Origin of the sequence: Cupriavidus sp. CuC1 (genome assembly GCF_044627735.1) — a bacterium.
Taxonomy (GTDB): Bacteria; Pseudomonadota; Gammaproteobacteria; order Burkholderiales; family Burkholderiaceae; genus Cupriavidus; species Cupriavidus ulmosensis.
The window spans coordinates 1-56291 of sequence record NZ_JBIUHC010000008.1 but is presented as its reverse complement, the minus strand read 5'-3'; the positions used below and the strand labels follow the sequence as shown (position 1 = coordinate 56291).

The following is a 56291-nucleotide window of genomic DNA, read 5'->3' as shown; positions in this document are numbered from 1 at the left end:
CCGATGCGCCTGTGCTCGGGCGCCACGGCAAACCCTGGCGACGACATCACCTGCCCTTGCAGCAGGATGCGGCCTTCGCGCAGCGGCTCGAAACCCGCGATGGCGCGCAGCACGGTGGTCTTGCCGCAACCGCTGGGGCCGAGCAGGCAGGCGATGCTGCCGCGCGCGAGGGTGAAGGACAGGTCGTTGACAACGCGCTGGCTGCCAAAGCCATGGTGGATGCGATCGACCTCGATCACGATATCGGATCGTGCTGGCATGGATGAATTGGAATGCGGGTGGCCTGGCATGCCGAGCATTATATGGACGCAGGCCCTTGATGTCTGTCACATGCGGATGTGTCGCCCTGCGTACCCGCATTGCTAGAATGCGGGACTGGCCTCGCAAGGCCTGCCGACCGAGCCCTGCCGCCGGGCCTCGACCTGTCCCGCACCAAACCCACCACCCAATCCGCTGCCGCATGATCCTGCTTCGCCCGAGCCGTACCCGCCGCCTGCACCCGCTAGCCCTGGTTGCCGCCCTGGCCGCGCTGCTGATCGCCCTGCCGATCGCGCAGGTGGCCGGCAGCCTGCTCGTGCCCAGCGGCGACACCTGGCGGCATCTGGCCGACACGGTCCTGGCCGAGTACGTTGGCAACACACTGTGGCTGCTGGCCGGGGTCTGCGCCGGCGTGCTGCTGGTAGGCGTGCCCACCGCGTGGCTGGTCAGCACCTACCGGTTCACCGGGCGGGCCTGGCTGGAATGGGCGCTGGTGCTGCCGCTGGCGATGCCGGCTTATGTCATTGCCTACGCCTATACCGATGCCCTGCAGTTCGCCGGCCCGGTGCAAAGCTGGCTGCGCGAAGTGACCGGCTGGCGTGCGCGCGAATACTGGTTCCCCGATATCCGCTCGCTGGGCGGCGCCATCGTGCTGTTCACGCTGGTGCTCTACCCCTATGTCTACCTGACCGCGCGCGCGGCCTTCCTGCAGCAGACGCTGAACACGCTGGAAGCGGCAAGGCTGCTTGGCTATGGCACCTGGGGCAGCATCTGGCGCGTGATGCTGCCGCTGGCGCGGCCCGGCATTGTGGCCGGCACCGCGCTCGCGCTGATGGAGACACTGGCCGATTTCGGCACGGTGGCCTATTTCGGCATCCCGACCTTTTCCACGGGCATCTACCGCGCCTGGTTCTCGCTGGGCGACAAGAACGCGGCAGCGCAGTTGTCGGCCTGCATGCTGCTGTTCGTGATCGGCATCCTGCTGGCCGAGCGCGCCAGTCGCGGCCGCGCCCGCGTGCACGGCGGCCAGCGCCGCGCGCCGGCCTACCGGCTGCACGGCTGGCGTGCCGCGCTGGCGTTGCTGGTAGGCGTGGTGCCCGTGCTGCTGGGCTTTGCCATCCCGGCGCTGATGCTGTGCAAGATGGCGCTGGCCGAAGGCGACGCGCAGTTGGGCCCGCGCTTTATCGGCCTGGTGCGCAACAGCTTCGCGCTGGCCAGCGTCACCGCGCTGATTGCGGTGCTGGCAGCGCTGGTGATCGGTTATGCGGGGCGCGGCATGGCCGCCGGCCGGGGCTGGCTGCTGCGCGCGCTGACGCGGGTGTGCGGCATGGGCTATGCCCTGCCCGGCTCGGTGGTGGCGGTCGGCGTGCTGGTGCCGGTGGCGCGGCTGGACAATGCCATGTCGGCCTGGCTGCAGCAGCATCTGGGATGGTCGGCCGGGCTCCTGCTGACCGGCGGCATTGCCGCGCTGGTCTATGCCTACCTGGTGCGCTTTCTGGGCGTGGCGCTGCAAACCGTCAACGCTGGCCTGGTCAAGATCACGCCGGGCATGGACGCAGCGGCGCGCAGTCTTGGCCACGGCCCCGGCGCCACGCTGCGGCGCGTGCACCTGCCGATGCTGCGCGGCAGCCTGCTGACCGCGGCGTTGATCGTCTTCGTCGATGTCATGAAGGAGCTGCCGGCCACCTTCGTGATGCGGCCGTTCAACTTCGACACGCTGGCCGTGCAGGCCTACAACCTGGCCTCCGACGAGCGCCTGGCCGAGGCCGCCACCGCCTCGCTGGTGATCGTGGCGGTGAGCCTGCTGCCGGTGATCCTGCTGTCGCGCTCGATACGGCGGGATGCGCGGGAATAACCGGCGGACATAGCAGACGGGAATAGCTTGCGAATTTTCCTAAAGATCTTCAACGTATTGCCGATATCCCCCTAGTCCGAAGCTGCGCCCCGGCTCGCCGCGCCCTTTCTCGCGCGAGCCAAAGCGGTCTGCCCCCGCCGCTGGCGTGCTTCGCGCCGCATCATGACTGTGCCGGCCGCAATCCTTGCCCGGCATTTGTTCGCCGCGTTTTCAGGGAGTGTTATGCAGCTTCGTTACCGCATGCTCGTGTTCAACCTGAACCGGATGACCCGGCAAGACCGGATCAGCGCAGTCGAGGAAATCGCCCTGGCGGGCCAACTGGCTGAACAGCTGGAAAAACCTGGCATGGTCGAGCGCCTGGTGGCGGACCTGTTCGATCACGAGAACTCCCATGTCAGGCGCATCGCGCTCAACGCGGTAAGGCGCGCGCACGGTTACCGCCAGGCCGATATCTCGCTTGCCCTGCTGCGCAAGCTCGGCGACCCGGAGCCGTGGCTGCGCCATGACGCCGCCTGGGTCCTCCACGAGGCCGGGCTGGACAGCCCGCATATCCGCGCGGCGCTGCGCCAGCTTGCCGGGCCGGTCATGCTGCCCTACGACATGAACCGAGCCAAGGCCAATCCCTCGGATGCGCTGCTGCACGCCCAGGTGCGCGCGCGGCAGGCGCTGGACGTGCTGCTGGCGCGCCAGACCGCGGGTGCGGTAGTGGCCAAGCTCCCGTATGCGGCTGGCACGTTGGGCCACACGCACAAGAAGCGGCGCGAGCAGTTGAAGATGACCTTCGAGAAGCACAGGGAACGCGGCGCAAAGCTGAACTTCCGGCGCCTTGAAAATGGCGAAGGCAGCGAGGGCAAGGCCGCCAAGCGGCCCGGGGCCAAAGCCAGGCCAGTACCCAAGCCGTAAATGGGAAATGGCGGCTCACGCCGCCATTTCCGCCCCGCCAGCCAGGTCGCGCTGGCGCCTTCTTGCTTCTTACTTGTACCCAGCCTTGTCCGCCAGCTTCTGCGCTTGCGGCTGGTGCTTGCCCAGTTCGGCCACGTTGATCTTGTCCGCCTTGAAGCTGCCCAGGGCTTCCAGCGCCGCATTGCTGATCTTCACGTTTTCCACCACCGGCCACTCATTGTTGCCATCGGCAAAATAGCGCTGCGCCTCGTCGCTGGCCAGGTACTCCAGGAACGCGCGCGCCGACTCCTTGTTGGGCGCATGCTTGAGCATGCCGCCGCCGGAGATGTTCATGTGCACGCCCTGGCTGGCCTGGTTGGGCCACAGCACGCCGAGCTTTTCCGCCACGGCCTTGTCCTCGGGCTTGGTCGACTTGAGGATACGGGCGATGTAGTAGGTGTTGGCCACCGCGATCTCGCACTCGCCCGCTGCCACCGCCTTGAGCTGGTCGGTGTCCCCGCCCTTGGGCGCACGGGCCAGGTTGGCCACCACGCCGCGCGTCCATTGCTCGGTCTTGGCCTCGCCGTCATGGGCGATCAGGCTGGACATCAGCGACAGGTTGTACACGTGGCCGCTGGAGCGGATACAAAGCTTGCCCTTCCACTTGGGATCGGCGAGATCCTCGTAGGTCTTGATGTCGCCGGGCTTGACCGTGGCCTTGTTGTAGGCGATCACGCGGGCCCGCGCCGAGAAACCGAACCAGTCGCCATTCGGGTCGCGGTAGTTGGCGGGAATGCGCGACTCCAGCACGCTCGACTTGAGCGGCGCGAACACGCCCGCCTGCTGGGCCCGCCACAGCCGGCCGATGTCGACGGTGATGAACACATCGGCCGGGCTATTGGCACCCTCGCTCTTGATGCGCTCCAGCAGCGGGTCTTCCTGGCCTTCGATGCGGTTGATCTTGATGCCGGTCTGCTTGGTGAAGTTGGCGTAGAGCGCTTCGTCGGTCTGGTAGTGGCGCGCGGTGTAAAGGTTCAGCACCTTCTCCTGGGCGGACACGGCGAGCGGCAATGCCAGAACAGCGAGCGCAGCGGCCCGCGGCAGCAAGCGGCGGAATACGGTCATGACTCTCCCCCTTCGATGATTGATGTATGCCGTCCTGAAGATGCCTTGGATGCATCTTTGGCAAGACAAGTGAGAAACAGAACAATAATCATTCCTGTTTCCGGGGTCAAGTTACAACGTTGTCATTTTTCTCGCAGCGAGTCGGGAAGTGTAAAAGTGATGATTGAGACGCACATCGGAATGGCAGAGCCCGCCGGGGCTGCCATCACGTCCCGGCACTATCCACGCATCACATTCAAGTGCTGGCGCGCTCCACCAATGCCTTCATGGCATCGGCTGGAAGCGGCCCATGGCAGGTCCGTTCGCCACCGTTCTTGCTGACCACCAGCCACACGTTGGCCGGGGCGCCGGCCGGATGCAGCAGCCAGGCGGGCCCGCGTCCGCTGCCGGCGGGCGGCAGCCCTTCCAGCACGCCGCTGGTGACCGACTGCAGCAGCACGGCGCAATCGTTGGCGCTGGCCTGCGTGGCGGAGAGGAAATCCGGGTTGGCCAGCACTTCCGGCAGCGCCGTATCGGAGGCGCGCAGGAAGGCATCCACGTCGAACTGCTTGCTGGCGCCGGGGCTGGCGCACGCGGCCAGCAGCGCGGCAGCGCCAATGCCGGCAATGGCACCGCCACGGCGCCAGGCCGGCAGCGCAAGGAATGCGGGGATCATGGGGCGCCTCATTGCTTGAGCACATCGGCGCCCTTGGGCACCGCGAACCGGAAGGTGTCGGCCGGCAGCACGGGGTTCTTCTGCATCGCGCTGAAGGTCAGCAGCGTGGTGTTGCCGAAGGCATCGCGCAACTCCATCGCTTCCAGGTTGCCGCTCTTGAAGCCGATGCCGATGCGCTCGAACTGCGTGTCCTTGGCCCTGGGGGTAAGCTCAAGCCACTCCACGCCATCGCGCGTGGGGCCGTTCTTCACGACAAAGTTCTTTTCCAGGTCATTGCTGCCGAACAGGATCGCGGCGGGGCTGGAACCCAGGGCGCCATCGAGCTTGCGCTCGGTGACCTGGTTGAGGTCCTTGTCGTAGATGTAGAGCGTCTGGCCGTCGGCCTGCAGCAACTGGTCGTAAGGCTTGACGTAGCGCCAGGTGAACTTGCCGGGGCGAGAAAAAGCGAACGTGCCGCTGGATGTGCTGGCCACCTTGAGGCTGTCGCCCTGCCCCTTGACCTGGCGCTGGGTGAATTCGCCCTTGGCGCTCTTCACGCCCGCCACGAAGGCCTGGAGCTGGTCGGTGCCGGCCGCCATGGCCGCCGTCGCTGTCAGCGACAGCATGGCCGCCGCGGCGCACGCCGACACGAGAATGCGGATTCGCATGGTGTTGTCCTTGCTGGGTTGGAGGATGCGCACCGCCGGGGCGGCTGCGCTGCCTGTCCGGTTAGAGCGGCGCACGGGCGCCGGATTCCGCAACGATGTGCTTCGCGCGTAACAGCATGTTACGCGCGGCAGATTATTCTTCCTCGCGGGCCGTGCCGGCCGGGGCCAGGATGTCGCGATTGCCGTTGCCCGACATGGCGGAGACCAGGCCGGCCTTCTCCATGTCCTCGAGCAGCCGCGCGGCCCGGTTGTAGCCGATGCGCAGGTGGCGCTGCACCAGCGAGATCGAGGCTCGGCGGTTCTTCAGCACCACGTCGACTGCCTGGTCGTAGAGCGGATCGGCCTCGCCGCCGCCGCCAATGCCAGCGCCGCCGCCCATGCCATCGCTGCCCAGGTCGCCCTCGGCCACGCCGCCTTCGAGGATGCCCTCGATGTAGTTGGTCTCGCCGCCTTCCTTTAGCTTTTCGACCACGCGGTGCACTTCATCGTCGGAGACAAAGGCGCCGTGGACGCGGATCGGCACGCCGGTGCCCGGCGCGAGGTAGAGCATGTCGCCCATGCCGAGCAGCGCTTCCGCGCCCTGCTGGTCGAGGATGGTGCGCGAATCGATCTTGCTGCTGACCTGGAAGGCGATGCGGGTTGGCACGTTGGCCTTGATCAGCCCGGTAATCACGTCGACCGACGGGCGCTGCGTGGCCAGCACCAGGTGGATGCCTGCGGCGCGGGCCTTCTGCGCGATGCGCGCGATCAGCTCTTCCACCTTCTTGCCCACCACCATCATCAGGTCGGCCAGCTCGTCGATGACGATCACGATCATCGGCAGCTTTTCGAGCGGCTCTGGCGCGTCCGGGGTCAGGCTGAACGGATTGGGGAGCTTTTCCTCGCGCGCCGCGGCTTCGTCGATCTTCTTGTTGTAGCCGGCCAGGTTGCGCACGCCCAGCTTGCTCATCAGCTTGTAGCGCCGCTCCATCTCGCCGACCGCCCAGTTCAGGGCGTTGCCGGCCTGGCGCATATCCGTCACCACCGGGCACAGCAGGTGCGGGATGCCTTCGTAGACGCTCATTTCGAGCATTTTCGGATCGATCAGGATCAGCCGCACCTGCTCGGCCTTGGCCTTGTAGAGCAGCGACAGGATCATGGCGTTGATGCCCACCGACTTGCCGGAGCCGGTGGTGCCGGCCACCATGCAGTGCGGCATCTTGGCGAGATCCGCCACCATGGGCTTGCCGGCGATGTCCTTGCCCAGCGCCATGGTGAGATTGGATGCGCTCTCGTTGTAGACCTGCGAGCCGAGGATCTCGGACAGCCGCACCGTCTGGCGCTTGGGGTTGGGCAGTTCCAGCCCCATGTAGACCTTGCCGGGGATGGTTTCCACCACCCGGATGGAGACCAGCGACAGCGAACGCGCCAGGTCGCGCGCCAGGTTGACCACCTGGCTGCCCTTGACGCCGGTGGCCGGCTCGATCTCATAGCGGGTGATGACCGGGCCCGGGTAGGCCGCCACCACCTTGACCTCGACGCCAAAGTCCTTGAGCTTCTTCTCGATCAGGCGCGAGGTGAATTCCAGCGTTTCCGCGCTCACCGTTTCCTGGTGGGTCGGGATGGGGTCCAGCAGCGCCAGCGGCGGCAGGTCGGAGTCCTGGATATCGGCGAACAGCGGCTGCTGCTTCTCGCGCTCCACGCGCTCGTGCTTGGGCACCGCCTGCGGCCGCACGATCTGCACCGGCGCGGCTTCCTCGATCTTGACCCGCTGCACCTCCACGGTTTCGGTGCGCACGACCTTGGCCGCCTCGCCGATGATGCGGTCCTGCTTGCTCTCCCGGCGCGCCTTGAAGCCGAGGAAGAGCGTCTCGACGAAGCCGCCCACGTGCTCGGCCACCGACAGCCACGAGAAATGGAAGAACAGCGACAGGCCGATGGCCAGCGTCAGCAAGAGCAGCAGCGTGGCGCCGGTAAAGCCCAGCGCCATCTGCATCCAGCCGCCCAGCAGGTCGCCCAGCACGCCACCGGGGGCGCGCGGCAGCGCGGCGCGCAGCGGGTACATGCGGATGGCTTCCAGCCCCATGCTGGCGATCAGCGACAGGCCAAAGCCGATCCAGCTCACCACCAGGCCCTGCCGGGCCTCGCCGGTGCGCTCGGGCAGCTCGGCGGTCAGCGCGCGCCAGCCGCGCCAGCAGCGGCGCACCAGCAGCACGGCCCACCAGTAGGCGGAGAAGCCGAAGACGAAGAACAGCACATCGGCCATCCAAGCGCCCACGCGACCGCCGAGGTTGTGGATGTCGGCTACCTGGTTGGCGTGCGACCAGCCGGGGTCCGCCTTGCTGTAGCTGGCCAGGATGCAGACGAAGGCCAGTGTGACCGCCAGCAACAGGAACCAGCGCACTTCGCCCAGCAGCTTGCCGATGCGCGAGGGCAGCGCGGAAGGATCGGTACGTGTTGTGGTAGTAGCTCGGGCCATGCCTTGGGTCTGGGTTGCCATTTGAAGAGGGTGGTGGTGGCCATTTTAACCTTGGCCGGGGCTATCGCTCTCATTGGAATTTGCAACAGTGAGCAAACGCCGGTCCACTTATAATGCTGGTTTCGATTCACGCTAGTGCGCATCAAGGCGCACCAGCCTTAGGAAAGCATCATGGCCAAACACGCAAAAGTGCTGATTCTCGGTTCCGGCCCCGCCGGCTATACCGCCGCCGTCTACGCGGCCCGCGCCAACCTGCAGCCGGTGCTGATCACCGGTCTGGCCCAGGGTGGCCAGCTGATGACCACCACCGACGTGGAAAACTGGCCCGCCGACGCCAACGGCGTGCAAGGCCCGGAACTGATGCAGCGCTTCCTGGAGCATGCCGAGCGCTTCAACACCGAAATCATCTTCGATCACATCCATACCGCCAAGCTGACCGAACGCCCGATCCGCCTGGTTGGCGATGCCGGTGAATACACCTGCGATTCGCTGATCATCGCCACCGGCGCCTCGGCCCAGTACCTTGGCCTGCAGTCGGAAGAGCTGTTCATGGGCCGCGGCGTGTCGGCCTGCGCCACCTGCGACGGGTTCTTCTACAAGAACCAGGAAGTGGCCGTGGTCGGCGGCGGCAACACCGCGGTGGAGGAAGCGCTCTACCTGTCGCATATCGCCAGCAAGGTCACCCTGATCCACCGCCGCGACAAGTTCCGCGCCGAGCCGATCCTGGTCGACCGCCTGCTCCAGCGCGAGAAGGAAGGCCGTATCGCAATCCGCTACAACACCGTGCTGGACGAGGTGGTGGGCGACGAATCGGGCGTGACCGGCATCAAGTTGCGCGATGCCCAGGGCGACAAGACCGAAGAGCTCAAGCTGGCGGGCGTGTTCATCGCCATCGGCCACAAGCCCAATACCGACCTGTTCGAAGGCCAGCTCGACATGAAAAACGGCTACATCGTGACCAAGACCGGCTTGGCCGGCGATGCCACGGCCACCAGCATCCCGGGCGTGTTCGCTGCCGGCGACGTGCAGGACCACATCTATCGCCAGGCGATCACCAGCGCCGGCACGGGCTGCATGGCAGCGCTGGACGCGCAGCGTTACGTGGAAGCCCTGCAGTAAAGAGACTAAGGCTGCTGACAAACCTGTAGCATCAGCCGAAGCCGCCGAACAGGCCAAAGCCGCGCGCCATGACGACGGCTGTCTCCCTCTCCCCTCAGGGGGGGAGGGGAGCACGACAACGCAGAGCCGGCTTTGTCGGCAAGCTGAGACAAAGGCCGGGCCTGCCCACCCTATAATCACGCCGAGCACCCCGGAGACACTCCATGACGCACGGCGCCAAGAAATCCGCCAAACCCGCCAGCCAGCCCCAGCGTTTCGGCCTGACCGACCTGTCCGGCCTGCGCGACTCCCTCAAGGCCGACACCGAGCGGCGTGAAGCCGAGCGCCGCGCGGCGGACGAAGCGGCGCAGCGCGCCCGCGAAGAGGCCGACGTATTCCGCAGCAGCGTAGGCAACGTCAACACCCTGCGCGACCGCAACCGCGTCAACCCCGCCCCGCGCCACCCCGCGCCCGTGCCGGTACAAACCCAGCTGGACGACAAAGCCGTGCTGGCCGCGTCGCTTTCCGACGAGTTCGACGTCGAAAGCCTGCTGGATACCGATGGAACCCTGTCGTTCCGCCGCCCCGGCATCGGCATGGACGTAGTCAGGAAACTGCGCCGCGGCGAATGGGTGCCCCAGGACAAGATCGACCTGCACGGCCTGCGCAGCGACGAAGCGCGCGAGGCGCTGGCCGAGTTCGTGCGGCGCTCGGTCAAGCGTGGCGTGCGCTGCGTGCGCGTGATCCACGGCAAGGGCAACGGCTCGCCGGACAAGACGCCCGTGCTCAAGGGCAAGGTGCGCAGCTGGCTGGTACAGAAGGAAGAAGTGCTGGCCTTCGTGCAGGCACGCGGCGCCGAGGGTGGCGCCGGCGCGTTGATGGTGCTGCTGCGCCAGCCGCACGCCTGAGACGGCGCGCACGATGCATCTGCCGCTCGATCTCCTGATGGGGCGGCTGCCCCTGATCCTGCATGTCATGGAAGTGGTGGGCGTGCTCGCCTTTGCCGTCTCCGGCGTGGTCGATGCGCGCAAGCAGCGCTTCGATGCCGTGGGCACTTTCGTGGTGGCGTTCGCCACCGCCTTCGGCGGCGGCACGGTGCGCGACGTGCTGCTGGACCGCCGCCCCTTCTACTGGGTCGACCACGAAGGCTATGTGATCCTGATCTTCGTGATGTCGCTCGGCGCGTCGTTCGTGCTGCGCGTGGTCAGCCGGGTAGCGTCCGAGCGCACCATGATCACGGCCGATGCAATCGGCCTGGGGCTGTTTTCCGTCACCGGCACATCGCTCGCGCTGGTGGCGCAGATGACCCCGACCGTGGCGGTCATGATGGGCATCATCTCTTCGGTGTTCGGCGGCGTGGTGCGCGACGTGCTGTGCAACGAGGTGCCGATGATCCTGCGTGACCGCTCGCCTTATGCCACCTGCGCTTTTGTCGGCTGCTGGGTCTATGTTGGCCTGACCTGGATGCGGGCCGAGCAGGAACTGGCCCTGCTGGCGGGCGCCATCACCATCACGGCGGCGCGCCTGCTGAGCGTGCGCTTCGGCTGGAAGCTGCCGAGCTAGGCAGTGCCGAGCCGGGCAACGACGCCCGCGGCAATCCCGGCGCCCCCTCCCGTGGGACCGCCAGAATTGCCCGCCGGCGCTTGAACGCTAAAAAAGCCTGAACGCTTAAACGGCGGCTTCGTCCTGCTCGCCGGTGCGGATACGGATCACGCGCTCGATCTCGGTCACGAAGATCTTGCCGTCGCCGATCTTGCCCGTGTGCGCTGCCTTGACGATGGCATCCAGCACGGTGTCGAGCTGGTTCTCGGCAACCACGACCTCGATCTTGATCTTGGGCAGGAAGTCGACCACATATTCCGCGCCGCGATACAGCTCGGTATGCCCCTTCTGGCGGCCAAAACCCTTCACCTCGGTTACCGTCAGGCCGGTCACGCCGACGTCAGCCAGCGCCTCGCGCACTTCGTCCAGCTTGAACGGTTTGATGATGGCGGTAATCTGCTTCATATTGGCCCCTTATATAGTCGTTGGTTAGTGAGAGATTTTAGCCTGCCTGCCAGCGGCCGGATGTGGCCTGCCGCACCGCGCCATTTCCGGTAGACTCAACCGTCGCCCCACCCGCCTCCCGCGGGCGCGGCGCGATCAGCCGTATCGGCCGTATCGGCCGTATCGGCCACGCCGGAACAAGGGCCTGCCCAAGGGCAGCGCCAATGATGAGCGAATCTAGCGCAATGCAGTCTGAATCTTTCAAGCCCGGCTCCGACCAGCCTGATGCGGCCACCCCAGGGGCGGCTGCGGCACAAGGCGGACAGGAACACGAGCGGATGGAGAATTATCGCACGCAGATCGTTTTCGATCTGTCCGAGCTGCCCGAAGCCGAATGGGACGCCTTGGTGGCGGCCCAGCCCGGGGCCACGCCGTTCTTGCGCCACGCCTTCCTGCATGCCATGCATGCCAGCGGCAGCGCCTGCGACGAGACCGGCTGGAGCCCGCGCTACCTGACGCTGTGGGCGCCGCGCGCCGAGGGTGGCGAGCGCCTTGCGGCGGCCATGCCGCTGTACGCGAAGTCGCACTCTTATGGGGAGTACGTGTTCGACTGGGCCTGGGCCGACGCCTACGCGCAGCATCGCCTGCCCTACTACCCCAAGCTGCTGTCCGCGCTTCCCTTCACGCCCGTACAGGGCGCGCGGCTGCTGGCCGAGGACGAAGACGCGCGCGGCTACCTGCTGCAATGTGCGCTGGCGCTGGCGGAACAAAGCCAGTTGTCTTCCCTGCACGTGCTGTTTCCCGACGAGCATGAGGCCGAGCTGATGCAAGACGCCGGCATGCTGATGCGCCACGGCGTGCAGTTCCACTGGACCAACCCGGGCTATGAGAGCTTCGAAGCGTTCCTGGCCACGCTCTCGCAAAAGAAACGCAAGAACATTCGCGCCGAACGGCGCCGCGTGGCCGACGCCGGCATCACCTTCCGGCAACTGCGTGGCCCCGAAATCGGCGAGGCGCAATGGCGCTTTTTCAACCGCTGCTACCGGCAGACGTACCGCGAACACCATTCGACGCCCTACCTGAACCTGGATTTCTTCCAGCGCATCGGCGCCGCCATGCCGGAGAACCTGCTGCTGGTGGTGGCCGAGCGTGCCGGCCAGCCGATCGCCGCATCGCTGGTGGTCTACGACGACAACCCGGCGCGCAGCACCCTGTTCGGGCGCTACTGGGGCGCGCTCGAGCACCACCCCTGCCTGCATTTCGAGACGGCTTACTACCAGCCGTTGGAGTTCTGCATAGCCCAGGGCATCCGCACCTTCGAAGGCGGCGCCCAGGGCGAGCACAAGATGGCGCGGGGCTTCCTGCCGGTGGCGACCCGCTCCGCCCACTGGCTGGCGCATCCGTCCTTTGCCGATGCCGTGGAACGCTTCCTGGTGCGCGAGCGCCAGGGCATCGACGCCTACCTGGACGAACTCAACGACCGCACGCCGTTTGCACGCAGCTAAGGCCAGCTTGGCGCATCACCGCCACATGCGACGCAGCGTGTTATCGCCCAGCATGTAGTGGTGGAACAGCGCGGCGATGGCATGCAGCCCGATCACCGTGTAGAAGGCGGTGCCCAGCGTGCCGTGGATTTCCTCGAGGATGTCTTTCAGGTCCCGGCTTTGCGCCACCAGCGCGGGCAGTTCGACGCCAAGCCCCGGCACCGTCAGCAGGTGGCCGCCGGCGTTGAGGGCCAGCAGGCCCAGCACGGGCTGCGCGAAGATGAACAGATAGAGCACAAGGTGCATGGCACTGCCCAGCAGCTGTATCCAGCGCGGACCAGGCTCGGGGGCCGGCGCGCCGCGCACCAGGCGCCACAGCAGGCGCGGCACGGCCAGGACGAACACCAGGGCCCCAGCCCAAGTGTGCACTGACATCGACAAGGCTTGGGAGGCGCTGCGCTCGGGCAGAAAGCCCTCCAACTCGATCGCGCTGTACGCAGTGGCAATCAGCAGGACCACCGCCCAGTGGAAGAACACCGCCGGGCCGGAATAACGCGCCATGGTGGACGGCGTCGAAAAGGTAGCGGACATGGGGAATTGGCAGTCTGCCTGCCTGGTTGTTCTGTGATTGAAGCTTAACGCACCGGCTTTATGGCATCTTTGGTTTCCATCAAGCCTGGCGCAACAAAAAACCCCGCCGCAGCGGGGTTATTCAGCATCGGTTCAGCCACGCGCCGGAATCCGGCATGACTGAGCGCGAAAGCGGATGCTTACTTGGTGTAGTTCGCCACGCCGTCGGTGATTTCCTTGTGGGCTTCTTCAATGCCGGCCCAGCCTTCGACCTTGACCCACTTGCCTGCCTCGAGTGCCTTGTAGTTCTCAAAGAAGTGCTTGATCTGGTCCAGCAGGTTCTGCGGCACGTCCGACAGGCCCTTCATGAAGGCGGTGGCCGGCGACAGCTTGTCCAGCGGCACGGCGATCAGCTTGGCATCCACGCCCGACTCGTCGGTCATCTTGAGCATGCCCAGCGCGCGGCAACGCACCACTGCACCAGCCAGGATCGGGAACGGCGAGAGCACCAGCACGTCGACGGGGTCGCCATCGCCCGACAGGGTCTGGGGAATGAAGCCGTAGTTGGCCGGGTAGCGCATGCCGGTGCCGATGAAACGGTCGACGAAGAGCAGGCCGGTTTCCTTGTCGGCTTCGTACTTCACCGGATCGCTCTGGGCGGAGATTTCGATGATGACGTTGAAATCGTTCGGGATGTCCTTGCCGGGGGAAACGAGGTTGAAGCTCATGCTTGCTCTCCAGATGCCTGTGTTTGAGGATGGCGGGCATTATAGCGGTTCGAAGCTGACCCAGGCCTGACGTTCGCGTGCCTTGCACGCCGCGCGCGGTGAGTGATAATGACGAATTGTCCGACAGACGCATCGACAGGCGCATTGCCCGCCACAACCAGGCAGTCGCATCCAGCCGGAGCCATTCCAATGCACGCCCAGCACTTCGTTGCCAACCGCCTGATCGCGCCGGACTCCGGCTTGCGCATCAAGGTATTCGACCCCTCCAGCGGCGAGCCTTTCGCCGAAATCGCCCGCGGCAACGCGGTCGACATCAACGTGGCCGTCCACGCGGCCCGCCAGGCCGCCGAAGGCGCCTGGGGCGCAATGGCGCCCGCCGAGCGCTCCCGCCTGCTCAACCGCGTGGCGCTCACCCTCATCGAGCACGAAGCCGAACTCGCCGCGCTGGAAGCGCGCGACACCGGCAAGCCCTTGCGCCAGGCCACCGCCGACGCGCGCGCCGTGGCGCGCTACTTCGAGTTCTATGCCGGCGCGGTCGACAAGCTGCACGGCCAGACCATCCCTTACCAGCCCGGCTTTACCGTACTGACAGTGCGCGAGCCGCATGGCGTGACCGGCCACATCATCCCGTGGAACTACCCGCTGCAGATCTTCGGGCGCAGCGTGGGCGCGGCGCTGGCCACGGGCAATGCCTGCGTGGTCAAGCCCGCCGAAGACGCCTGCCTGTCGCTGCTGCGCGTGGCGGAACTGGCGGCCGAGGCCGGCCTGCCCGAGGGCGCGCTGAACATCGTCACCGGCTATGGCCATGAGGCTGGCGCCGCGCTGGCGCGCCACGCCGGCATCAACCACATCTCCTTCACCGGCTCGCCGCAGACCGGCAAGCTGATCGCGCAGATGGCGGCCGAGAACCACGTGCCGGTCACGCTGGAGCTTGGCGGCAAGTCGCCCCAGATCGTATTTGCCGACGCCGACCTCGACGCGCTGGTGCCGGTCATCGTCAACGGCATCGTGCAGAACGCGGGCCAGACCTGCTCGGCCGGCAGCCGCGTGCTGGTGGAACGCCCGCTCTACAACGCCGTGCTCGACCGCCTTGCCACGGTGTTCGAATCCTTGCGCGTAGGGCCGGCCGAGCTGGACCTGGAATGCGGCCCGCTGATCAACCGCAAGCAGCAGCAGCGGGTCTGGGATTTCGTCTCCGACGCGCAGCACGCCGGCATTACCGCCATGGCGCAAGGCCAGATCGTCGCGGAAGCACCGGAGTCCGGCTACTACCAGGTGCCAATGCTGTTCCGCGACGTGCCACCCACGCACCGGCTGGCGCAGGAAGAAGTGTTTGGCCCGCTGCTGGCGGCCACGCCGTTCGACACCGAGGCCGAAGCCATCGCGCTCGCCAACGGCACGCCCTACGGCCTGGTCGCCGGCATCTGGACCCGCGATGGCGCGCGCCAGCTGCGCCTGGCGCACAAGCTGCGCGCCGGCCAGGTCTTTATCAACAACTACGGTGCCGGCGGCGGGGTAGAGCTACCTTTTGGCGGCAGCGGGCAGTCCGGCTACGGCCGCGAGAAGGGCTTCGAGGCCCTGTACGGATTCACCACACTGAAAACCATCGCAATTCAACATGGGTAATATCAACTTCCTGTCCGTCGCCTTCGCCATTTTCTTCTTCTGGATGGCGTGGCACGTCAGAAACAAACGTGCCACCAACCCCTCGGCCATGCCGCGCCTGCAAGTCTTCAAGCGCAAATGGGGCGACAGCGTGGGCGACCGCGTGCACTGGTGCCTCTATGTGGCGCTGCCCTTCCTGCTGGCGCTGATGATGGTCGCCAACGCGCTGCGCGGACGCGGCCCGTTCTCCCACTAGGAACATGCCAGGACATTTTCCTGGGCGCCGCATGCGGCAAGCGGCGCCCACCCAGCGGTATCGTGCAACCCAAAAAAACAGATCCATGTAGATCTACAGACCCAAGAGGAGACCGCATGACAACGACCGCAGTACACTCCGGCGTGGCCGATCCCGCGTTCGAGGACGCCACCTACCGCAAGGTGACCTTGCGCCTGGTGCCATTCCTTTTGCTTTGCTACGTGGTGGCGTACCTGGACCGCGTCAACGTAGGCTTCGCCAAGCTGCAGATGCTCGGCGACCTGAAGTTCAGCGAGACCATCTACGGCCTCGGCGCGGGCATCTTCTTCATCGGCTACTTCCTGTTCGAAGTGCCCAGCAACGTGATCCTGCACAAGGTCGGCGCGCGCATCTGGATCGCGCGAATCATGATCACCTGGGGCGTGATCTCGGCGGCGATGATGTTCGTCACCACGCCGACCATGTTCTACGTGCTGCGCTTCCTGCTAGGGATTGCCGAGGCCGGCTTCTTCCCCGGCATCATCCTCTACCTGACCTACTGGTACCCGTCGCACCGGCGCGGGCGCACCACCACCTTCTTCATGACCGCGATCGCGCTCTCCGGCGTGATCGGCGGCCCGCTGTCGGGCTGGATGATGCAATCGTTCGACGGCCGCAACGGCTGGTCCGGCTGGCAATGGATGTTCCTGCTCGAAGGCATCCCGTCGGTGCTGGTAGGGCTGGTGGTGCTGGCCTACCTGGACGACCGCATCGTCCACGCCAAGTGGCTGAACAACGAAGAGAAAGCGCTGCTCCAGCGCAATATCGCCGCCGAGGACATGCACAAGGAAGACGCGCCCATCGGCAAGGTGCTGTCCAGCCCGCGCGTGTGGCTGATGAGCGCGATCTACTTCAGCTTCGTGATGGGCCTGTACGGCGTGAGCTTCTGGCTGCCCACCATCATCAAGCAGACCGGCGTGAAGAGCCCGCTGGACATCGGCCTGCTTACCGCCATTCCCTACGGCTGCGCGGTGGTCGGCATGGTGCTGGTGGCCTACAGCGCCGACCGCACCCGCGAACGCCGCTGGCATATCGCCGTTCCCGCGCTGCTGGGTGCCGTTGGCCTGGTGCTGTCGGTGCAATGGCACAACAATACCGTGCTGGCACTGCTCGGCCTGACGCTGGCCACCATCGGCATCCTGACCACCCTGCCCCTGTTCTGGAGCCTGCCGACGGCATTCCTGGCAGGCACGGGCGCGGCCGCGGGGATTGCGCTGATCAACTCGCTGGGGAACCTGGCCGGGTTTATCAGCCCCTACGCCGTAGGCTGGCTGAAGGACCTGACGCAGAGCACGGACTCCGGGATGTACCTGCTCGCAGCCTGTCTGGTGGTGGGTGCGGCACTGACACTCTCGGTGCCGGCGCGGATGGTGAACAAGTAAGAGAGTGAGGGCGAGCGCCACATCGAGCGCCCGCCCTCTCCCCCAGCGGGAGGGATAGGCCAGCGCCTCGACTTAGCCGTGTGACCCGCCCCCAGGCGGGGAACACCCCAGCGCGATGCGAAGCGAGCCGTCAAGGTGTGCAGAGGCCGTATGGGGCGCCTCGGGATTCGGCGAAAAGAGCGGAAAAGAGGGACCCATGTCTGAGTATCGCCTTAAGGCGATGCGAGTTTGGGTCCCGGCCGCTCTTTTCGTCGAATCCCGAGGGGTAGTCGCCCCATCCGGCGCGCCTTTTTTGCCTACTTTTTTGGCAAGACAAAAAAGTAGGTCGCCGCCCCGCAGGGGTGGTGAAACTGCAGTTGACTTTGACCTTGAAGTTAAGCAGTTGAAGCTGATTTTGCAGTTGCAGTTGCATTCAAGCACCACCCCACCCTCAATTCCCCGCATCCTCCCCCAACATCTGCGCCACCGACCCCGACGTACCCACTGCCCGCTCACCCAGCAAATGATGCAGCGTGGTCAGCAACTCGTCTTCGTTATAGGGCTTGCCCAAATAAACATTAACCCCAATCTCAGCCGCATAACGCCGATGCTTCTCCGCCGTGCGCGAAGTGATCATCACCAACGGCATATGCGCGGTCCGGCTATCCGCGCGCACATTGCGCGTCAGGTCAAACCCATCCATATGCGGCATCTCGATGTCGACCAGCATCGCGTCAGGCATCACCTCCTGCAACTGCCGCAGCGCATCCACGCCATCGCGCGCCAGCACAACCTGGTAGCCAGCCCGCGTCAGCAAGCGATGCGTGACCTTGCGCACGGTCAGTGAGTCGTCGACCACCATGACGGTTGGCTGGGTGCCCAGCCCTTGCACCGGCGCTGCGCCGCCTTGCGAGAATTCTGCCACCGCGCCCAGCATCGGCTGCGACGCCAGTTGGGGAAGCTGCGGCAGGTCGGCAAGCTGCGGACGGGCCAGCTCGCCGCGCTCGCGCACGAAGCGCTGCGCCAGCACCACCGGGTTGTAGATCAGCACGATCTCGCCGTCGCCCAGCGTGGTCGCGCCGGCAATGCCTTCCAGGCGTGCCAGGTGCGGGCCGATGTGCTTGACCACCACTTCGCGGTTGCCGATCACTTCGTCCACGTGCACGGCGATGCGCTCGGCCCCGCTGCGCACCACCACTACCGGCGAATACTTCTTGCCCGCGGCTACCGCCGGCGTTTCTTCCAGCAGCGTCCCGAGGTAGTGGAACGGCACGGCGCCGCCGGGGGCGTCGAGGCTGCCCTGGTTGTAGGCTTCGAGCAGCCCTTGCGAGCGCAGTTGCTGGACCTGGTCGATCATGCCGCTCGGGATGGCGAACGGCCGGCCGCCCAGCGTGACCAGCAGCACTTGCGTGATGGCTGTCGTCAGCGGCAGGTGCACGGTAAAGCGGGTGCCTTGTCCGGATTGCGTGGCCAGCGCGATGCGCCCGCCCAGCGCCACCGTTTCGGCGCGCACCACGTCCATGCCCACGCCGCGCCCTGCCAGCTCCGACACCGTATCCGCGGTGCTGAAGCCTGGGGCGAAGATCATCTCGGTGAGCCGGGCATCGCCCGCGTCGTCGTCCGGCGCCAGCAGCTCGCGCTCGATGGCGCGCGCGCGGATGCGCGCGAGGTCCAGCCCGCCGCCATCGTCCACGAAGTGCAGCACCACCTCATTGCCCTCCTGCTGCACTTCCAGCGTGAGCGCGCCGGTGGCGGGCTTGCCTGCCGCGCGGCGCACGTCAGCGGACTCGATGCCGTGCACCACCGCATTGCGGATCAGGTGCTCGATCGGGCCAGCCATGCGGTCCAGCACGGAGCGGTCGACCTCCACGGTGCCGCCCTTGATCAGCAGGCGCACTTCCTTGCCGGTCTCGCTGGCAGCCTGGCGCGCCACGCGATACAAACGCTCGGCCAGCGCGTCGAACTGCACCATGCGTGCCTGCATCAGGCTGCGCTGCAGGCCGCGGGTCAAGCGGGCCTGCGCGTCGAGGTCGCCGGCGGCGCGGTCGAAGCCGCGCTGCAGGTTTTGCTCGACGGTGGCCACGTCGTTGACCGACTCGGCCATCATCCGCGTCAGTTCCTGGAAGCGCGTGAAGCGATCGAACTCGAGCGGATCGAACTCAACCTTGTGCTGGGCATCGGCGGTGCGCGAGGCCATCTGCGACTCGGCCTGGATCTCGATCTCGCGCAACTGGCCGCGCAAGCGCGCCACGTTGTCGTTGAGCTCGCCCAGGTAGCTGCGCATCGCGTCGAGCTCGCTCTCCAGCCGCGCGCGCGTCGCGCCGACTTCGCCGGCATCGGTGATCAGCGTATCGAGCGTGCGGGCCTGCACCCGCACCAGCGCGCGCTGGCGTTCGACAGCATCGGTGGCGGGCGCCGGCGCTGCGCCGGCAACGGGCATCGGCAGCGATGCCCCGGCCGGCAGCATGGGCGTGGCGGGCAGCCACGGCTGTACCGTGGCGCTCGTCGATGCGGCGTGGCTGGCAGCACCAGCTTGCGGCGCGTCTTGCACGGGCGCTGGTGCTGGTGCTGGTGCTGGTGCTGGTGCTGGTGCTGGTGCTGGTGCTGGTGCTGGTGCTGGTGCTGGTGTAGGGGCAGCCGATACCGGCTCCTCTTCCGGCGCGCTGTTCTGCCCGGTCATGGCGTTGATCAGCTCGGGATCGTCCACCGGCAGCAGGCGGCCGGCCTGCAGCGCCTCGCTATGCGCGAGGATGCGGTCGTACCAGGCATACAGGCGCACGAACATGACCGGCCCGACGCGATCGGCGCGCACGCCAGCATCGAGCAGGGTTTCCATTTCGTGGGCGGCCTGGCCCAGCGCCATGGCGCCGGCCATCCGGGCGCTGCCCTTGAGCGTGTGCAGCGCGCGCAGGATCAGGCCAGCGTGGCTGGCATGCTCGCCATCGCCGCAGGCCGTCTCCCAGCCACGCAGCAGCTTGCCCAGTTCCGGCAGGCTGCCGTGCGCCTCTTCCAGGAAAATCTCGACGAGCGCCGGATCCAGGGCCTCCTCGGCGGCCTCGGTAGCTCGCTCGTCCGGCGTATCCGTGGCATCCGGAGCCGCTTGTACCTCCGCCGCATGCAGTGGCATGACGGTGGCGTCGTGCAGCAAGCCGCTGGTGGCCGCGCCCGGCAACTTGCCGAACAGCAGCGCAACCGGCGCGTCCTCCGCCTCGGCCAACAGGTCCACCGCCGGCAACGCCAGTCGTGGGCGCACCATGGCGCGCTCGCCAAGCTCCAGCAGGCTGCGGCAGAGCGCGTCATCGGCGGCCGGCCAGATGCCCGCGGCAAACTGGTGCAGCATGCCGCGCACGCGCTCCACCGCCTGCTCCAGCAAGCGGAAGTCGCCAGGGTGCATCGCCACCGGGTGCGCGCCGAGCTGCAGCATCAGGCGCTCAAGCGCCTCGGCAATGGCGCGCACCGGCTCCAGGCCGACCGTGGAAGCGCTGCCTTGCAAGGTATGCGCGACGCGCAACGCCAGCTCGCTCGGGCAGGGACGGCCCTCGTGGCGCCACTCCGAGACATCGGTGGCGAACTGGCGGATGAGGTCGTCGGCTTCCTGCAAGTAGACGTTGTAGAGCGGCAGGCTGATACGCACCGGGCCGATCAGCTTGAAGTGGTCGTTTTCCTCGGCCGGCGTGCTGGCAAAGCGGAAAGGAATGACCTTGGCATCCCCGGCGGCGGCGCTGTCTTCTTCGGCCTCGGCCGGCTGTTCAGCCGCCTGCAGCGGGAGCTGAATCTCTTGCTCCGCTTCTTGCCCTGCTTTTTGCTCCTGCTCTTGCTCCGCTTGTGCTTCCAGCACCTGCCCGTCTTCGGGCTGCGCCACCACCAGCTCAAGCCCGGCCGCCTGCACAGGCGAAGCCCCCGTTTCGGCGATGTGCTCCGGCTCGGGCTGCTCGCCCGCGCGCACAGACTGCGCCGTGGCCAGCAGGCCCGTGGCGTCGTGCGCGGCATGGGCATCGTCGCGCAGCGCGCTCACCCAACCGGACAGCTCATCGTGGGCACGCACCAGCAAGTCCAGCAGGACCGGCGCCGGGGCGCGGGCCTCGGCAATCCAAAGGTTCATCACCTGCTCGATCGCCCAGGCTGCCTCACCAAAGCGATGCAGGCCCACCATCCGGCTGGATCCCTTGAGCGTATGGAAGGCGCGGCGCAGGCGGCTGATGGTATCGGCATCTGCCAGCGCCAGGAGGCCGCCGCCGAGATCGTTGGCGACCTCGCCCAGCACCTCGACCGCTTCGGTCAGGAAGATATCCAGCAGTTCGGCGTCGATCGCGGCGGTGTCGGCCGCGGCGGGCATCGCTGCCGCGGGCGTGGGCGTGCCGGGCGCGCTGGTCGGCAGCGCCTCGGCCAGCGCCACCACCAGGCGCTCGGCCGCGCCCTCGGAACCGGCGAGCCAGGCATTGAGTTGCGTGGTGGCTTCGCCGGCCTGGCGGCGCAGGCCGGCTGCGTCGTCGATGGCGGCCTGCTCGTTCATGGCCTGCAGCGCGGCGCGCAGCGCCTTCACCTCGGGCGCGTCGGCTGCGGCCGGATGGCGCACCGCATCGTTGACCGCCGCGCGCGCATTGGCTAGCAGCCTCGCGTGGGAAGCCGCGCCGCCCTGCTCTTCTTGAGCGGCAATGTCGACGGCTTCGGCATGCGCATCCGCCGCTGCGGCGCGGCCAAATGCCAGCGCATCGATAAAGGCATGCACAACACCCAGCTCGCCGGCAATCGCGGCAAGGCGGGCAGCGCGCTCGCGCGCCGCGTCGGCAGCGCTGGCAGCGTCGCCTGCAACCTGCGTGGCGCGAGCGCCAGCAAGCCATTCCAGCGCTGGCATCACGCGCTCCAGCGCCGCCGCTACCGCGAGCGCATCGGCCTGCAGTGCTTCCGGCAGCGCGCCGGCCTCGCGCAGGCCATCCAGCGTGCCGGCAAGCGCCGCGAAAGCGCGTTCGGCATCGCGCAGGTGGGCGCCGGCTTCGGCACGGGCGGCATCGCGGTCATAGGCATCGAGCCAGGATTCGCCGCTGTCGAGGTGGCCGCGCAGTTGCGCGAGCGCGGCCTCGCGCAGGCGTTGCGCGCGCGCCTGGTCCACCATCTGCGCGAGCCAGCGCGGCGCTTGCGCAGCCGGCTCGGCGCGCTCGCGCGCACCAAGGTATGAGGTCAGTTCATCGCAACGCCGCGCGAACTCGGCGGCCGCCGCGTGCCCGGTGCTGCCATGCACGCGCCATGGCAGCGCTAGTGCCCGCCCCAGGAACAAGGCAATGGCGCCGGCGCCAAAGGGGTCGTCGGCACCGGGGCGGACCTGCGGCGCGGCATGCGCCGCAGCATCCAGGCAGCGCAGCAGCGCCGGCTGGACCAGCGGCTGCGCGGCTTCGGCCAGCACGGCGAGCGCGTTATGCCATTCGCCGTGATCCGCGCCGGCGGCGGCGGCCCGCTCGAGCGCGGTGGCCGCCTGCTGCAGGTTGCGGGTATCGATCGGGTCGAGCCAGCCGTAATAGCGCACGCGGAAATCGGCATGCACCGCGGCGTGCGCCGCGTCGATGCGGAAGGCTTGCAGGCATTCTCGAATGGCGGAGCGCAGCACCAGCACGGGCGCGCTCTGCGGTTCGTTCGCGGGCAGCGTGCCGTTGGTGGTGACCAGCAGGTACACGGCGTCGTTGAGCAAGGCCTGCGGCACCCGCACCTGCCCTTGCAGGTACTGGCGCAGCAGCAGGTGGGCCCGCCCCGCCAGCCGCTTGGCCAGCAGGTCCGACGGCAGCAGGCCGTGGGCCAGCGCGCCGAACACCAGCGCCAGCACATGCCACACGCCGCGGTCGGGATGGTCGGTGGCGCGGCGCAGTTCCTGCTCGCTCGCGCGGACGTCTTCCAGCGCGGATTCCAGCGGCAGATAGGCCTCGTGCAACAGGCTCGGCTCAACGCACGGCACCGGCAAGCGCAGCGCCTTGAGCAACGCCGCCTCGAAGCGCTGGCGCGCGCGCGTGACGGTTGCGGCCATGCGCATCGGCAGCAGGATGCCGGGCAGCATCTGCAGCTCGTCCACCCACAGGTCGGCGGGGTGCACGCGGTCTTCGCCAAGGCGGCCCAGCACGTCGGCATAGGAACGGAACAGCCGCACCGGATCTTCCTCGTCACCAGCCATCAGGTCGTCGACGTACTCGGCCAGCGCCTGCACGCCCAGGCGGAATGCGGCCAGCGTGCCGGCGTCGGCGGGCACGGCGCCGCCATCGACGCCTTCCAGCAAGCGGCGCAGCGCCTGGCAATATGGATCGACCCCGCGCAGGCCAACGATATGCACCGCGCCGGCGGCCTGGTGCAGATGCTGGCCGGCCAGGCGCAGCGAGGTGGTGTCGCGCGCGCCAAGCGCCTCGGGCGCCTGCTGCACTTCATCGACGTAGTGGCCCAGCTCCGCGGCGGCATCGTCCAGCGCGGTGCGCAGGCTCGGCGCCAGCCAGGCCAGCACGGAAAGATCCCGGGCCACCGGGACAGCGGCTTTCCCGGCTGGAGCGGATAGCTCGGCGGACAGGTCCGGCGCGGGCGCGGCCAGTGCTGGCGACGGCAGCGGCGCCAGCGGATCCTGCACGGCCGGATCGGTGCCGGCGGCCTCGCGCGAGACAGGGAAATTCAATGACATGACTGCTTCCAATGCGTCCAATGCGGTGGCGCCGGTCCGTGGCCCGCATCCGCGCGGGCTCGCGTTGAACACCAGTGCTGGCTCGTCAGGCGATCTTGAATCGCAGCACCGAGTTGCGCAGCTCTTCGGTCAGCAAGGTCAGCTGGCGTACCGAGAGTGCCGTCTGGCGCGTGCCGGACGAGGTCTGCTCGGTCACCTGCAGGATCCCTTCGATGTTGCGTGCCACCGCGGTAGCCAGCCCCGCCTCGTGCGAGGTGGTCTGCGAGATCTGCTCGATCAGCTCGGCGAGCTGGCGCGACACGCGGCCGATCTCCACCAGCGCGGCGCCGGCGTTGTCCGACAGCTTGGCCCCTTCCACCACGCCCTGCGTGCTGCGCTCCATGGCGTGCACCGCGTCCTGCGTGTCGGTCTGGATGGTGCGGATCAGCGCGCCGATCTGCTTGGTTGCCTCGCCGGAGCGCTCTGCCAGCCGTTGCACTTCTTCGGCCACCACCGAGAAGCCGCGGCCGGCTTCACCGGCGGACGCGGCCTGGATGGCGGCGTTCAGCGCCAGCACGTTGGTCTGCTCGGTAATGTCGGAGATCAGCTCGACGATTTCACCGATCTCCTGCGAGGATTCGCCCAGGCGCTTGATGCGCTTGGAGGTGTCCTGGATCTGCTCGCGGATGTCGTTCATGCCGACAATGGCGTTCTGCACGGCGTGCTGGCCCTGCTCTGCCGCGGCCAGCGAGGCGCGCGCCACGTTGGCCGATTCCGCCGCGCCGCGCGAGACCTGCGTGATGCGGTCGGCCATTTCCACCACCGATTCGCCGGTCTGGCGGATCTGGCGCGACTGTTCTTCCGAGGCCGCGACCAGCTCGGTGGAGGTGTCCTGCACCTGCCCCGATGCCTGCGTCACTTCGCCGGCGGTCTGCTGCACCCGGCCGACCAGTTCGCGCAGTTCTTCCACCGTGTAGTTCACCGAGTCGGCGATGGCACCGGTGATGTCCTCGGTCACGGTGGCTTGCTTGGTCAGGTCGCCGTCGGCGATGTCCTGCAGCTCGTTCATCAACTGCAAAATCGCCTTCTGGGTCGCATCGTTGTTGCGCTTTTCGTCCAGCCGGCGGGCTTCGGCCTCGCGCTCGCGGGCCTCGGCTTCGAGGGTGCGGGCGCGCGAATCGCGCAGGTACAGCGCGGCCAGCCCGGCCAGGAACAGCAGCGTGAGCAGGGCCGAGACGATGGTGGCGCCGAGCGTGAGCGGGCGCACGCGGGCGCCTTGCGCATAAGCGGCCTGCAGCGCGGAGAGCTCGCCGCGCAGTGCCTCGTTGTCGTTGAAGATCTGCTGCTGCGCGCGCTTGGCGGCGATCAGGCCGGGCAGGTTCTGCAGGATGGTCTGGGTGGTCTTCTGCACCGCGTCGAAACGTTGCGACAGCTGCTGCAGGTAGCCGCGGGTTTCGGCGTCTCCCGCCGCCGACAGCCGCAGCGCTTCGCTGCCGTTCATCAGGCCGTCCAGGGTTTCGCGGAAGGTGTTGGTGTCCTTGCCGAGCAAGAACGCGGTTTCCGGGTTGACGCCTTCGCCCGCCAGGAACTCGTTCAGGTTTTTACCCAGGCGCTGCGTCAGCATCACCAGCTGCGCGGAGGCGGCCACCTCGCGCGCGTTGGCGCCGCTTTGCAGCTTGATTGCCGCCACCTGCTCCGCGCTTTCCAGCAGTTCGGGGTTGGAGGCATTGAAGATCTGCAGCGTCTGGCCGATGGTGGTCAGGGTGGGCTGCTGGGCCAGCACGTCGCCTGCGCTTTTCTCGGTGCGCTGCCAGGATTCCATGGCTTTTTCCAGCAGCGGCGCGGCCACCGCGCCGGTAGCGCGCACGTGCTTGGCCTCGCTGCCGACTTGCAGCGCCTGCAAGTCGCCCGCGAGCTCGCTCTTGGACTGGCGCAGCTGCGTGAACGCCTGCGCATTGCCCAGCAGCGCCACCGGCACTGCCTTGGCCAGGCGCTGCGAGTGCATCAGCATGTCGCCGGCGATCTCGATCTGCGCCGCGCCGTTGTTGGCTTCGCGGTTATCGAAATACACCGACGCCAGCAACGCCACAAGCGACAGCACCACGCCAGCGGTCAGCGCGCGCTGCTGGCTGGCAAACGGGATGCGGGACAGCCGGCCCGAGAGCTTCTCGCCCGGGGTGCTTCGCGTGATGGGCGCTGCCGCAGCGTCTACCGCCAGTTCGGCGGCACCGGCCGCCGGCGCCTGGCGACCCAGGCTGAACATCTTGAATCCCATAGCACCCTCTGTCCGTTATTTTTTGAATTTGATTTGTCGTCGCGTCGTCGCGTCGTCGCGGGCAGCCCGCGCGGCGCTCAGGCAGCCTGCCTGCCCACCTGCAGGAAGGCCGGCGACGCCAGCAGCCTGCGCACGTCGAGCACCTGCCAGTCGCGCCCGTCGCGATCGGCAAAACAGGGGCCCTCCCAATCCGGTGCAGGCTCCTGCCGTGCCCGCGCCGCATTGGCCGGATCAGCCACCTCTACCGGCAACGACAGGTCGCCGGCATGGCGCAGCCCGATCACGCGCGTGGCAAGGATGCCGCAGGCGCGCTCCACCTGGCGCGACAGCACCACGATCTTGCTGCCCGGCTGCAGCGGGGTGGCTCCCTCGCCGCAGAACAGGCCGAAATCGATCACGCCCAGCAGGCTGCCGCGCGCGTTCACCAGCCCCGTGTACCAGGACTGCGTGAGCGGCACGCGGCTGGGCTGGCGCATCTCCAGCACCTCACCCGTCTGCGGCAACGGCAGCAGCCAGTGCCGCTGTCCCACCTGCAGGCCCAGGAAGCTGTCCACCGCCGGCAGGTTGCGCGCCTCGCGCAGCCGGCGGGCCAGCATGGCCTGGTAGTCCTGCAGCCGGGTCTGGCGGGCACGAAGATCCTGGCGCGGCGCAGTCATGGTCGGAGTCCGTTGAAAAGCAAGGATGGGGTCGGATGCGATCGGGCAGCGGTTCAGTGCGCCAGCGCAGCGATCTTGGTCAGCAGTTCTTCACCGTCGACCGGCTTGACGACATAGTCGGCCGCGCCCTGGCGCATGCCCCAGATGCGGTCGGTGTCCAGGCCCTTGCTGGTGCACATGATCACCGGGATGTCCTTGAAGCGGTCGTCGCGCTTGATCGCGCGGGTCGCCTGGTAGCCGTTCTGGCCGGGCATCACCACGTCCATCAGGATCAGGTCGAAGGGTTCCTTCTCGAGCCGGGCGAAGGCCTGCTCGCTATTGCCGGCCACCGAGACCTTGAAGCCCTTCTTGCCGAGCAGGTCGGACATGAACAGGGCTTCGGTGGGGGAGTCGTCGACGATGAGGATTTTGCTGATAGGCATGGTGATGGGTATTCCTTGGGTTGCGCTCAAGCCGGCAAGGGGCTGGCCACGGCAGCGGCACGTGGCACGCAGGCGTCTACCGCCTGCAGCAGCGACTCACGGGTAAATGGCTTGGCGAGATGGTCTTGCGCGCCGACCAGGCGGCCGCGCGAACGGTCGAACACGCCGTCGCGGGAGGACAGCATGATCACCGGGATGGCATGGAACCGAGCGCTTTTCTTGATGAGGGCGCAGGTCTGGTAACCGTCCAGGCGCGGCATCAGGATATCGCAGAAGATCAGGTCCGGATGCATGTCGCCGACCTTGGCGAGTGCCTCGAAGCCGTCTTCGGCCAGCAGCACCTGGCAGCCGGCCTGGGACAGGAATATCTCGGCGGTGCGGCGGATGGTGCTGGAATCGTCGATGACGAGCACCTTGCGGCGCGCAGGCGCAGCGCCGCCGCTGGCGCCGGCGCCAGCTTCGACTGCGCCGCTGACCTCGGCGCTGACCCGAATACCTTCTTGTAGTTGAGCGACCCGCATCTCGTTCCCGCGACCAGCATGTTTCCCTCATGGGAACGCCGGCATTCACTTGAGAACTTCCGCGCAAGGCAGCCTGGCTGCCCCGACGGACCCCCGAAACAAAACGATTTGATTCCCGAAAACACGTCGACCGGAAAGCTCCGGTGACCGGCAAACGGCGGCGCGTGGTACCCGCGCCTGCCGCGGTCCACCCCCCAAAGGGTGGATTTTCAAATTTGAAACAGAGTGTGACAAGTCGCCGTGGGGCCGTCAATCCGGAATCTCGGGCAGCCCCTGTCGATCTGTCGCATCGACGCGACGCGCCGCGGCGGGCTGACCGGCCCAGGCCGTGTAGTCACGGTCGCGTCATGGTCGCGCATGACCAGATCACGCCATCCAGCCCGTGCTGGCTGGCGACGCAGCAAATCTAGCGTTGCTATCCAGCAACTCCAGCAACCCTGGAGAGTGTCAGAGCGCCACCATCTCGAAATCTTCCTTGCGCGCACCGCATTCCGGGCAGGTCCAGTTGATGGGCACGTCTTCCCATTTGGTGCCGGGGGCAAGGCCGTCTTCGGGCGCGCCGGTAGCTTCATCGTAAATCCAGCCGCAGATCAGGCACATCCAGGTCTTGTATTCCATAACGGTCCAGTCACTCTCCATTAAAATTCAGGGCCAGATGGTACCGAATCGGCGCCGCCGGCGCCAGCCGGGCAAGCAGGATTCGGGCCAAATACGCCGTGTTCGCGCACGTTACCGCGTATATGCCTCGCATTTGAGCCTTTTTGCCGGCATCTTCAACGTAACTTGCTGCCTGTTAGAACGCGTTTCTCCCGCTTTTGATTTCACGCAAAGCCATGTCTCGTAACCAGCAGCTCTTCGACCGCGCACAGCAAACCATCCCGGGCGGCGTCAATTCGCCCGTGCGCGCCTTCCGCTCGGTGGGCGGCACGCCCCGCTTCATCACGCGCGCCGAAGGCGCTTACATGTGGGACGCCGACGGCCAGCGCTACATCGACTATATCGGCTCGTGGGGCCCGATGATCGTCGGCCATGCCCACCCCGAAGTGGTGCGCGCGGTGCAGGAGACCTCGGCCCACAGCTTCTCGTTCGGCGCGCCGACCGAGGCCGAGATCGAGATGGCCGAGGAAATCTGCAAGCTGGTGCCGTCGATCGAGCAGGTGCGCCTGGTTTCCTCCGGCACCGAGGCCACGATGAGCGCACTGCGCCTGGCGCGCGGCTTCACCAAGCGCGACCTGATCGTGAAGTTCGAGGGCTGCTACCACGGCCACGCCGACAGCCTGCTGGTCAAGGCGGGTTCCGGCCTGCTGACCTTTGCCGACACCACCAAGAACGCGCCCTCCTCGGCCGGCGTGCCCGCCGACGTGACCAAGCACACCATGGTGCTGGAGTACAACAACGTCGAACAGCTCGAGCAAGCCTTCATCAAGCACGCCGGCGAGATCGCCGCCGTGATCGTGGAACCGGTGGCCGGCAACATGAACCTGGTACGTGCCAGCGATGCGTTCCTGCAAGCCATGCGCGCGCTGTGCACCCAGCATGGCGCGGTGCTGATCTTCGACGAGGTGATGACGGGCTTTCGCGTGGCGCTGGGTGGCGCGCAGGCGCATTACGGCATCACGCCGGACCTGACCTGCCTGGGCAAGGTGATCGGCGGCGGCATGCCGGCAGCGGCCTTTGGCGGCCGGCGCGACATCATGGCCTGCCTGGCGCCGCTGGGCGCCGTGTACCAGGCCGGCACGCTGTCGGGCAACCCGCTGGCGGTGGCGGCCGGGCTGACCACCCTCAAGCTGATCCAGGTACCGGGCTTCCATGACCGCCTGGCCGCGCAAACCCGCAAGCTGGCCGACGGCCTGGCCGCGGCGGCGGTTGATGCCGGCGTGCCGTTCGCGGCGGATGCCATCGGCGGCATGTTCGGGCTGTACTTCCGCGAAGGCGTGCCGGGCAGCTTTGCTGAAGTCACGCAGTGCGATACCGCGCGCTTCAACCGCTTCTTCCACGCCATGCTAGATGCCGGCGTCTACCTGGCGCCGTCCGCTTTCGAGGCGGGCTTCGTCTCAGCGCAGCACGACGACGCCATCCTCGCGACCACCATCGAAGCCGCCCGCAAGGCCTTCGCGGCCTGAGGGCAGGAAGGCCCGAAGGCCCGCCGGGTCAGCCGAGCAGGTCGGGCGCGGCCGCCCCGACCTGCTCGCAGGCCCGTGCCAGCGCTACCTCAAGGGCGGCGCTGGCGGGCGTCATCGGCGCGCGCAGCTCGTTGCGCAGCCATCCCTCGCGCGCCAGCATGGCCTTGAGCGGGCCCGGATTGGGCTCGGCAAACAGCAGCTTGATCATCGGCATCAAGGCATGGAAAAGCCGGCGCGCCTGGTCGAGCCGCTGCCCGGCCACCGCCTGCGCCAGCGCGACGAACAGCTCCGGATACAGATGGGCAGAGGCGATGATCGCGCCCGTGCCGCCCAGGCACAGCGTGCCCAGCAACTGGTGATCCTCGCCCGCCAGCACGCTCAAGCGCCCGTCGGCAATGATAGCCTGCGTGCCGTGGTAATCGCCGCCGCAATCCTTGATGGCGCGGATATTCGGATGGGCGGCCAGCGCCAGGATGGTCTGCGTCTCGAGCTTCACGCCGGTCCGGTAGGGAATGTCGTACAGCACCAGCGGCGCGGCGGCACTGTCGGCCAGGGCGCGGAAATAATCCAGCAGGCCGGCCTGCGACGGACGGACATAGTAAGGCGCGGGCGCCAGCAGCCCGGCCAGCGGCCGCTCAGCCAGCCGGCGCACGCGCGCCTGCACCTGGCGCGCCTGGCTGCCCGCCACGCCCATCATCACCGGCAAGTTGCCGGCACTGGCCAGCACCGTATCCAGCACGGCCAGTTGCTCGGCCTCATCGAGCGCGGCTGCCTCGCCAGTGCTGCCGCACACCACGATCCCGGCGACGGCGCTGCCGGCGTAGTGCGCCACCAGGCGGGACAGTTCGGGAAAATCGACCGCGCCGTCGGCAAAGGGTGTCACCAATGGCAGCCAGATTCCGGAAAAGACTTGTTGTGCTTGCTGGTCTTGCTGGTCTTGAGCTACTGCTTGCATCGAATCACTCCTGTACGACCGGTCAATAAAAACCGTGCAGAAGTGCGCCGGGTGGCAGATGAGCCCGCGTGGGACAGTGGGAAAGCCTGAACCGTGAATCCTGGCCTCGCCCCCGTACGCTGGTACGCAGGTGCCGCTCCGTCGCTCATCTGACGGAACAGCGCCCCGGTCAGATGAGCGGCTGTTTTTTGGCTTTGGCGCGCGCCGGCACCTGCCGCTGCGAGGCAGGGCAAACAAGTGCGGAAATCGACGAAACAGCGCGCATGGCAGGTTGGGGCTGGCTGGGAGCACGGCATGGCGCCGGGATGGCGCCACCGTGGCAACCACGGCAGAAACGATAATTTACCGGGACGGCCGGCCTGCCGTCAACTGCACCCGGGCCGGTTCGCTTGCGCGGGCCGGCCCCTGCGCTACACTGGGGACTCCACGAATTCCGGAGTCTTCGATGCGCGCATTCCCTTCCCTGTCCCTGTCCTCCGGGCGCTCTGTCCTGCGCTGGCTCTTGCTGGCCCTGTGCGCCAGCCTGCTGTCCGCCTGCGGGTACAACGACTTCCAGGCCAAGGACGAGGCCGTCAAGGCGGCCTGGGGCGAGGTGATCAACCAGTACCAGCGCCGCGCCGACCTGATCCCCAACCTGGTCAATACCGTCAAGGGCTACGCCACGCATGAGCGCGAGACGCTGGAGGCCGTCACCAAGGCCCGCGCCGCGGCCACCAGCATCCAGGTCTCGCCCGAGACCCTCAACGACCCCGAAGCCTTCAAGCGCTTCCAGCAAGCCCAGGGCGAGCTGAGCGGCGCGCTGTCGCGCCTGCTGGCGGTGTCGGAGAACTATCCGCAACTCAAGGCCGATGCATCGTTCCGCGACCTGCAATCGCAGCTCGAAGGCACCGAGAACCGCATCACGGTGGCACGCCAGCGCTATATCACCGCGGTGCGCGACTACAACATCCTGGCGCGCAGCTTCCCCACCAACCTGACCGCCATGATCTTCAAGTACCCGGTCAAGCCATCGTTCACGGTGGAAAACGAGAAGGCCATCTCAGCGCCGCCCACGGTGAAGTTCTGATCCCGGACCATGCTTATGCGGAATCTCTCTGAGCGCAGTGGCTGGACAGCCGCCATGCTGGCGCTGCTGCTGTGGCTGGGCGCGCTGCTGGCGTCCCCGGCCATGGCCGCCGGCGACGGCTTTGTCGCGGTGCCGCCGCTCACGCAGCGGGTGACCGACCTCACCGGCACGCTCAGCGCCAGCCAGCGCAGCGCGCTGGAAAACGTGCTGGCCGAGTACGAGCAGCAGCGCGGCAGCCAGATCTTCGTGCTAATGGTGCCCACTACCGATCCCGAGCCCATCGACGCCTACAGCATCCGCGTGGCCGACGCCTGGCGCGCCGGGCGCAAGGGCATCGACGATGGCGTGATCCTGCTGATCGCCAAGGACAACCCGCCCGGCCTGCGCAAGATGCGCCTGGAAGTGGGGCGCGGCGTGCAAGGCTCGCTGACAGATGCCATGTCCAAGCGCATCCTGCAGGACGTGATGGCGCCGCATTTCCGGCAGAACGACTTCTACGGCGGCATCGCGGCCGGCGTCTCGGCGATCCAGGCCACCATCGACAAGGAAGCCCTGCCCGGCCCGCAGGCCGGCCGCAAAGCCGCCCAGAGCGGCTCGTGGACCGACTGGCTGCCGGTGCTGTTCCCGCTCGCCATCATCCTGTTCTTCTTCATCTCCGCGGCCCGCCGCTCGGGCGGCTCGCGGATCGTGACGCGCGGGCGTGGCTGGGACGCGGCTGCCGGCGGACTCGGCGGCACCCTTGGCGGTCTCGGGGGTGGCGGCTGGGGACGCGGCGGCGGCGGTGGCTTCGGAGGAGGCGGTGGCGGTGGCGGTGGCGGTGGCGGCTTCGGTGGTGGTGGCGGTGGCGGCTTCGACGGAGGCGGCGCCTCCGGCAACTGGTAACGACACATGCCACACTTCAAACGCGCCCTGCGCCATCTTGGCACGCGCCCCGGTGCCGCCAGCAAGCACTTCCCCGCCGACGCCCAGCAGCAACTGCAGCAGGCGGTGCGCGCCGGCGAGCAGCGTCATCACGGCGAAATCCGGGTAGTGATCGAATCCAGCCTGCCCGTGGCGCTGGCCTTCTCGGGCACCACCCCGCGCGAGCGTGCCCGCGCCTTGTTCGGCGCGCTGGAGGTATGGAACACCGAAGGCCACACCGGGGTGCTGCTGTACATCAACCTGGCCGATCACGCGGTGGAGCTGCTGGCCGACCGCGGCATCGACGCGCGCGTCGGCCCGGAAACCTGGCGGGCGATCTGCAACGAGCTGGCGAGCGGGCTGGCGCGGGAGCTATCGGTCAAGCCCGTGCTGGCGGCGGTGGAAAAAATCCACCATCAGCTCGCCGCCCACTTCCCCGCCGGCGACCGGCCCAATCCGAACGAGCTCGACGACCGGCCGGTCATGCTGTAGCGCTGCTGCCGCGACGCGCCCCCAGCATGTACCACAGCGCGGCCAGCACCTGCAGCGCGACCAGCCCGCCCCACACTGTCAGGTGCGCCGCCTTCGGGTAGCGGCCTGCATCGGCGGCCCAGAGGTCCAGCAGCAGCCCGATGCCGACCTGGCAGGCAAAGGTGGACAGGAACACCGTCAAGGTCAGCGCCGTGGTGGCGCGCCCGATCAACGCGTCGGGGAAGCTGCGCGCCAGCACCGCATAGGCCAGGATGCCGCTGGAGCCGAACACCCCATAGGCCGCCCACAGCAAGGCCGGCGGCAGCGGCACACCCGCCATGATCACGCACTGGATCACGATGAACCCGCTCATGCCAACGCCCGCGAAGGTGTAAAGGCTCACGCCGGCACGCTCCAGGTGGCGCGCGGCCCAGCCGGCGCAAACGCAACCGCCCATCATGGCAAAGCCGATCACCGACACCAGGCGAGCGCCCTGCTCCGGCGAGTATCCGGCCACGTCGCGCAGGAAGGCACCGACCCACAGCGTCTGCACCGCCAGGAACACGCCTTGGTTCAGCAGTGCCAGCGGCACCACGCGCAGGAAGCGCTCATTGCGCAAGACCTGCCAGGTGCCGCGTAACTGCTCGGCAAGGCGCTGCTTGCCAGCGCGGCTGGTCTCGGGCGCACCGAGCCACAGCAGCGCAGCCATGGCCAGCGTCAACCCGGCCAGCCCGTAGCTGACGGTACGCCAGTCGGTCCACGACAGCAGCCAGCCCAGCGGCGCGCCCACCACGACTGCACCCAGCCCGCCGATCGCCATCACCACCCCGTTGAGCAAGGGCATGCGCGACAGCGGGAACCAGATCGACAAGGCCTGGATGGCGGCCCCCAGGCAAACCGACACGCCCACGCCGATCATCAGGCGCCCTGCCGCCAGCGCGGCCATGCTGGTCGCCGAGGCGAACACCAGCGCGCCAGCCACCGCCACCAGCAGCAACGCGGCCTCGGTGCGGCGCGGGCCAAAGCGGTCGAGCATCAGCCCCGCCGGCAACTGGGCACAGGCAAACCCCAGGAAGTAGAAGCTGGTCAGCAGCCCCAGGTCGGCAGCGCCCAGCCCCATCTCGCGGATCAGATGCGGCGCGAAGCCCAGGTTGATGCCCCGGAAGATATAGGAGACCAGGAAACCTAGCGAAAAGATGCAAAGCACGCGCCAGCGCGCAGCGGCCAGCGCGGGATCGCCAGCCCGTGAGGCAGGAGAAGGCGCGGCAGCGGCAGGGGTGGGGGTGGATACATTGGCAGAAGTCATGTCTGCATTGTCGTCAGTCGCCGCGCGCAACACCAACGAAAGATACCCGCCGCAATTGTGAGTAGAATTTGACGGCAATGACCTCCCGACATCCTAAAACCTCTAAGCCCGGCCTGGCCGGCCAGTCCAGCTTGCCCGCCAAGCCGGCTGAACCCGCCCCGCCGCCCGAGCCCCTGCGCGCGCAGCGCGCGCCGCACCTGCCCGCGCTGCAGGCGCTGCGGGCGCTCGAGGCCGCTGCCCGACACCGCAGCTTCTCCCGCGCCGCGGAAGAACTGGCGCTGACCCACAGCGCCATCAGCCACCATCTGCGCGCGCTGGAAGACAAGCTGGGCACCAAGCTGTTCCAGCGCACCGGCCACCTGATGATCCCCACCAATGTGGGCGCGCGGCTGGCCGAGCGGATTCGCGACGGCCTGGCGGAACTGGAAGACGGCCTGCGCGAGGCCAGCAACGGTGGCGCCCCGCAGGTGGTGCGGCTGGAGGTGAGCGTCATGGCCGACCTGGCCAACGCGTGGCTCATCCGCCGCCTGCCGGGCCTGCACGAGGCCCTGCCGGGACTGGACCTGCACCTGCGGCTGCACGCCGAGATCACGCCGCCCGATCCGTACTCGGTGGATGTGGGCATCTGGCACCAGCGCGTGGACCTGCCCGGCTTTGCCTGCCACAACCTGATCGAGGACCATGTGATTGCGGTCGCCAGCCCGGCGCTGCTGGCACGCTACCCCGGCTTCAAGCTGGCCGACCTGCCGCGCCTGCCGATGCTGCGCTTCGCGCTGCGGCCGTGGCGCGACTGGCTGGAAAGCGCCGGCCTGCCCGGCACGGAGCCCGAGCGCGGGCCGATCTTCCAGGACGCGGGCATGATGCTGCAATCGGCGGTGGCGGGGCTTGGCGTGGCCACCGCGCGCCTGCAACTCGCCAGCGACTACCTTGCCAGCGGCGAACTGGTGCAGATCGGCACCACGCGCATCCCGTCCAGCCTGCACTACTGGGTCACCTGGCGAGAAGGCAACCCGCGCGAGAAGGCCATCCTGCGGTTCCATAGCTGGCTGCAAGGCCAGGTGGCGGCCGTAGCCCCGAACGCGCCAATTGATGCGCCGCAGCCAGGCAACTGAGGCTCAGCGGCCAGCCGCCCGCAGCGCCTCGATGCGCTCGCGCGTGAGAGGATGGGTAGAGAAGAAGCTGTCGCCCTCGTCGTTATCCCCGTTGTTGCCGCCATCCTCCGCGGCCCGCCGGCTGCGGCGCTCCCGCTTGGTTTCGCGCTCGCCGGAGGCGACTGGCGCGCTGGCCTCGCTCCCGCCCTCGGCCTTGGCCGCCTGGACTTCCGCCTGCCGGGTGTGGGCGTCCTCCAGCGCCTGCAAGACGTCGGCAAACGCCGACACCGGCAAGTGGTTGCGCTGCATGACCTCCACCGCATACGCGTCCGCCGCGCGCTCATGGTCGCGCGAGTAGCGCAGCGTCAGGATCGCGGCGGGCACGCCCGCCAGCACCGTGGAATAGTCGCCAAAGAAATATGCCGCCAGCGCGCCCACCGCCGAGGCCTGGAGGATCTGCCGCAGCCCATGGCGCTCGGCCACGTGCCCGGCCTCGTGGGCGAGCACGCCCATGAGGCCCGGACCCACGCCGGTCAGCTTGACGAGCTCATCGGTCACCACGATGGTGCCACCCGGCAGCGCCAGCGCATTGGCCCCGAGCCGGCCGCCGTGGCGGAACAGGATCTTGTACTCGTGGCCCGGATCGGCCGGACGCACGAGCGCGGCGAAGTCGGCGCGAATCCGTTGCTGCTGCGCCTGCGGCAGGGCCGAAGGCATGAGCAGGCCATGATCGATGCTGGCGAGCGTGGCCTCGCCGAGCCGGGCTTCCAGCGCCGGCGGCACGCTGCGCGCCACCACGCCGGCGCCCCAGGGCAATCCGTAGAAATATCCCAGCAACAGCGCCGCGGCCAGGCCCAGCACGGACAGCAGCGCCAGCCGCCAGCTGTTCTGCGCACGCACCACCCAGCTTTCGCGGTGGCCGCTGGCGCCTAGCAGCGCGGCAAAGCCGGCGTGATCGGTGACCTCGCAGAAGGCGCCGTCGGCAAACGTCACCAGGCGCGGCGCACGCTTGACCCGCTCGGAGACGCGCAGCGCGGCCAGCGGCGCGCGGCGCAGCACCGTGCCATCGGCTTCGCGCAGCACCGCGTCGCGCCCTTCGATGGACAGCCTCACCCGATGGGCGCGCGACGAGCGGCCGTCGAAGTAAGTGGCGGCTACCGGGGCGGTGGCCGTGGCGTCGTGGAAATCCTGCATCAGGGCCTTGGAATCGAAGTGAGCAAAGTTGGCACAGCGATGGGGGTGGTCAGAGCGCGGTCACAACGCAATATCGATGTCGTACCAGTCCACAGCGGCGTCGCCCAGCGCGCCCACCTGCTGCGTCTCGCCAGCCACGAAGGCGTCCAGCGGCGCCGCAGCGAGCATGGTCATGCTCTCGATACGGTAGCGCATCGAACGCACCCGCGCGAACGGCAGGAACAGGCCCAGCGTCAGCGCGTTGGCGATCACGTTGGTGGCGAAGATAAAGAACAAGCGGCCCGCGCCAACCTCGCTGCGAAACGCGTGCGGCGCCAGCGTGGTGTGGTTCCACACCAGGTTCTGCAGCCGCGCCATGAAGAAGGGGCCGACGGCCATCATCGCCACAAAGAAGCCGATGACGGCCATGACCCCGGCCACGACCGGCGCGCCAATGCCAGACCCAAGGCCCGCGCCAACCGCGGCACCGATGCCCTTGCCCAGCATGCCGCCGGCGATGCTCATCCCCACCACGACCGCCACCATCATGCCGAACGCGCGCAGGTAGACGCCATAGAAGCCGCCCGCGCTCGCGCTGATGCCGAAGGGCGCGGTGCCGAAGCGGGTGTTGTCATGCTGGTATTGCTTGAAGCGCTGATGCGCCAGCGGCGCCAGCGCATAGAAGCTGAGCACCGTGAGCACGGGCCAGAGCAGGAACACCTTGTAGGCCTGGGCATCGCCCCCGGTGAAGGCAAAGCGCAGGCCGCGGTAGCTGGAGTTCGCCATGCGAAAGCGCAGGGAACGCACCAGCAGCAGCGGAAACACCACCGTCAGCGCCAGGCCCAGCGCCAATGCCAGGAACAGGGAGATATGGCTGGCAAGCTGGAACACCATCGCCAGGCCAAACACGATGGCGCGGCCCTTGAGGATGGCGGAGGCACGGCCGTGGTAATCGAAGCTCGCGCCGTCCAGCCGCGTGTTGCGGTAGAAGTACTGCATCGTGCGGACCTTGGCCCAGGCCGAGTAGATGCCCAGCGTGACAATGGTCAGCAAGGTATTGACGATCCAGATGCGGAAAAACTCGGAGCCCGAGCCGATGAACTCGAACCGCAGAGGACGCACCGTCGCGGCCGGCTGCTCGTATGCCGTCGCGTGGAACGCATTGTTGTCTAGCTGCATCCTGTTTTCTCCCCGTGAATTGTGCAAATTAGCGATGCGTCGGCTAACCGCGGTGCCCGCACGCCGCGTGACGATATCTCTTATCCCGGCATGGCGGCCAGCAATGTATCAGGAATGCAACCAAATCGATCGTATCCGCCGGGCAGTGCAGGAAGTTCCCACCTCATCCAACAAGGCGAGGAAGCGCCCGGGCCAATGTGAGCCAGCCAACATTCGTCCTCCTGTCCGGCTACATCTTTTGTCGCCGGAGTACGGTTCTGGCGCACTCCTCACCCTGTCGCGGCACCTGTCGCAATGTCCGCGTGCACTGGGGGGGATAACTCGTTCGTGCTGGGGAGTATCACCACTGCAACCATTCGCACGGTCGTGCGGCGACTGCTCCACCACCCGGATACGCGATCGCAAGACCGCTGGCGCCGGATCCGGGAGGGGCCCGCAAAGAGCCTCTTAGGTGCCCCTTTATGCACTTGGCGGCACAGACAGGCACGGAACGCATCACTCCTTGCGTTCCGAGCCATGTTGCGGCGCAAGCAAACAGCTGGCAAGCAGTAACAACAAGGAAACATCTTGTTACAAGAAACGCCGCGTGTAACAAGTGCCCAAAAAAACATCACGCATTAAATCAAAGACTTAGCACCTCTGGCACGTTCGTCGCTCTTATCCTCGTTACAAAGAGCAGAGCGACCGAAACACAAAAATGGGTCGCCAAGGATGCCGGAGCCAAGGGGTTTCAGAACCACTAGCACAGACATCACGACAACAGACTTGACGGGGGGTGAAGCGGCGGCCGTGACAGGGCTCGCTTCGCGGGGAGGTTGAGCGCCGGGCCAGCGCAATTTTGAGAATCCATGGCCCACGCCGCACACGGTGATCATCAACGCGCCGGTGCAGCGATCACAAAGCAGTCTTGTAGCACTTTCAGGCGCGGGACCGATTCCTGAGGGAGGAAAAGAATCGGCCCGCGGCACCTACCCAGGCGCCATAAGCCGCATCAGCGGCAACGCGCCAGGTGAGGGCCAGCCGGTTGGCAAGCCAGCCGGATGACCCCCTGGAAAATGGTGGAGCTGGGAGGCCCACCTTGTCGTGTTGCGCACCGGGGGGACAGCGATGTCTGCATCGCTGTAGCGCTAGCGTGCACCGCGTCATCGTGACATCCCCCATCTTGGCCATGGCTGGCGTCCCCAGCCGAATCTTGTGCCCGAACTTCAGCGGGCGCTTTTTCCCTTTAAACCATGACGTGAAGGAGAAGGACATGAACACCATGTTCGAAGGCATCAAGCGTTTTGCACGTGAAGAGGACGGGGCCGCCGGGATCGAATACGCACTGCTGCTTGCGTTCGTGGCGCTCTGCATGGTGACAGCCGGACCGCTGATCAAGACTGCCGTGACGACCATCTGGACCAACATCCAGACCGCTCTCACCGCCGCGGCCTGATGCGGCACGCACGGCCCTGCCAGCCTCTGCCGCTGGCAGGGCCGTAGCGAACACGCAAGAGCCAACACCCGTAACAAGAACGCCTGCCCACGGAGGCATGCCATGCGCGCACTCGACCTCACCGCCAACGGACTGCTGCTCGCCATGCTCGGCATTGCCGCGATCAGCGATCTGCGCAGCCACCGTATTCCGAACTGGCTGGTGCTGGCAGGCTTGCAGGCAGCATGGCTCGTGCAGGTCTTCGGCCACGGCATCAGCGCAGGCAGCTGGGCGTGGCTAACCGGGGCGGCGGCCGGCCTGGCACCGTTCCTCGTGCTCTACCTGATCGGCGCGCTGGGCGCCGGAGACGCCAAGCTGATGGCAAGCATCGGCGCCTTCGTGGGCGTGCAAGCCGCACTGCATATCGTGGTCGCCAGCTTCCTGCTTGGCGGCGTGATGGCGGTGACCATCATGCTGACACGCAAACACGCGCGCCAGACCCTGGCGAGCCTGTCCGCGCGGCTGCTGTGGCTGCCGTTTGGCTGGCGCGCCACTGCGACGGGCAACGACCAGATGGAAACAACCGCACGCCTGCCCTACGCCGTCGCGATGGCAGGCGGCGTCCTGCTGGTCATGGCAGGCACGCTCTGAAGTACGCAGCGCTACGCGACGGACATCGGTACAAAGCCCCGCCAGTGGGCTGAAAAAAGGGAGAGAACCATCATGCGCGAGCACCTGGGCACAGCCCCACCCACATCCGCACCGTCGCACCAGCGCCGGCGCGACAACACCGGCATCTGCCGCCACTGGCTTGCACACCGGCGAACGCGTGCCGCGCTGCTGCGCGGCAGCCGGAGCGCGCACGGCCAGGGACGCCGCATCTCCGCCTGCAACTGAACGCCGCCACGCGGCACCGATGACATGGAGTTTGGCGTGACGGCCAAGGGACGCGCTCGCGCATCGCCAGGCGGCGCGCCGACGCCGGGATTCAAACTGGGGAGGACCATCAAATGAGAAATGTACGCGCAATCGTGATGCTGCTGGTGGCGGCCCTGGCCGGCCTGGCAGCCGTTGTCCTGGCCTCGCGCTGGATGATGCAGCAAAGCTCGGGCAGCGTGACCAAGGTGGTGGTGGCCGCGACCGACATCAACCTGGGGCAGCGGCTCGCGCCTGAATTCGTCAAGGCCGTCGACTGGCCGCGCGACAGCCTGCCGCCGGGCGCGCTGACCGACCAGAAACTGATCGACGGACGGGTGACCAAGTCCAGCGTCATGCGCGGCGAGCCCATCCTGGAATCCAAGCTCACGCCCATTGGCACCCGCGGCGGACTCTCCGCGGTGATTGCCGACGGCAAGCGTGCCATCACGGTGCGCGTAAACGACGTGGTGGGCGTGGCGGGTTTCGCGCTGCCGGGCAGCTTCGTCGACATCATCGTGAACACCCAGAAGGACACTACCAAGGGCGAGAACACCACGCAGAACGAACAGTCGATCTCGAAGATCGTGCTGGAGAAGATCCTGGTGCTGGCCATCGCGCAAGAGGTCAATCGCGACGAGACCAAACCCAAGGTGGTGAACGCCGTGACGCTCGAAGTCTCGCCCGAGGAAGCGGAAAAGCTCGACCTGGCGCGCAGCGTGGGCACGCTCTCGCTGGTGTTGCGCAACCAGATCGACCCGCATCCCGTGGACACCGCCGGCGCCACCAAGCGCAGCCTGCTCAACGAGCCGGTGCTCAAGGCCGCGGTGGCCGCGCCGGTGGTGGTCAAGGCCGTCCAGGTCGTGCATCGCCTCGCAGAAAAGAAGATCGCCACCAACTGCGTAGGCGTGATCAGCGGCATGCAGCAAAACCAAGAATGCTTCTAACGCACAGACGTTGACATTGCCAAATGCCGGCCCCAGCCGATGGGGTCAACAACCGGGGGGAATTCAAATGGACCGAGACCACCACCAGGAGGGCAGCCCGCGCGCCAGCGCGCCGCGCAGCGGCCCCACAAGGCGGAGCCTCACCGCGCTGGCCGTGCTGTCGTTGACCAGCGTCTGGCTGGCCAGCGAACAGGCGCAAGCCGCCGATGCCGCGGCTGCCGCGCAAACCGCGCCGGGCACCCAACAGGCGATGAAACTGGCCGCCGCCGGCCCGATCCAGCTCACCATCGGCGCGGCCAGCGTGCCGCCGCCGCCCCCCGACGCGGGCATCAGCCGCGGGCCGAACTGCACCAGCGCCGCGCGCGAGCCGCAGCAGGTGCAGGTGCCGGTTGGCAAGTCGCGGATGATCTCGCTGCCGGAAGCGGTGCGCACGCGCACGCTGGGCAACCCCAGCGTGGTGCAGGCCATGCTGGTGTCGCCGCAGACCCTCTACCTGCTCGGCCTGGATGTCGGAACGACAAACATGATCGTGCAGGGCAAGAGCGGCAGTTGCTCGGTCATCGACGTGACCGTCGGCGCCGACCCGGGCGGCTTGCAGTCGACCCTGCACGAACTGCTGCCCCAGGCCCGCCAGGTGCGCGTTGCCTCTGCCGCGGACAGCCTGGTGCTCAGCGGCAACGTGCCCGACTCCACCGTCGCGCAGATGGTCATCGACATCGCCAACGCCTTCGTCGTGCGGCAAACCCGCAGCCCGCTACAGGCGCCGCAGCAGCAGATCGGCGTCCCCGTGGCAAACCCGATGCTCGCCATGGCCGGCAACAGCATGGGCGGGCTGGGCATGCTCGGCGCGCCCGCCGGCGGCAACGGCGCGCAGCCGCTGCGCAGCCCGCGCATCATCAACATGATGACGGTGGACTCGCCGCAGCAGGTGATGCTGGAAGTCAAGGTGGCGGAAGTATCGAAGACGCTGATCGACCAGCTCGGCGCCTCGGCCAACCTGAACGGCGCCTTCGGCAGCTGGAGCTTTGGGCTGCTTGCCAACTTCCTCTCGGGCGGCGCCGGCGTGATCTCCGGGATGAAGTCCAACAACCTGCCCTTCAACTTCCACGTGGATGCGCAGAAAGGCGACAGCCTGGTCAAGGTGCTGGCCGAGCCCAACCTGATGGCCATCAGCGGCCAGGAAGCCAGCTTCCTCGCGGGCGGCAAAGTATTCATCCCGGTGCCGCAAGCCTCCAGCGCCGGCGGCACGACCATCACGCTGCAGGAGGAAACCTTCGGCGTCGGCCTGCGCTTCACGCCGACCGTGCTGGCCAACGGCCGGATCAACCTGAAGGTGGCGCCCGAGGTCTCCGAGCTCTCGCCGACCGGCGTAGCGCTCAGCGCGCCAAATCTCAGTGGCACCACCATCCTGCCGCTGATCACGACCCGCCGCGCCTCCACCACGCTGCAGGTGATGGATGGCCAGAGCTTTGCCATCGGCGGACTGATCAAGAGCAACGTCACGGGAAGCCTGAAGGCACTGCCGGGCGCGGGCGAGCTGCCCGTGCTGGGCAACCTGTTCCGCAGCACCAACTTCCAGCAGGACAAGAGCGAACTGCTGTTCGTGGTCACGCCCCGGCTGGTCAAGCCGCTGCCGGCCAACTATCCGATGCCCACGGACTCCTTCGGCGCGCCGACCCCGGGCGAGGTCTTCATCAACGGCAACATGGAAGGCCATCCCGCGGTCACCGCGCCGCCTGCCATGCCGCCGGCCCCCGTTGGCGCCCCTCCCGCACCCATGGCACCGGCACCGGCCGCGCCCACCACCAGCACCTCGCCCGCGAGCGGCGCGCGCGACACGGCCAGCGCTGGCGCGCTCATGCCGGCATCCACCGCCGGCGCCATGGCAGCGCAAACCACCGCCGACGCTACCTTGCCTGGCTCGCCCGCGGCGCCGGCGTCGAGCATGGACTCAACGCAATGAGCCCGATGCCAACGGAACGCAAAGAACAGGGGAACATCATGAACTTCCACAACCTACCTGCCCGACTCTCCCGGCTTGCCGTCACTGCCGCGGCGGCATGCGCGGCGGCCGGCGTGGCCGGCTGCATGACCACCACGCCGGTGTACGACGCCCACTTCGGCGACGCCGTGCGCACCGTGCGTGCCATGCAGACGCTCAACCCTGACGCATCGGCAAACGCGGACCCAGTGACCGGGGTCGATGCGCGCAGCGCCACCTTTGCCCTGGACCGCTACAACTCATCGTACCGCAACCCGCCGAGCGACGGGAACGCCTACGCGGTCGGGGTGGGCAGCTCATCGTCCTTGGGCTCCACGCCCTGACCGCGAGGCCGATCCGCAAACTGGGAGATATCGAGATGGCAAAGCTAATTCTGGTCTCGGCCGACGAGACGCGGGCCCGGCAAATGTCCGCGATGGCCGGACAGGTCGCGACGCAGCGGCAGGTACAACTGGTCTGTACCGATCCGGAGCGGGCGCTCGGCATGGCCGGACTGATCCACCCATCCGATTTCCTGATCCTGCAGGCGGACGATTTCAGCCTCAACGTGCTGGAACGCCTGCGCCAGCGCTTTCCGGAGCCGGGGGACGTGCCCTGCATCCTGGTCACGCCCTCGCCAACCGCCGAGCTGCTGATGCGCGCCATGCGCATGGGCGTGCGCAGCGTGCTGCGCTGGCCGCTGGACCCCCGCGAGTTCAACGACGAGTTGGAACGCCTGGCGATCAAGCCGCACGGCAGCGCCGACGCCGAGGCCCGCACGCTAACCTTCACCTCCTGCAAAGGCGGCAGCGGCACCACCTTCGTCGCCGCCAACCTCGGCTATGCCATTGCCGCCACGCGCGGCAAGCGTGTCCTGCTGGTGGACCTGGTCCAGCAGTTCGGCGATGCCGCCTTTCTGGTCACGGACAAGGCGCCGCCGGCCACGCTCACGGACATCTGCCAGCAAGTCGACCGGCTGGACCTGGCCTTGCTCGACGCGTGCATCACGCATGCGCATCCCAACTTCGACGTCATCGCCGGAGCCGGCGACCCGGTGAAGGCGGGGGATATCAAGGCAGCCCATCTCGAGAGCATCCTCGACCTGGTGCGCCCGGCATACGACGTGATCATCTTTGACGTGGGCCAGGACATCAACCCTTCCTCGATCATGGTGCTTGACCACAGCGACAGGATCTATCCAGTGCTGCAGCTCACCCTGCCCTACCTGCGCGCCGGGCGGCATCTGATGGAGATCTTCCACTCGCTGGGCTATCCCACCGAGCGCCTGCACATGGTGATCAACCAGTTTGAGAAGAACGCGCCGGTGGACCTGCACACGCTTGAAGAGACGCTGGGCGCAAAGGTCGCGCACATGCTGCCGTCGGATCCCAAGCCGGCACGCGACGCCAGCAACCAGGGCGTACCGGTGCTGCAGCTGGCCGAGCGCAGCGCAATCTCGCGCGCGCTGGTGCAGATGGTCGAGAGCGTCTACCCCGGCGCGGCAAAGAAAGAGGACGGGTTGCTGCAAAAGCTGCTGGGACATCGCGGCAGCCAGTCCGGCACCGGCCTGCGCATCGAGAAGCATGCCTAGCCAGCCCTGATCAAACACATAGGCGCCAGGCGCGCAGCGGAGAACCGACATGTCATTGCGTGAACAACTCTACGAGAAGGCTGGCGAAACCATCACCGAGCGCATCGGCGCTGCCAGCAACACCGCGAACGCGGCCTACCAGCAGCTCAAGACGGAGATCCACGAAGCCATCATCGAACGCGTGGAACTGGAGAAACTGCAGCGCCTCTCGCCGGAGCAGGTACGGCGCGAGCTGGCGCTACTGGTCGAGCGCATCATCGACGAACGCAATATCCCCATCAACGAAACCGAGCGCAAGCGGCTGGTGTCGGACGTGCGCGACGAGATGCTCGGCTTCGGCCCGCTCGAACCCCTGCTGAGCGACCCGACCGTCTCGGACATCCTGGTCAATACGTACAAGCAGGTCTACGTGGAGCGCCGCGGCAAGCTGGAACTGACGGGGGTGACCTTCAACGACGATGCCCACCTGATGAAGATCATCGACAAGATCGTGTCGCGCGTAGGGCGGCGCATCGATGAATCGAGCCCGATGGTGGATGCGCGGCTGCCCGACGGCTCACGCGTGAATGCGATCATCCCGCCGTCGGCAGTGGACGGCCCGCTGCTGTCGATCCGGCGCTTCTCCGTCAATCCGCTGATGGTCAAGGACCTGGTGGAGCTGCAGACGCTCACGCCGCCGATGGCGCAGCTGATCGAGGCCATGGTCAAGGCCAAGCTGAACATCCTGATCTCGGGCGGCACCGGCAGCGGCAAGACCACGCTGCTCAATATCCTCTCGGGCTTTATCCCGCCGAGCGAACGCATCGTCACCATCGAGGACGCGGCGGAACTGCAGCTCCGGCAGGACCACGTGCTGCGCCTGGAGACGCGCCCGCCCAACATCGAGGACCGGGGCGAGATCACGCAACGCGCGCTGGTCAAGAACGCGCTGCGCATGCGCCCGGACCGCATCATCCTCGGCGAAGTGCGCGGCGCGGAAGCGCTCGACATGCTGCACGCGATGAACACCGGGCACGAAGGCTCGCTCGCCACCATCCACGCCAATACGCCGCGCGACGCGCTGACCCGGCTCGAGAACATGGTCAGCATGGCCGGCCTCGCGCTGCCGCCCAAGACGATGCGCCAGCAGATCACCTCGGCGATCACCGTGATCCTGCAGGTGTCGCGCCTGACCGACGGCCGGCGCAAGCTGATGAGCGTGCAGGAGATCACCGGCATGGAGAGCGATGTGGTCAACATGCAGGAAATCTTTACCTTCAAACGCACCGGCGTGGACGCGGAAGGCCGCGTCAAGGGGCACTTCTGCGCCACCGGCGTGCGGCCGCACTTTTGCGAACGGTTGCATTCGTTCGGCCTGAGCGTGCCGGACCGGCTGTTCGAGCCCTCGCTGCGCTTCGACGTATGACCCACCCGCACGCTGCGCAGGAGACCACGCCATGAACACGACCCTCGCTGGCTTCGGCCTTTCGCTCTTCATCGCCATCGTGCTGCTGATCGTGGTGGGCTACCAGTGGTGGCAGCGCAAGCACAGCGCCAGCGCGCGGCGCCTGGGACGGCGCCTGCGCGCAGTGGCGCAGACGGCCTGGCAAGGCGAGACCTCGTCCATCATCAAGGAGCGCCAGCTGAGCGGCTCAGCCTTCTTCGCGAACCTGCTGCGCAAGGCGCCGCGCGTCCAGGCGCTGGACCGCCTGCTGATGCAGTCCGGCCTCTACTGGAACGTGTCGACCTTTCTCGGCCTGACCTTGCTGCCGGCGGCGGCACTCTACGTGATCAGCCTGCTGCTGGACCTGGCTGCGTTGCCGGCCGCCGCCGCGGGCCTGTGCTGGCTGCCGGTGCCGCTGTGGTTCGTCAACCGACGCCGCAGCCGCCGCCTGCAACAGATCGAGGCGCAGCTGCCCGAAGGGGCCGACATGATGAGCCGCGCGCTGCGCGCCGGGCACTCCTTCTCCAGCGCGCTCGACATGGCCGGCGACGAATTGCCTGATCCGCTCGGCGCGGAGTTCCGCCTGGCTTTCGACGAAATCAACTACGGCGCCTCGATGCACGACGCGCTGAACAACCTGGCCACCCGCGCGCCGCTGCCCGACCTGCGCTACCTGGTGATCGCCGTGATGATCCAGCGCGAATCCGGCGGCAACCTGGCCGAGATCCTCGGCAACGTCAGCCACATCATCCGCGAACGCATGAAGCTGCTGGGCCAGGTGCGTGTGCTCTCGGCCGAGGGACGGCTCTCTGGCGTGATCCTGGCGCTGATGCCCTTCGGCGTGGCGGGCGCCATGTTTTTCCTGAACCCGGATTTCCTCACGCCGCTGGTGACGGATCCCAGCGGGCCGTGGATCGTCGGCTATGCCATCGCGCTGATGGTGCTTGGCCTGGTGTGGATGCGCAGGATAGTGCGTATCCATATCTAGGCAGGGACAAGTTCAACTTAGGAAAGGATGGGCGCCGCCCAGCACAATCATGAGACTCGAGCAAATCCTCCTCCTGGTCTTCACCTTCTTGCTGGCCTTCGGAGTCACACTGGCCGCCATGATGCTGCTGCGCAGCGATGCGCTGCAGCGGCGCATCACGCAGGTGACCCGGGCCGCTGCCCCCGACGATGCCACCCCGTCCGCGCTGCAGGCCGACTGGATGCGCAAGCTGGAACGGGTGTCCAAGCCGCTGGCCAAGCTGTCCCTGCCCAAGGACGGCTGGGACGGCTCCGCCCTGCGCACCCGCTTCATGAACGCCGGCTGGCGCAGCCCCTCCGCGGTGCCGGTCTACTTCGCCGCCAAGACCGCGCTGGCCCTGCTCTTCCCCTTGCTGCTGTTCGTGCTGACGGGCGGCGTGATCAGCGAGGACAGCCCACGCCTGCTGCCCGCCGCGCTGCTGGGCGTGGCGATCGCCGGCTTCTACCTGCCGGACCTGGTGCTGCGCAGGCGCATCCGTCAACGCAAGCTGGAGATTTTCGAGAACTTCCCAGATGCGCTCGACCTGATCACGGTGTGCGTGGAAGCCGGCCTGGCGCTCGACGCGGCCTTGCTCAAGGTGGTCGAGGAGTTGCGCGCCAACCGCAACGCGCTGGGCGAGGAGCTTGAGCTGCTGGTGCTGGAGCTGCGCGCCGGCCTGTCACGCGAGAAGGCGCTGCGCAACCTGGCGCTGCGCACGGGCGTGGAAGACGTCGACATGCTGGTCAGCATGCTGATCCAGGCGGACCGTTTCGGCACCAGCGTGTCGGACTCGCTGCGGGTGCACGCGGACACGCTGCGCGTCAAGCGCCGCCAGTACGCAGAGGAGTGCGCGGCAAAGATCGCGGTGAAACTGCTGTTCCCGCTGATCTTCTTCATCCTGCCGTCGTTGTTCGTGGTGCTGCTTGGCTCGCCGGCCATCCAGTTCTATCGCTCGCTGATGCCGTTCATGATGGGCACCAGCTAGCGGGCCGCGTATCTGGCACCGGTACTGGCACCGGTACCGTCGCAATCCACAAGGGGCTACGACATGCAAACCCTGGACACCAAGACTTCCCGGCGGCAACGCGGCGCCAGCGCGGTCGAGTTCGCGCTGGTGGCCCCCGTGTTCTTCCTGCTGCTGTTCTCGATCGCGGACTTCGGCATGATGATGTGGGCCAACCTGACCATGCAGCACGCCGTGCGCGAAGGCGCGCGCTACGCGGTCACCGGACAGGACAACCTCGATCCGCATACCAGTTCGCAGCAGCGCTACGTGGCCGTACTGACGAAGATCCACGACAGCTCGCTGGGGGTGTACGACATGTCGAACGCGACGGTCACCACCTGGGTCAACGGCACCAGCCAGGCCAGCGGCGGCAGCATGTTCGGCGCCGCCGGCGACCTTGTGGTGATCCAGGTCAATTGCTCCTGGCCCTTGCTCACGCCGATGGTCGCGGCCTTCTTCACGTCCACTGGCGGCAAGTACAACTTCAGCGTCGCCGCCACCATGCGCAACGAGGCCTTCTGATGAAACGCACCCGTCCACTGCGCCGCAGGCAGGCAGCGCGCGGCATCGCCGCGATCGAGTTCGGCATCCTGCTGCCCATCTTCATCTTCCTGACGCTGCCCGTGATCGATTTCGCGCGGGCCATCCAGGCCAACCTGATCCTGGTCAACCTGACCCGCGAAGGCGCCAACCTGGCCTCGCGCAGCGCGGCCTATACGCCGCAGGAGATCATGGTGGCGCTGGCGCAAACCACGCCGCCGCTGAAGATGAGCCAGCGCGGCATGATCTACATCACCAAGGTCATGGGCGACGCCGAGAACTGCGCCGGCGGCAACTGCACGGTGCGCAACATCGTGCTTGAACAGTACCGCTGGACGGGCGGCTGGTCGCTAAGCGGCTCCGTGCCGGGCAGCCTGGTGTGGAACTGCGGCAGCGGCAGCGGCTCATGGGCGAGCGACGGCAGTTGCGCCGGCCTGCCTTCCGGCGGCACCTCGTCGCCCACCGCGAACGCCATGACGGGCTTGCTGAGCGATGGCCAGATCGTCTACGTCGTCGAGTCTTACTACAACTTCGACATGTACTTCAAGGGCCTGACGATGGGCGTGCTGAAAATGCCGAACATCGGGCCCAACCTGTACTCGGTCACCTCGTTCTGAAACAAGGAACGCCAAGGAGCAGCCATGAAACTGCAACACGCTGATAAGCAACGGGGGCAGATCACCATCATCGCGGGCCTGCTGATGATCGGGCTGCTGGGCGTCGTCGGGCTGGCCGTGGATGCCGGCATGGCCTATGTGACCAAGGCCAAGCTGAATGCCGCCGTGGACTCCGCCGCGGTCGCCGCGGCCAAGGCGGTCACCAACGGCACCACACAGGCCGACCAGGCGGCAAATGCCCGCCAGGCCGCCAGCAGCTTCTTCTACGCCAACTATCCCACGGGCTACCTGCGCGCCACGCCCTCGCTGAATCCGGTGACAGTAAACTTCGATACGCCCACGCTGGGGGCGATCACCATCGGCGTCTCCGCCACGGCGACGATGCCGCTTTCGCTGATGAAGATCCTCGGCTTCAACAATATCGCCGTGGCCGCGACATCGCAGTCCATCCGCAAGGACCTTGACCTGATCTTCATCATTGATTCATCGGGTTCGATGGGTCCCGTATGGAGCACGGTCAGGGCGAACGCCAACAGCTTCCTCGAACAGTTCAGCCCCACGGAGGACCGCGTGGGCCTGGTGCATTTTTCAACCGGGGCTGTTTCGGATATCAACATCAACACGACGCAGCGCGGGTTCAACCGCACGGTCATGGAGAACACGATCACCAACCTCTCCAACGGCGGCAACACCAACTATGCGGAGGCGCTGTGGCAGGCCCGCTCGCAGCTCAACAGCATCGCGACCAGCAACCGGTCGAGCCTGCGCGTGGTGGTGCTTTTCTCAGACGGCGAGCCAAATACGCTGGCCGCCAGCTACCGCATGGACACCAGCACGAGCACCACCACCACCGTCACCACGACCACCTGCAACAGCAAGGGCAAGGCCTGCAAGAGCAGCAGCACGAGCAACACCACCAGCAGCACGGTCAACGGCATCACGTTCTGCGCGGGCAGCGCCACGACCAGCTCGCCCAGCTCCAGCGTTGGCGGCTTCTACCAGATCAACCAGCAAAACACCAAGATGACCGGCGCCTGCGCGAATCTCAGCTCGAGCTCGACGCAGACCAGCGGCAGCTCGGGGGACGGCAAGACGCCCGGCATCTTCACCTCCACCTCCACCACCACCACGGTCACGCCGACCCAGATGCCTGCGTACTACAACGCCCACAACGCGGCCGACCACGAGTTCCCGATCACGCCCACTTCGGTGCCCTACGTCGTCGGCTCCACCTTCAACGCCCAGAACATCTTCAACGCCTCGACCAACGTGCCGGTGGAGATGGCCACCTACCTGCGCAGCAACGGCGTGTACATCTTCACCCTGGGACTGGACGGCAACGGCGGCTTCAACGCCGACCTGCTCAAGAACCTGGCCAACACGCCGGATGCGCCTCTGTACAACAGCGCCCAGCCGTCCGGCGTCTATTGCTACGCCGCCAACATCAGCGGCCTCAAACCGTGTTTTTCCAAGCTGGCTTCGGAGATCCTGCGCATTTCCAAGTGAGCGGGACACGGGACACGGGCCACGGGCCACGGGCCACGGGTGGCGACGGTGCGGCAGGCAAACGGGTAAAGCGCAGGCTGGTATGAACGCGTTGCAATAACGATCCAGAAGTAGTGCCTTTTCAGGGGGAAATCATGTACGACAGCAACTCCGCTGAGTTCGCCGGGACGCCCCCGCCCATGGCACTGCGGCCCCGCGAGATCGCGGTTGAGATGGGCCTGCGCATCGCCACCGCCCTGCTCCTCGGCCTGTTCGCCTACGCGGCTATCACGCACTGGCTCGCCGAGCCGACGCGCATCACGCTGCTGCTGATCGTCGTGACGGAATGCCTGACGGTCGGGCTGTCACTGATCGTACGGGTGCCGGCGCGGCGCGACTGGAGCTTCGTCGCCGTCCTCTGCTCACTCGGGGGCACCTACTACTTCATGGCCATCCAGCTTGCGCCCGGCACGCGCATCGTGCCGGAGGCGATCGGCGCCGGGCTGCAGATCGCCGGGCTGGCCTGGCAGATCTTCGCCAAGGCCTCGCTGCGCTATTCGTTCGGCATCCTGCCGGCCAACCGCGGAATCGTGTCGGGTGGCGCCTACCGGCTCGTTCGTCATCCGATCTACCTGGGCTACCTCGCCACCGACATCGGCTTCCTGCTGGCCAACTTCGGGCTGCAGAACGTGCTGGTGTTCGCCGGGCAGTTTGTCCTGCAGGGGATCCGCATCGCCCGCGAGGAAGCGCTGCTGTCGGAGGATCCCGAGTACCGGGCCTATCGGAGCAAGGTTCACTACCGCGTTTTACCGGGCGTCTTCTGAGGGCCACGCCGGCCTTGACCGGGCCGGCGCTTTTCTGAAGAATCCATGCACGTGCGCGCCCGCGCAAGCGTACACCCGCATGGAGCCAGCATGAGAATCCGCATCCTCAGCGATCTGCACCTCGAACACGACGCACCGGAGTCAGTCCCCGCCTGCCCCGCCGACCTGGTGGTGCTGGCCGGCGATATCGCCAACGGCCGCGCCGGCGTCGACTGGGCCGCGCGCACCTTTTCGGGGCCGGTAGTCTATGTGCCGGGCAATCACGAGTACTACGAGGGCGCCTTCGAAACGGTCGACGCCGCCATGGCACAAGCCTCCCAGGCGGCGCCGCACGTGCGGGTGCTCAATGATGCCGTTGCCTATTTCGATGATCTTGCGGGCGAGCCGGTGCGCGTGATCGGCACCACCTGGTGGACTGACTACGCGTTGTTCGGCGCCGGCCGGCGCGAGGAGTCGATGCTGGCCTGCGCGGGCGTGATGGTCGACCACCGCCTGATCGAGGTGGCCGATGGCAACGGCCAGCACCGCCGCTTCACCGTGGCCGATGCCCTGGCGCGGCACCAGGCTGCCAGCGCCTGGCTCGCGGCGCAGCTCGCCACGCCCTTTGCCGGCAAGACGGTGGTGGTCACCCACCATGCGCCGGATCTGGGCAGCCTCGACCCGCGCTTCTCCCACGACCTGGTCTCCGCCGGCTTTATCTCGCGCCGCCCGGACCTGGTCGCGCAGGCCGACCTGTGGGTGCATGGCCATACGCATACGGGCTTCGACTACCGCCTCGACGATGCGCGCGTGGTGTGCAACCCGCGCGGCTATATCCGCCGCAAGACCGGCGAGCTGGAGAACCCGGCCTTCGACTGGTGCTATACGGTGGAGATCTGAGGCTTTCCGGCGACGGCGCGCAGCTCGCCCATATCGCCCCGCATACCGTCGCCCCACAAACAAAAACCCCCGCCGGCTCGCGCCAGCGGGGGTTTTTGCTACTACGGGTACAGCAGGCTGCCGTTTGGCGGGCCGGCAGATTTACATCATGCCGTCCATGCCGCCCATGCCGCCCATGCCGCCCGGCATTGCCGGAGCCGATTCATCCTTCGGCGTTTCAGCAACTGCGCAGTCGGTGGTCAGCATCAGCGAAGCGACCGAAGCAGCGTTCTGCAGCGCGGTGCGGGTCACCTTGGTCGGGTCCAGCACGCCCATTTCCACCAGGTCACCGTACTCGCCGGTGGCGGCGTTATAGCCGTAGTTGCCCTTGCCATCGATGACCTTGGCCACGACGACCGAAGCTTCTTCGCCAGCGTTCAGCACGATCTGGCGCAGCGGCTCTTCCATGGCGCGCAGCACGATCTTGATGCCCGCGTTCTGGTCAGCGTTGTCGCCGGTCAGGCCAGCGATGGCAGCGCGAGCGCGCAGCAGTGCCACACCGCCGCCGGGGACAATGCCTTCTTCCACGGCTGCACGGGTTGCGTGCAGTGCATCTTCCACGCGTGCCTTCTTTTCCTTCATTTCGACTTCGGTGGCGGCTCCAACCTTGATCACTGCAACGCCGCCGGCCAGCTTGGCCACGCGTTCTTGCAGCTTTTCACGGTCGTAGTCCGAGGTCGCTTCTTCGATCTGGGCACGGATCTGCTTCACGCGTGCTTCGATCGAGCCCGCGTCGCCGGCGCCGTCGATGATGATGGTGTTTTCCTTGCCGATTTCGATGCGCTTGGCTTGACCCAGTTCTTGCAGGGTTGCCTTTTCCAGCGTCAGGCCGATTTCTTCAGCGATCACTGCACCGCCGGTCAGGATGGCGATGTCTTCCAGCATGGCCTTGCGGCGGTCGCCGAAGCCCGGAGCCTTGACAGCAGCGGTCTTCAGGATGCCACGGATGTTGTTCACCACCAGGGTCGCCAGGGCTTCGCCCTCGACGTCTTCAGCGATGATCAGCAGCGGGCGGCCCGACTTGGCCACTTGTTCCAGCACCGGCAGCAGGTCGCGGATGTTCGAGATCTTCTTGTCGAACAGCAGGACGAACGGGTTTTCCAGGGCAACAACCTGCTTTTCCGGGTTGTTGATGAAGTACGGCGACAGGTAGCCGCGGTCGAACTGCATGCCTTCCACGACTTCCAGCTCGTCGGCCAGCGACTTGCCGTCTTCCACGGTGATCACGCCTTCCTTGCCGACCTTGTCCATCGCTTCAGCGATCAGCTTGCCGATCACTTCGTCGCTGTTGGCGGAGATCGAGCCAACCTGGGCGATTTCCTTGCTGGTGGTGGTGGTCTTGGTCAGCTTCTTCAGCTCTTCAACCGCGTTCACCACAGCCTTGTCGATGCCGCGCTTCAGGTCCATCGGGTTCATGCCGGCGGCAACGTACTTCATGCCTTCGCGCACGATCGACTGGGCCAGCACGGTTGCGGTGGTGGTACCGTCACCGGCGTTGTCGCTGGTCTTGGAAGCCACTTCCTTGACCATTTGCGCGCCCATGTTCTGCAGCTTGTCCTTCAGCTCGATTTCCTTGGCCACGGACACACCGTCCTTGGTCACGGTCGGGCCGCCGAAGCTGCGCTCCAGCACCACGTTGCGACCCTTCGGGCCCAGGGTAACCTTGACTGCGTTGGCGAGAATGTTCACGCCTTCGACCATCTTGGCACGGGCGGCGTCGCCGAATACTACGTCTTTAGCTGCCATGTTCTGAATCTCCTAAATCTGTACGAAAGGGGGTGCGTGGATTACTTGTTCACCACGGCCATGATGTCTTCTTCGCGCATGACCAGCAGTTCCAGGCCATCCACCTTCACGGCCTGGCCGGCATACTTGCCGAACAGCACGCGGTCACCCACCTTGACGTCGAGCGCAATCGAAGCACCCTTGTCATCCTTCTTGCCGGGGCCCACGGCGAGCACTTCACCTTGATCAGGCTTTTCGGCAGCGTTGTCGGGAATCACGATGCCGGAAGCGGTCTTGGTTTCATTGTCCAGACGCTTCACGATCACGCGGTCGTGCAAAGGACGCAGATTCATACGGACTCCTTGGTACAAAAAGTGATTTTAGGTTCACAAAAATTGACCGCCAGCACTGACGGCCAGCAGAATTAGTACGCTGGAAGAGGTCTGTTAGCACTCATGCCCAGCGAGTGCTAATTATAGGGACGGGGGGTGGCGTTTTCAAGTCGACGACTTGATACGTGTTTACCCTGGAATTGTGAAAATCGTTGTGGGGACTGGCCGCGCGGCAGAATCTTTATTCGCGGCCCAACGAATTCCGTCGAGATAAAAGTTACTTATAGACCACTCTTACAACACCTCCCGGGTCCCATACAAGTACCTGAACAAGCTGCGCACCAGGATCTTCCTGCCGGTGCCAGACGAGATCCGGACCGGGTTCGGCATCCCCGCGCCTGAGGGCGCGGCCGAGCAGGAAGCGGGGATCGAGCTGATCTGGAGCCTGCAGCATCTTCTACCTGGGCGTGCGCAAATGGAGAGAAACACTCCATTCAAAACTGCATGGCAAGAGTACAGAAGCGTTGATTTACGAACACGCCGGCATGGCCAAGAATGGCCACACCAACCCACCGCCACTCCATCGCCAATCCATCGCCAACTATCCGGAGCGCATCATGCCCCAAGCCACCATGCAGGCCCTCGTCGTCGAATCCGCGGGCGCGCCGTTCACGGCCGCCCGGCTTCCCAAGCCAGACGCCGGCCCCGGCCAGGTGCTGGTGCGCATCCTGGCCAGCGGCGTCAACCCGCTCGACACCAAGATCCGCGCCGGCCACGCGGAGCACGCCCGCCACCCATTTCCCGCCGTGCTGGGCCTGGACCTGGCCGGCGTGGTCGAAGCCGTGGGCGCGGGCGTAACGGCCTTCGCGCCCGGCGACGAGGTCTATGGCATGACAGGAGGCGTCGGCGGCCTGCAAGGCTCGCTCGCCCAGTACGCGGCGGTCGACGCCGAGCTGCTCGCGCACAAGCCCGCCGCGCTGTCGATGCGCGAAGCCGCCGCGTTGCCGCTGGTATTCATCACCGCGTGGGAAGGCCTGGTCGACCGGGCCCGCGTGCAGCCTGGCCAGAAGGTGCTGGTGCATGGCGGCGCGGGCGGCGTGGGGCATATCGCGGTACAGATCGCCCGCGCGCTCGGGGCGCAGGTCTACGCCACGGGCTCGGCCGCGCAGAAGGCAATCATCGAGGGCTACGGCGCCACCGCCATCGACCACGCCACGACATCGGTCGCGCAGTATGTCGACCAATACACGGCGGGCGCGGGCTTCGACGTGGTCTACGATACGGTGGGCGGCGCGGTGCTGGACAGCTCGTTCCTCGCCGCGCGCACCTATGGCGGCCATGTGGTGAGCTGCCTTGGCTGGGGCACGCATGCGCTGGCGCCGCTGTCGTTTCGTGCGGCCACGTACTCCGGCGTGTTCACGTTGATGCCCATGCTCACCGGCAAGGGCCGTGCGCACCACGGCGAGATCCTGCGCGAAGCAGCGCGGCTGGCCGACGCGGGCAAGCTCTCCGTGCGGCTCGACCCGCGGCACTTCCAGCTCGAAGACGCCATCGAGGCGCATCGCGCGATCGAGACCGGCACGGCCAAGGGCAAACTGGTGGTGGATGTTGCGAAGGACTAGACGCGGGGGTGTCTCTTTAGGGCGGGGTTTTGATGCTTCTGGCTGCTTGCGCGGCTGGGCGATTTTGATGGTTGATGGGCTGGACGTGTTTTGGTGCTTCTAGCTGCTGTCGCGGCTGTACGGGGTTGGCCGTTTTAGAACGTGTGAGATGTCACTTTTCTTTACTCGTAAA

At 66.8% G+C, this 56291-nt stretch carries 49 protein-coding genes (1 of these 49 running past the window's edge); 29 read left to right on the top strand and 20 right to left on the bottom strand.

Annotated elements, in window-relative coordinates:
- Nucleotides 1–260: the 5' portion of an ABC transporter ATP-binding protein gene (locus ACGLHR_RS05305; RefSeq protein ID WP_400092479.1), read on the bottom strand. Its footprint begins 802 nt before the window's first position; the window shows 260 of its 1062 coding nt (coding positions 1–260); it begins with the start codon at nucleotides 258–260; its stop codon lies beyond the left edge, outside the window.
- A gap of 200 nt (nucleotides 261–460) precedes the next feature.
- On the opposite strand from ACGLHR_RS05305, the gene ACGLHR_RS05300 reads away from it, so the two are divergent.
- Together ACGLHR_RS05300 and ACGLHR_RS05295 are read left to right on the top strand one after the other, a co-directional pair.
- Nucleotides 461–2113, top strand: a complete 1653-nt coding sequence (locus ACGLHR_RS05300; RefSeq protein WP_400092478.1) for an ABC transporter permease — start codon at nucleotides 461–463, stop codon at nucleotides 2111–2113.
- Between the two features lie 222 nt (nucleotides 2114–2335).
- Nucleotides 2336–3016, top strand: a complete 681-nt coding sequence (locus tag ACGLHR_RS05295) for a hypothetical protein (protein WP_400092477.1) — start codon at nucleotides 2336–2338, stop codon at nucleotides 3014–3016.
- Nucleotides 3017–3085: 69 nt separating this feature from the next.
- Here ACGLHR_RS05295 and ACGLHR_RS05290 read toward each other — a convergent pair whose 3' ends face one another.
- The 4 genes from ACGLHR_RS05290 to ACGLHR_RS05275 all read right to left on the bottom strand — a co-directional run bounded on the left by ACGLHR_RS05290 (nucleotide 3086) and on the right by ACGLHR_RS05275 (nucleotide 7880).
- Nucleotides 3086–4120, bottom strand: a complete 1035-nt coding sequence (locus tag ACGLHR_RS05290; RefSeq protein ID WP_400092476.1) for a Fe(3+) ABC transporter substrate-binding protein — start codon at nucleotides 4118–4120, stop codon at nucleotides 3086–3088.
- Between the two features lie 235 nt (nucleotides 4121–4355).
- Nucleotides 4356–4775: a hypothetical protein gene (locus ACGLHR_RS05285; protein WP_267605826.1), complete on the bottom strand. Its 420-nt coding sequence runs from the start codon at nucleotides 4773–4775 to the stop codon at nucleotides 4356–4358.
- An 8-nt stretch (nucleotides 4776–4783) separates the two neighbouring features.
- The gene (gene lolA, locus ACGLHR_RS05280) at nucleotides 4784–5422 is read right to left on the bottom strand and encodes an outer membrane lipoprotein chaperone LolA (protein WP_267605825.1); all 639 of its coding nucleotides are present in this window, start codon (nucleotides 5420–5422) and stop codon (nucleotides 4784–4786) included.
- Between the two features lie 133 nt (nucleotides 5423–5555).
- Nucleotides 5556–7880: a DNA translocase FtsK gene (locus tag ACGLHR_RS05275; protein ID WP_400092474.1), complete on the bottom strand. Its 2325-nt coding sequence runs from the start codon at nucleotides 7878–7880 to the stop codon at nucleotides 5556–5558.
- Nucleotides 7881–8051: 171 nt separating this feature from the next.
- On the opposite strand from ACGLHR_RS05275, the gene trxB reads away from it, so the two are divergent.
- The 3 genes from trxB to ACGLHR_RS05260 all read left to right on the top strand — a co-directional run bounded on the left by trxB (nucleotide 8052) and on the right by ACGLHR_RS05260 (nucleotide 10541).
- Entirely contained in the window at nucleotides 8052–8999 is a 948-nt protein-coding gene (gene trxB / locus ACGLHR_RS05270) for a thioredoxin-disulfide reductase (RefSeq protein ID WP_267605823.1), read from the top strand.
- Nucleotides 9000–9202: 203 nt separating this feature from the next.
- Nucleotides 9203–9886, top strand: coding sequence for a Smr/MutS family protein (locus ACGLHR_RS05265; protein WP_400092472.1), 684 nt, complete (start codon nucleotides 9203–9205; stop codon nucleotides 9884–9886).
- A 13-nt stretch (nucleotides 9887–9899) separates the two neighbouring features.
- Entirely contained in the window at nucleotides 9900–10541 is a 642-nt protein-coding gene (locus tag ACGLHR_RS05260) for a trimeric intracellular cation channel family protein (protein ID WP_318237542.1), read from the top strand.
- Between the two features lie 105 nt (nucleotides 10542–10646).
- Here the strand turns inward: ACGLHR_RS05260 and glnK are convergent, their stop codons facing one another.
- Nucleotides 10647–10985 carry a P-II family nitrogen regulator gene (gene glnK / locus ACGLHR_RS05255; protein ID WP_006162803.1) on the bottom strand — a complete coding sequence of 113 codons (339 nt, stop codon included), beginning with the start codon at nucleotides 10983–10985 and terminating at the stop codon, nucleotides 10647–10649.
- 317 nt (nucleotides 10986–11302) lie between these two features.
- Here glnK and ACGLHR_RS05250 point away from each other — a divergent pair, with 317 nt between their 5' ends.
- Nucleotides 11303–12469: a GNAT family N-acetyltransferase gene (locus tag ACGLHR_RS05250; RefSeq protein ID WP_400092469.1), complete on the top strand. Its 1167-nt coding sequence runs from the start codon at nucleotides 11303–11305 to the stop codon at nucleotides 12467–12469.
- 15 nt (nucleotides 12470–12484) lie between these two features.
- Here ACGLHR_RS05250 and ACGLHR_RS05245 read toward each other — a convergent pair whose 3' ends face one another.
- Nucleotides 12485–13039: a cytochrome b gene (locus ACGLHR_RS05245; protein ID WP_400092467.1), complete on the bottom strand. Its 555-nt coding sequence runs from the start codon at nucleotides 13037–13039 to the stop codon at nucleotides 12485–12487.
- Between the two features lie 179 nt (nucleotides 13040–13218).
- Nucleotides 13219–13746 (bottom strand): inorganic diphosphatase, encoded by a 528-nt coding sequence (gene ppa / locus ACGLHR_RS05240; RefSeq protein WP_006162794.1) that lies wholly within the window; start codon nucleotides 13744–13746, stop codon nucleotides 13219–13221.
- A 189-nt stretch (nucleotides 13747–13935) separates the two neighbouring features.
- Here ppa and ACGLHR_RS05235 point away from each other — a divergent pair, with 189 nt between their 5' ends.
- The 3 genes from ACGLHR_RS05235 (at nucleotide 13936) to ACGLHR_RS05225 (ending at nucleotide 17028) form a co-directional block, all read left to right on the top strand.
- A complete protein-coding gene (locus ACGLHR_RS05235; RefSeq protein ID WP_400092466.1) occupies nucleotides 13936–15372 on the top strand; it encodes an aldehyde dehydrogenase family protein in 1437 nt (478 codons plus the stop codon).
- Nucleotides 15365–15607: a hypothetical protein gene (locus ACGLHR_RS05230; protein ID WP_267605804.1), complete on the top strand. Its 243-nt coding sequence runs from the start codon at nucleotides 15365–15367 to the stop codon at nucleotides 15605–15607. The genes ACGLHR_RS05235 and ACGLHR_RS05230 overlap by 8 nt, the downstream gene beginning before the upstream one ends.
- A 116-nt stretch (nucleotides 15608–15723) precedes the next feature.
- Nucleotides 15724–17028, top strand: coding sequence for an MFS transporter (locus ACGLHR_RS05225; RefSeq protein WP_267605802.1), 1305 nt, complete (start codon nucleotides 15724–15726; stop codon nucleotides 17026–17028).
- Between the two features lie 430 nt (nucleotides 17029–17458).
- On the opposite strand, the gene ACGLHR_RS05220 is transcribed toward ACGLHR_RS05225, so the two are convergent.
- From ACGLHR_RS05220 to ACGLHR_RS05195, 6 genes are all read right to left on the bottom strand, one after another.
- Nucleotides 17459–23656, bottom strand: a complete 6198-nt coding sequence (locus tag ACGLHR_RS05220) for an Hpt domain-containing protein (RefSeq protein ID WP_400092462.1) — start codon at nucleotides 23654–23656, stop codon at nucleotides 17459–17461.
- A gap of 85 nt (nucleotides 23657–23741) precedes the next feature.
- Nucleotides 23742–25910 (bottom strand): methyl-accepting chemotaxis protein, encoded by a 2169-nt coding sequence (locus ACGLHR_RS05215; protein ID WP_400092461.1) that lies wholly within the window; start codon nucleotides 25908–25910, stop codon nucleotides 23742–23744.
- A gap of 77 nt (nucleotides 25911–25987) precedes the next feature.
- Complete coding sequence (locus ACGLHR_RS05210; protein ID WP_400092459.1) at nucleotides 25988–26566, bottom strand: chemotaxis protein CheW; 579 nt, start codon at nucleotides 26564–26566, stop codon at nucleotides 25988–25990.
- Between the two features lie 53 nt (nucleotides 26567–26619).
- On the bottom strand, nucleotides 26620–26988 hold the full coding sequence (locus tag ACGLHR_RS05205; RefSeq protein ID WP_400092457.1) for a PleD family two-component system response regulator: 369 nt from the start codon (nucleotides 26986–26988) through the stop codon (nucleotides 26620–26622).
- 26 nt (nucleotides 26989–27014) lie between these two features.
- Complete coding sequence (locus ACGLHR_RS05200; protein WP_400092456.1) at nucleotides 27015–27509, bottom strand: response regulator; 495 nt, start codon at nucleotides 27507–27509, stop codon at nucleotides 27015–27017.
- Nucleotides 27510–27956: 447 nt separating this feature from the next.
- A complete protein-coding gene (locus tag ACGLHR_RS05195) occupies nucleotides 27957–28127 on the bottom strand; it encodes a rubredoxin (RefSeq protein WP_267605793.1) in 171 nt (56 codons plus the stop codon).
- A gap of 215 nt (nucleotides 28128–28342) precedes the next feature.
- Here ACGLHR_RS05195 and hemL point away from each other — a divergent pair, with 215 nt between their 5' ends.
- On the top strand, nucleotides 28343–29632 hold the full coding sequence (gene hemL / locus ACGLHR_RS05190) for a glutamate-1-semialdehyde 2,1-aminomutase (RefSeq protein ID WP_400092454.1): 1290 nt from the start codon (nucleotides 28343–28345) through the stop codon (nucleotides 29630–29632).
- Between the two features lie 28 nt (nucleotides 29633–29660).
- Here hemL and dapA read toward each other — a convergent pair whose 3' ends face one another.
- Nucleotides 29661–30587 (bottom strand): 4-hydroxy-tetrahydrodipicolinate synthase, encoded by a 927-nt coding sequence (gene dapA, locus ACGLHR_RS05185; RefSeq protein WP_400092452.1) that lies wholly within the window; start codon nucleotides 30585–30587, stop codon nucleotides 29661–29663.
- A 445-nt stretch (nucleotides 30588–31032) separates the two neighbouring features.
- Between dapA and ACGLHR_RS05180 the strand changes: the two genes are divergently transcribed.
- Genes ACGLHR_RS05180 through ACGLHR_RS05170 form a run of 3 tightly spaced genes read left to right on the top strand, consistent with a single transcriptional unit; the run spans nucleotide 31033 to nucleotide 33045 of the window.
- Nucleotides 31033–31653: a LemA family protein gene (locus ACGLHR_RS05180; RefSeq protein ID WP_400092450.1), complete on the top strand. Its 621-nt coding sequence runs from the start codon at nucleotides 31033–31035 to the stop codon at nucleotides 31651–31653.
- Between the two features lie 15 nt (nucleotides 31654–31668).
- Entirely contained in the window at nucleotides 31669–32535 is an 867-nt protein-coding gene (locus tag ACGLHR_RS05175) for a TPM domain-containing protein (protein ID WP_400092448.1), read from the top strand.
- Nucleotides 32536–32541: 6 nt separating this feature from the next.
- Nucleotides 32542–33045: a TPM domain-containing protein gene (locus ACGLHR_RS05170; RefSeq protein WP_400092447.1), complete on the top strand. Its 504-nt coding sequence runs from the start codon at nucleotides 32542–32544 to the stop codon at nucleotides 33043–33045.
- Here ACGLHR_RS05170 and ACGLHR_RS05165 read toward each other — a convergent pair.
- Entirely contained in the window at nucleotides 33035–34330 is a 1296-nt protein-coding gene (locus tag ACGLHR_RS05165; RefSeq protein WP_400092444.1) for a nitrate/nitrite transporter, read from the bottom strand. The two genes, ACGLHR_RS05170 and ACGLHR_RS05165, sit on opposite strands and share 11 nt — an antisense overlap.
- Nucleotides 34331–34407: 77 nt before the next feature.
- Between ACGLHR_RS05165 and ACGLHR_RS05160 the strand changes: the two genes are divergently transcribed.
- Complete coding sequence (locus ACGLHR_RS05160) at nucleotides 34408–35442, top strand: LysR substrate-binding domain-containing protein (protein ID WP_400092442.1); 1035 nt, start codon at nucleotides 34408–34410, stop codon at nucleotides 35440–35442.
- A 3-nt stretch (nucleotides 35443–35445) separates the two neighbouring features.
- On the opposite strand, the gene ACGLHR_RS05155 is transcribed toward ACGLHR_RS05160, so the two are convergent.
- Together ACGLHR_RS05155 and ACGLHR_RS05150 are read right to left on the bottom strand one after the other, a co-directional pair.
- Nucleotides 35446–36615, bottom strand: coding sequence for a M48 family metallopeptidase (locus tag ACGLHR_RS05155; RefSeq protein ID WP_400092440.1), 1170 nt, complete (start codon nucleotides 36613–36615; stop codon nucleotides 35446–35448).
- A 60-nt stretch (nucleotides 36616–36675) separates the two neighbouring features.
- Complete coding sequence (locus tag ACGLHR_RS05150; RefSeq protein WP_400092437.1) at nucleotides 36676–37773, bottom strand: YjgN family protein; 1098 nt, start codon at nucleotides 37771–37773, stop codon at nucleotides 36676–36678.
- Nucleotides 37774–39025: 1252 nt separating this feature from the next.
- Between ACGLHR_RS05150 and ACGLHR_RS05145 the strand changes: the two genes are divergently transcribed.
- The 14 genes from ACGLHR_RS05145 (at nucleotide 39026) to ACGLHR_RS05080 (ending at nucleotide 52401) form a co-directional block, all read left to right on the top strand.
- Nucleotides 39026–39208 carry a Flp family type IVb pilin gene (locus tag ACGLHR_RS05145; RefSeq protein WP_400092434.1) on the top strand — a complete coding sequence of 61 codons (183 nt, stop codon included), beginning with the start codon at nucleotides 39026–39028 and terminating at the stop codon, nucleotides 39206–39208.
- A 102-nt stretch (nucleotides 39209–39310) separates the two neighbouring features.
- Nucleotides 39311–39838 carry a prepilin peptidase gene (locus tag ACGLHR_RS05140; RefSeq protein WP_267605781.1) on the top strand — a complete coding sequence of 176 codons (528 nt, stop codon included), beginning with the start codon at nucleotides 39311–39313 and terminating at the stop codon, nucleotides 39836–39838.
- A 359-nt stretch (nucleotides 39839–40197) separates the two neighbouring features.
- Complete coding sequence (cpaB, locus tag ACGLHR_RS05135; RefSeq protein ID WP_318236177.1) at nucleotides 40198–41049, top strand: Flp pilus assembly protein CpaB; 852 nt, start codon at nucleotides 40198–40200, stop codon at nucleotides 41047–41049.
- Between the two features lie 67 nt (nucleotides 41050–41116).
- On the top strand, nucleotides 41117–43012 hold the full coding sequence (locus tag ACGLHR_RS05130; RefSeq protein ID WP_400092432.1) for a type II and III secretion system protein family protein: 1896 nt from the start codon (nucleotides 41117–41119) through the stop codon (nucleotides 43010–43012).
- Between the two features lie 38 nt (nucleotides 43013–43050).
- Entirely contained in the window at nucleotides 43051–43374 is a 324-nt protein-coding gene (locus ACGLHR_RS05125; protein WP_400092430.1) for a hypothetical protein, read from the top strand.
- 35 nt (nucleotides 43375–43409) lie between these two features.
- A complete protein-coding gene (locus tag ACGLHR_RS05120) occupies nucleotides 43410–44621 on the top strand; it encodes an AAA family ATPase (protein WP_400092428.1) in 1212 nt (403 codons plus the stop codon).
- Nucleotides 44622–44670: 49 nt separating this feature from the next.
- Nucleotides 44671–46026: a CpaF family protein gene (locus ACGLHR_RS05115; protein ID WP_318236173.1), complete on the top strand. Its 1356-nt coding sequence runs from the start codon at nucleotides 44671–44673 to the stop codon at nucleotides 46024–46026.
- Between the two features lie 31 nt (nucleotides 46027–46057).
- Nucleotides 46058–47032, top strand: a complete 975-nt coding sequence (locus tag ACGLHR_RS05110) for a type II secretion system F family protein (RefSeq protein ID WP_400092425.1) — start codon at nucleotides 46058–46060, stop codon at nucleotides 47030–47032.
- A 49-nt stretch (nucleotides 47033–47081) separates the two neighbouring features.
- Nucleotides 47082–48035, top strand: a complete 954-nt coding sequence (locus ACGLHR_RS05105) for a type II secretion system F family protein (protein ID WP_267605773.1) — start codon at nucleotides 47082–47084, stop codon at nucleotides 48033–48035.
- Nucleotides 48036–48098: 63 nt separating this feature from the next.
- Nucleotides 48099–48578 (top strand): TadE/TadG family type IV pilus assembly protein, encoded by a 480-nt coding sequence (locus ACGLHR_RS05100; RefSeq protein WP_267605772.1) that lies wholly within the window; start codon nucleotides 48099–48101, stop codon nucleotides 48576–48578.
- A complete protein-coding gene (locus ACGLHR_RS05095; RefSeq protein WP_400092422.1) occupies nucleotides 48578–49213 on the top strand; it encodes a TadE family protein in 636 nt (211 codons plus the stop codon). The genes ACGLHR_RS05100 and ACGLHR_RS05095 overlap by 1 nt, the downstream gene beginning before the upstream one ends.
- Before the next feature lie 24 nt (nucleotides 49214–49237).
- Complete coding sequence (locus ACGLHR_RS05090) at nucleotides 49238–50719, top strand: vWA domain-containing protein (protein WP_400092420.1); 1482 nt, start codon at nucleotides 49238–49240, stop codon at nucleotides 50717–50719.
- Nucleotides 50720–50853: 134 nt separating this feature from the next.
- Complete coding sequence (locus ACGLHR_RS05085) at nucleotides 50854–51522, top strand: methyltransferase family protein (RefSeq protein ID WP_400092419.1); 669 nt, start codon at nucleotides 50854–50856, stop codon at nucleotides 51520–51522.
- 90 nt (nucleotides 51523–51612) lie between these two features.
- Entirely contained in the window at nucleotides 51613–52401 is a 789-nt protein-coding gene (locus ACGLHR_RS05080) for a metallophosphoesterase (protein WP_400092417.1), read from the top strand.
- Nucleotides 52402–52542: 141 nt separating this feature from the next.
- Here the strand turns inward: ACGLHR_RS05080 and groL are convergent, their stop codons facing one another.
- A complete protein-coding gene (gene groL, locus ACGLHR_RS05075; protein WP_318236167.1) occupies nucleotides 52543–54186 on the bottom strand; it encodes a chaperonin GroEL in 1644 nt (547 codons plus the stop codon).
- A 41-nt stretch (nucleotides 54187–54227) separates the two neighbouring features.
- Nucleotides 54228–54518, bottom strand: coding sequence for a co-chaperone GroES (gene groES / locus ACGLHR_RS05070; protein WP_267605761.1), 291 nt, complete (start codon nucleotides 54516–54518; stop codon nucleotides 54228–54230).
- 596 nt (nucleotides 54519–55114) lie between these two features.
- Here groES and ACGLHR_RS05065 point away from each other — a divergent pair.
- Nucleotides 55115–56119 carry a zinc-dependent alcohol dehydrogenase family protein gene (locus ACGLHR_RS05065; RefSeq protein WP_400092415.1) on the top strand — a complete coding sequence of 335 codons (1005 nt, stop codon included), beginning with the start codon at nucleotides 55115–55117 and terminating at the stop codon, nucleotides 56117–56119.
- Nucleotides 56120–56291: the final 172 nt, after the last annotated feature.

What these genes read in the sequence shown, in the direction of transcription:
- ACGLHR_RS05300 (WP_400092478.1), top strand. Translation starts at nt 461, where the DNA reads ATGATCCTGCTTCGCCCGAGCCGTACCCGCCGCCTGCACCCGCTAGCC.
- ACGLHR_RS05295 (WP_400092477.1), top strand. Translation starts at nt 2,336, where the DNA reads ATGCAGCTTCGTTACCGCATGCTCGTGTTCAACCTGAACCGGATGACC.
- ACGLHR_RS05290 (WP_400092476.1), bottom strand. Translation starts at nt 4,120, where the DNA reads ATGACCGTATTCCGCCGCTTGCTGCCGCGGGCCGCTGCGCTCGCTGTT.
- ACGLHR_RS05285 (WP_267605826.1), bottom strand. Translation starts at nt 4,775, where the DNA reads ATGATCCCCGCATTCCTTGCGCTGCCGGCCTGGCGCCGTGGCGGTGCC.
- lolA (WP_267605825.1), bottom strand. Translation starts at nt 5,422, where the DNA reads ATGCGAATCCGCATTCTCGTGTCGGCGTGCGCCGCGGCGGCCATGCTG.
- ACGLHR_RS05275 (WP_400092474.1), bottom strand. Translation starts at nt 7,880, where the DNA reads ATGGCCCGAGCTACTACCACAACACGTACCGATCCTTCCGCGCTGCCC.
- trxB (WP_267605823.1), top strand. Translation starts at nt 8,052, where the DNA reads ATGGCCAAACACGCAAAAGTGCTGATTCTCGGTTCCGGCCCCGCCGGC.
- ACGLHR_RS05265 (WP_400092472.1), top strand. Translation starts at nt 9,203, where the DNA reads ATGACGCACGGCGCCAAGAAATCCGCCAAACCCGCCAGCCAGCCCCAG.
- ACGLHR_RS05260 (WP_318237542.1), top strand. Translation starts at nt 9,900, where the DNA reads ATGCATCTGCCGCTCGATCTCCTGATGGGGCGGCTGCCCCTGATCCTG.
- glnK (WP_006162803.1), bottom strand. Translation starts at nt 10,985, where the DNA reads ATGAAGCAGATTACCGCCATCATCAAACCGTTCAAGCTGGACGAAGTG.
- ACGLHR_RS05250 (WP_400092469.1), top strand. Translation starts at nt 11,303, where the DNA reads ATGGAGAATTATCGCACGCAGATCGTTTTCGATCTGTCCGAGCTGCCC.
- ACGLHR_RS05245 (WP_400092467.1), bottom strand. Translation starts at nt 13,039, where the DNA reads ATGTCCGCTACCTTTTCGACGCCGTCCACCATGGCGCGTTATTCCGGC.
- ppa (WP_006162794.1), bottom strand. Translation starts at nt 13,746, where the DNA reads ATGAGCTTCAACCTCGTTTCCCCCGGCAAGGACATCCCGAACGATTTC.
- ACGLHR_RS05235 (WP_400092466.1), top strand. Translation starts at nt 13,936, where the DNA reads ATGCACGCCCAGCACTTCGTTGCCAACCGCCTGATCGCGCCGGACTCC.
- ACGLHR_RS05230 (WP_267605804.1), top strand. Translation starts at nt 15,365, where the DNA reads ATGGGTAATATCAACTTCCTGTCCGTCGCCTTCGCCATTTTCTTCTTC.
- ACGLHR_RS05225 (WP_267605802.1), top strand. Translation starts at nt 15,724, where the DNA reads ATGACAACGACCGCAGTACACTCCGGCGTGGCCGATCCCGCGTTCGAG.
- ACGLHR_RS05220 (WP_400092462.1), bottom strand. Translation starts at nt 23,656, where the DNA reads ATGTCATTGAATTTCCCTGTCTCGCGCGAGGCCGCCGGCACCGATCCG.
- ACGLHR_RS05215 (WP_400092461.1), bottom strand. Translation starts at nt 25,910, where the DNA reads ATGGGATTCAAGATGTTCAGCCTGGGTCGCCAGGCGCCGGCGGCCGGT.
- ACGLHR_RS05210 (WP_400092459.1), bottom strand. Translation starts at nt 26,566, where the DNA reads ATGACTGCGCCGCGCCAGGATCTTCGTGCCCGCCAGACCCGGCTGCAG.
- ACGLHR_RS05205 (WP_400092457.1), bottom strand. Translation starts at nt 26,988, where the DNA reads ATGCCTATCAGCAAAATCCTCATCGTCGACGACTCCCCCACCGAAGCC.
- ACGLHR_RS05200 (WP_400092456.1), bottom strand. Translation starts at nt 27,509, where the DNA reads ATGCGGGTCGCTCAACTACAAGAAGGTATTCGGGTCAGCGCCGAGGTC.
- ACGLHR_RS05195 (WP_267605793.1), bottom strand. Translation starts at nt 28,127, where the DNA reads ATGGAATACAAGACCTGGATGTGCCTGATCTGCGGCTGGATTTACGAT.
- hemL (WP_400092454.1), top strand. Translation starts at nt 28,343, where the DNA reads ATGTCTCGTAACCAGCAGCTCTTCGACCGCGCACAGCAAACCATCCCG.
- dapA (WP_400092452.1), bottom strand. Translation starts at nt 30,587, where the DNA reads ATGCAAGCAGTAGCTCAAGACCAGCAAGACCAGCAAGCACAACAAGTC.
- ACGLHR_RS05180 (WP_400092450.1), top strand. Translation starts at nt 31,033, where the DNA reads ATGCGCGCATTCCCTTCCCTGTCCCTGTCCTCCGGGCGCTCTGTCCTG.
- ACGLHR_RS05175 (WP_400092448.1), top strand. Translation starts at nt 31,669, where the DNA reads ATGCGGAATCTCTCTGAGCGCAGTGGCTGGACAGCCGCCATGCTGGCG.
- ACGLHR_RS05170 (WP_400092447.1), top strand. Translation starts at nt 32,542, where the DNA reads ATGCCACACTTCAAACGCGCCCTGCGCCATCTTGGCACGCGCCCCGGT.
- ACGLHR_RS05165 (WP_400092444.1), bottom strand. Translation starts at nt 34,330, where the DNA reads ATGACTTCTGCCAATGTATCCACCCCCACCCCTGCCGCTGCCGCGCCT.
- ACGLHR_RS05160 (WP_400092442.1), top strand. Translation starts at nt 34,408, where the DNA reads ATGACCTCCCGACATCCTAAAACCTCTAAGCCCGGCCTGGCCGGCCAG.
- ACGLHR_RS05155 (WP_400092440.1), bottom strand. Translation starts at nt 36,615, where the DNA reads ATGCAGGATTTCCACGACGCCACGGCCACCGCCCCGGTAGCCGCCACT.
- ACGLHR_RS05150 (WP_400092437.1), bottom strand. Translation starts at nt 37,773, where the DNA reads ATGCAGCTAGACAACAATGCGTTCCACGCGACGGCATACGAGCAGCCG.
- ACGLHR_RS05145 (WP_400092434.1), top strand. Translation starts at nt 39,026, where the DNA reads ATGAACACCATGTTCGAAGGCATCAAGCGTTTTGCACGTGAAGAGGAC.
- ACGLHR_RS05140 (WP_267605781.1), top strand. Translation starts at nt 39,311, where the DNA reads ATGCGCGCACTCGACCTCACCGCCAACGGACTGCTGCTCGCCATGCTC.
- cpaB (WP_318236177.1), top strand. Translation starts at nt 40,198, where the DNA reads ATGAGAAATGTACGCGCAATCGTGATGCTGCTGGTGGCGGCCCTGGCC.
- ACGLHR_RS05130 (WP_400092432.1), top strand. Translation starts at nt 41,117, where the DNA reads ATGGACCGAGACCACCACCAGGAGGGCAGCCCGCGCGCCAGCGCGCCG.
- ACGLHR_RS05125 (WP_400092430.1), top strand. Translation starts at nt 43,051, where the DNA reads ATGAACTTCCACAACCTACCTGCCCGACTCTCCCGGCTTGCCGTCACT.
- ACGLHR_RS05120 (WP_400092428.1), top strand. Translation starts at nt 43,410, where the DNA reads ATGGCAAAGCTAATTCTGGTCTCGGCCGACGAGACGCGGGCCCGGCAA.
- ACGLHR_RS05115 (WP_318236173.1), top strand. Translation starts at nt 44,671, where the DNA reads ATGTCATTGCGTGAACAACTCTACGAGAAGGCTGGCGAAACCATCACC.
- ACGLHR_RS05110 (WP_400092425.1), top strand. Translation starts at nt 46,058, where the DNA reads ATGAACACGACCCTCGCTGGCTTCGGCCTTTCGCTCTTCATCGCCATC.
- ACGLHR_RS05105 (WP_267605773.1), top strand. Translation starts at nt 47,082, where the DNA reads ATGAGACTCGAGCAAATCCTCCTCCTGGTCTTCACCTTCTTGCTGGCC.
- ACGLHR_RS05100 (WP_267605772.1), top strand. Translation starts at nt 48,099, where the DNA reads ATGCAAACCCTGGACACCAAGACTTCCCGGCGGCAACGCGGCGCCAGC.
- ACGLHR_RS05095 (WP_400092422.1), top strand. Translation starts at nt 48,578, where the DNA reads ATGAAACGCACCCGTCCACTGCGCCGCAGGCAGGCAGCGCGCGGCATC.
- ACGLHR_RS05090 (WP_400092420.1), top strand. Translation starts at nt 49,238, where the DNA reads ATGAAACTGCAACACGCTGATAAGCAACGGGGGCAGATCACCATCATC.
- ACGLHR_RS05085 (WP_400092419.1), top strand. Translation starts at nt 50,854, where the DNA reads ATGTACGACAGCAACTCCGCTGAGTTCGCCGGGACGCCCCCGCCCATG.
- ACGLHR_RS05080 (WP_400092417.1), top strand. Translation starts at nt 51,613, where the DNA reads ATGAGAATCCGCATCCTCAGCGATCTGCACCTCGAACACGACGCACCG.
- groL (WP_318236167.1), bottom strand. Translation starts at nt 54,186, where the DNA reads ATGGCAGCTAAAGACGTAGTATTCGGCGACGCCGCCCGTGCCAAGATG.
- groES (WP_267605761.1), bottom strand. Translation starts at nt 54,518, where the DNA reads ATGAATCTGCGTCCTTTGCACGACCGCGTGATCGTGAAGCGTCTGGAC.
- ACGLHR_RS05065 (WP_400092415.1), top strand. Translation starts at nt 55,115, where the DNA reads ATGCCCCAAGCCACCATGCAGGCCCTCGTCGTCGAATCCGCGGGCGCG.